Consider the following 56,161-nt stretch of genomic DNA (forward strand, 5'->3'; position numbering starts at 1 on the left):
GTGACCAGGTCGTCGGCGTGCACACGCAGCCGGGCGTCGCGCAGGTCGGCCTGCACGGCCTGGGCCCTGCGGGCGATCTCGGCCTGCTTGCCGAGCGGCTTGAGCTGGCGGCGCAGCTCGGCGGTCAGGTCGGTGAGGCGGGTGAGGTTGGCCTGCATCGCGTCGAGCTTCCGCAGCGCCTTCTCCTTGCGCTTGCGGTGCTTGAGTACGCCCGCGGCCTCCTCGATGAAGGCGCGGCGCTCCTCGGGCTTGGACTCGAGGATCTGCGAGAGCTGGCCCTGACCGACGATGACGTGCATCTCCCGGCCGATGCCGGAGTCGCTGAGCAGCTCCTGGATGTCCATGAGCCGGCAGGTGTTGCCGTTGATCTCGTACTCGCTGGCGCCGTCGCGGAACATGCGGCGGGTGATCGAGACCTCGGTGTACTCGATGGGCAGCGCGCCGTCGGAGTTGTCGATGGTGAGGCTGACCTCGGCACGGCCGAGCGGGGCGCGGCCCGCGGTGCCGGCGAAGATGACGTCCTCCATCTTGCCGCCGCGCAGGTCCTTCGCGCCCTGTGTGCCCATGACCCAGCGCAGGCCGTCCAGGACGTTGGACTTGCCGGAGCCGTTGGGCCCGACGACGCAGGTGATGCCCGGCTCGAAACGCAGGGTGGTCGCCGAGGCGAACGACTTGAAGCCCTTGAGCGTCAGGCTCTTCAAATGCACGCTGGGACCTCTCAGGAAGCCGATTGCGCCACTAATCCGTTCGAGGGTACCCGGGAGGTGCTGGTGGTCGCGGGACGCGGCCGGTTGTCGCAGCTCAGCCCGGCGCTTCGATGGTCAGGGCGACCGTCTTCTTGTCGTCGAGGAGGAACTCCAGTCGCTCGATCTTGCTGCGTCTGATCGAGACGGACCCCGGGATCACGTCGTTGGCGTCGTGGTCGGTGCCCCACCAGCCCGCGATCTGGCGGTTGCCGTAGTGGTCGAAGACCACCAGGTAGCACTCGCGGTCCGGCGGCATCCCGTGGAAGGTCATCTGGAACTCGGTGCCCCACTCGCGGTCGATGAGGCGTGCCTCGACGGTGGCCGCGCCGTCCGCGGACTTCCCGGTCCAGACGACACCGTCGGCCTGCGTCGTGTCCGTGGAGTGCCGCAGCGCCTGCCAGCCGAAGATCCCCCCGGCCGCGAGGGCCACGACCGCGACGAACACCGCGGCGACGCGCCACAGTCGTCTTGACGACGGCGGCCTACCCCCTGACCTGCCGTTCGGCTTGTTCCCGGGGCGGGTGGGCGGCTCGTGCTGGTCTCCCGCGCGTGGCTGTGGGACGTGCTGGGGCAACGGGACGGGCTCGGTGACGGGCTGTGCCCTGGTGGCGACCGCGCCCATCGGCTCCGCGGTGGCGGAGGGCAGGCTGTCGGCGAAGTCCTCCGGCGCGATCTGGTTGAGCAGGCCGGGCAGCGGGGCCAGCCGGACCAGTTCGCCGCGACAGGTCGCGCAGTACGCCAGGTGCGACTCGAACGCCGACCGCTCCGCCGGGTCGAGCGCGCCGAGCAGGTAGACGCCGAGCGTCATCGTCTGCTGGCAGGTCATGGCTCGGTCACCCCCCGCTCCTCAAGGGCGTCACGCAGCGCGCGCAACGCGTAGAACGATCTCGACTTGACGGTCCCCGGCGGCACACCGAGCTTCTTCGCCGTCTCGGTGATGGTTCGCCGGTGGAAGAACAGCTCGCCGATCACCGCGCGGTGGTCGGCCGACAGCGCCCGCATCGCCTCGGCCACCTGCCAGCCCTGGAGCACCCGGTCGAAGTCGTCGATCGGGCGCGCCCAGTCCCGTTCCAGGATCGGCACCTCGTCCACCCGCGCGCTCTGCTTCCGGTAGCCGGAGACCACGAGGTTGCGGGCCACTGTGTACAACCACGGCCCCGCGTGCTCGGGGTCAAGGGAGTCGGCGTTGCGCCACGCCCTGAGCAGCGTCTCCTGCACGACGTCCTCGGCGTACTGATGGTCGCCACCGACCGCGCGCAGCACGTAGCCGTAGAGCGGTCGGCGGTACCGGTTGTAGAGCTCACGGATGAGCTCGTCTTCCTGTTCCGGGGTGTTCCCCACGCATCAGTCATACGCGATCAGGCCCAGGAAGGTTCACCGCGTCGCGCGGTCGCTGCGATGTTCGCTCCGCAAGCTCCGCTCAGCAGCGATGTTCGCTCCGCAAGCTCCGCTCAGCGCTCCACGAACCCCGTCACGTTCCCCTTGGCCTCGGACCAGCGTTCGACGACGAGGTCCACCCGGCCGGGGGTGCCGCCACCCCTCAGCAGGTCGAGCAGCTGCTCGCAGGTCGGCCTGGCGCCTTCGGCGACGACCTCGACGCGGCCGTCCCGCAGGTTGCTCGCGTAGCCCTGCAGGCCCAGCTCAGAGGCCCTGCCGCGGGTCCACCAACGGAAGCCGACGCCCTGGACGTGGCCGTGTACCCATGCGGTGAGTCGTACGTTCGGTGACATTTCCGCTCGCGTGAGATAGCAGTCGGTGAGGGTGATAACTTGCCCCGCTGTGACCGGTCGGTCGCGGAGTGATCGTAGGAGGGCGCCGAGATGCTCGGACCTGATGACCGGATGGACGAAGGGCCGCCCTCCGACGAGGGTAGCGTCATGCGCCGTATGCCGTACCTGGCGCTCGGCGTGGCCGGTGTCGTCGTGTCCACCGCCTTCGCCACGGTAGCCATGCTGGCAGGCGGGAGCGCCGACGACGCGCAGCCGGAGCGGACCAGCCAGGACTCGGTCCAGGTACAGGACGAGGAAACCACCTCCGACGGCAGCGGCACCTCCCTGAGCACCACTCCCACCACGACCACCACCGAGTCGTCGTCCGCCGGGTCGTCCACCACGACCACCACCACGACGACGAAGAAGTCGAGCACCAAGCCGACCACCACCACGCAACAGACACAGCCCACGAACCAGCCGCCGCCGAACACCGGCACCACCACGACGACGACGAAGACGACCACCACGACGACGACCACGACGACGACCACCACGACGGATGACCCGCCGCCGAGCAGCTAGCCCCGGTGCCACGAAGGACGCCTTCGTAACACCCCCCGTGCACCGAAGGACGCCTTCAGTACGCCCACCGCAACGAAGGACGCCTTCAGTACACCCGGCGTGGCGAGGACGCCGTCAGTACGCACCGAAGGACGCCTTCGTAACGCCCCATGCACCGAAGGACGCCTTCAGTACGCCCGACGTGACGAAGGACGCCTTCAGTACCCTTCGTCGCAGGTGAGCACGGTCACGCGGGGTTGTTTCCGTAGATCAATCGTCACCCGGTCGTTATCAAATTCGGTCTTTGGTGGTAACTTCCCGCGCCATGCGTGCGCGAAGACCTGTTCTGCCGGCACTCACCGCCGTGTTCGCGGGGGCGCTCGTCGCCGGTGCTGCGACGCTGCTCTCCGGGCACACGGACCAGACGAGCGCGGACCAGGGCCTGCTCGGCCTGGACGGCACCAGCACGCAGCGGCCCGACTCCGCCGGTGGCCGATTACGCCAGCCCGAGACGACGTCCACCCGCGCGTCGTCCTCGGACTCGGACCCGACCTCCCCCACCAGCACCACGCAGCAGCCGCCCGCCACGACCACCACCACCGAGGCCCCGGCCCCGCCACCCGCCGAGACCGACGACCCCCCGCCCGCGCCGCCCGCACCGGACCTCTCGGCGCAGGAGCAGGTCGTCAGCCTCACCAACAACGAGCGCGGGCAGGCCGGGTGCGATCCGCTCACCATCGACGCCGACATCACCGCCGCCGCGCAGGGGCACGCGTCCGACATGGCCGAGCGTGACTACTTCGAGCACACGACCCCCGACGGGGTCACGTTCGACCAGCGGATCCGCAACGCCGGCTACGCGAGCCCCGGAGCGGAGAACATCGCCAAGGGCGCCGACACCGCGGCGCAGGTGGTCGAACTGTGGATGAACTCTCCCGGCCACCGGGCGAACATCCTGAACTGCGACCTGAAGACGATCGGCATCGGCCTGGATCGGGACGGGTTTTACTGGGTGCAGGATTTCGGTTTCTGATCCCACGCGTTGTCCCCGTCACAAAAAAACTGTGACAAAACAGCTATGGCGACGCGCACGGGCGGGTACCCCGGAACACACGTGTACCACGGTAGTTACGTCACGGAAGCGGCCGGTATGAGGAGACTTACATGGTGACGTTTGGCCTGGACATCTCCCACCACCAAGACGCTGGACTCGACCTCGCGCAATGTCGCAGGGAGGGTGTCGAATTCGTATTCATCAAAGCAACCGAGGGCTCGACATTCGTCGACGCGGAGTTCGGGGCGAACCTGGCGGAGGCACGCAACGCCGGGCTGCTGGTCTGCGCCTACCACTACGTGCGCAGCAACGCCTCGGCAGCGGCGCAGGTGGCGAACGTGCTGCGTGTCGTGCCCCGCGACGTGCCGGTCATCCCGGACGTCGAGGCCAACTCGGGCAGCCTCGCGCTCACCCGCGACGTCGTCAACCAGCTCCGCGCCGCCGGTTACGTCGTGCCGCTGACCTACCTCCCGCGCTGGTACTGGCAGCAGATCGGCTCGCCGTCGCTGGCGGGCCTGCCACCCCTGTGGTCGAGCCGCTACCCCGACAACGTCGTCGGCTCGATCGCCGACGAGTGGGCCGACGTGCCCGCCAGCTACTGGACCGGCTACGGGGGTCTTGACGTCGCCGTCCTGCAGTTCACCAGCTCGGCCCGCATCGCCGGGCACCAACCCCTCGACGCGAACGCCTACCGCGGCACTCGCGAACAGCTCGCCGCACTGCTCGGTTCCCAGGAGGAGGAAGACCCCATGAAGAGCCTGATTCTGGCCCGCGAGGCGGGCGGCGACGCCATCTGGGTCGGTAACGGCATCACCCGACGGCACGTCGCCGACACCAAGGAGCTCGAAGGTCTCCAGTTCTGGATAGGCCAGAAGGGCGGCGACCCTTCCGTCCACGACTTCGCCGACCTGCGTGTCCTCGGCGTCGACGTGGAGGAGGAGCTGCCCGCGAAGGTCGACCTGGACTACGACCGGCTCGTCACGGACGTGGTCGACCGGCTCGCCGCCCGGCTGAACACGCTGCGGTTCGCCGCGGAGGCCGAGGCCGTCAAGAGCCAGTGACCGGCACCGGTCACCGAGCTGCCTCCCGCACCAGGCAGAACGGGTGACCGGCCGGGTCGGCGTAGGTGTGCCACGACGACCGCGAGTCGTCCAGGACGGTGGCGCCTGCCGCCACCGCCTCCCGCCCAGCGGCGGCGAGGTCCGGCACGCCGAGGTCGAGGTGCGACTGCTGGGGGTGCCGGGGATCGGGCCAGCGCGGCGGCCGGTGGTCGGCGACCCGCTGGAAGCACAGCACGAGCCCACCCGGCAGGTGGAGGGTCGACCAGCCGCCGCCGAGCGACCACCGCCGGTCCGGCCGGTTCACCTCGCCGCCGAGGAGCACGGCGTGGAAACGCGCCAGCTCCTCGTCGTCGGCACAGTCGAGGACGACACACCGCAGGCTCGCGGTCACCCGGGCATCCTGCCGAACGTCTCGGCGTGGTCTGCCACCCACTCCGCGAAGGGCCGTGCCGGCGTGCCCGTCACGTCCTCGACCGTCGCCGTGACGGCAGGCCTGCGCGGCATCACGGCGTAGGTGTCCAGCAGAACGTCCACGAAGGACTCCGGCAGTCCGTCCGCCACGAGCTGCGTGCGTGCCCGCGCCCTCGGCAGCTCGACCCACCGCAGCGGCCTGCCGAGCACCTCGCCGATGATCCGCACCTGCTCGACCTGGGTCAGCGCCTCGGGTCCGGTGAGGTCGAACGTCTCGCCGACGCGACCGTCGAGCAGCGACCGCACCGCGACCGCCGCGATGTCCGCCTCGTGCAGCATCGCCATCGCGAGGTCTCCGTGCGCGCCCCGGACCTCGTCGCCTGCCCGCAGCTGCCGTGCCCACCACAGCGCGTTGACGGCGAAGGTGCTCGGCCGGACCATCGTCCACCGTGGACAGCTCGACACGAGGTCCGCCTGCCGCCCCATGCTGAGGTCCGCCACCCCGCCAGACCCGAGGAAGACGACGTGCCTGCCGCCGACCGCGTCGAGCACGCCGGGCAGCGCGGCGCCCGAACGCAGGGGCCACACGAGGAAGACCGCGTCGACGCCTCGGAGGTCGAGCGGCTCGCGGAGGTCGCCGCGCACCACCTCCACCCCGTCCGGGAAGTCCACCGCGCCACGGGCCAGCGCCCGCACCGGCACCCCAGCCGCACACAGCTGCGCCACCACCTGCCGACCGACGTTGCCGGTCGCTCCCGTCACCAGAATCATGCCGCCACGAAACGCCATGGCCGCCGCAGCCTCCAGTCAACGGCGGATCGGCGCCGGAATCCGTCAGCGAGCTACGGTCGAGGCATGGAATCCGTCGACGATGTCGATCGCGGCCTCATCCACGCACTCCACCTCGACGTCCGCGCCCCCTTCTCGGTCATCGCGGACGTGCTGGGTGTCTCGGAGAACACCGTGGCACGCCGCTACAAACGCCTGCGCCAGGCCGGAGTCCTCCGCGTCGTCGGCTCGGTCAACGGGTTCCTCCTCGGCCGCATGTCGTGGACCATCCGCGTCCGCTGCACCCCGGACGTCGCCGCGCCCATCGCCTCGGCGCTCGCGCGGCGCCCCGACACGTTCTGGGTGCACATCCTCTCCGGCGGCACCGAGATCTCCTGCAACCTCCAGGCGGCCGACACCGCGACGAGGGACACCCTGCTGATGGACAAGCTCCCCCGCAGCACCCGGGTGCTCGACGTGACCGCACACGCCATCCTCGGCGGCGCGGCGACGGAATGGGCGGGCATCCGCCACCTCACCAGGGCACAGGCCAGAAGGCTCGCCCCGGAACCACCCACGAACGAGCCGTTGCGGCTCGACGCGGAGGACCACGCCGTCCTCGCCGCCCTCGCCAAGGACGGGCGCACCCCCTACACCGCGCTCGGCCCGTCGGAGTCGGCCGCCCGCAGACGTGTCGCCAGGCTGCGGCGGGCCGGGGTCCTGGTGCTCGACCTCGACGTCCGCCCGGAGGCGCTCGGGCACCACGCCGAGGCCCGGCTCTGGCTGACCGTCCGGCCCGCCGCGCTGAAGGCCACCGCCGACACCGTCGCGGCGCACCCCGAGACGTCGTTCGCCGCCGTCACGACCGGCCGCACGAACCTCGTCGCGACGGTCGTCTGCCGCGACGCGGGCGATCTCTACCGCTACCTGACCGAACGCGTCGGCGGTCTCGACGACGTGCACACCGTCGAGACCGCGCCGCTCATGCGCACGGTCAAGCGGTCAGGTCTCGAACCGGTACCCCATGCCGGCCTCGGTCAGCAGGTGCCTGGGGTGTGACGGCCTCGGCTCCAGCTTGCGCCGCAGCTGCGCCAGGTACACGCGGAGGTAGTGGGTCTCCGAGGCGTACCCCGGCCCCCACACCTCGGCCAGCAGCTGCTTCTGGGCCACCAGCTTTCCCCGGTTGCGCACGAGCAGTTCCAGCACACCCCACTCGGTGGGGGTCAGGTGCACCTCCGCGCCGTCACGCAGCACCTTCTTCGCGGCGAGGTCCACCGTGAAGGCCGGCGTGACGACCACCGCCTCCTCCCCCGATGCCGACGGCGCCGACGCACGACGGACGGCGGCACGCAGCCGCGCGAGCAGCTCGTCCATGCCGAACGGTTTGGTCACGTAGTCGTCGGCGCCCGCGTCCAGTGCGGACACCTTGTCGCCGGAGTCGGTGCGTGCCGAGAGCACGATGATCGGCGTGCTCGTCCAGCCGCGGAGGCCCTCGATGACCGCAGAGCCGTCCATGTCCGGCAAGCCGAGGTCCAGCACCACGACGTCGGGTCGGGCACTGGCCGCGACCTGGAGCGCCTGCTGCCCGTTCTCCGCCGTCGACACCTCGTAGCCACGCGCGGTCAGGTTGATCCGCAGCGCACGCACGATCTGCGGCTCGTCGTCGACCACCAGCACCCTCGTCATGAAACCCCGCCCCCGTCGACCGGAAGGGACAACACCACCGTGAGCCCACCTCCCGGCGTGTCCTCGGTCCTGATCGTCCCACCCATGGCGTCCATGAAACCCCTTGCCACCGACATGCCGAGCCCGATCCCGCCCTTCGTGCCGCTGAACCGCTTGAACGGCGCGAACATCGCGTCCGCGGCACCCTTCGGCAGTCCCCTGCCGTGGTCGACGATCCGCAGCTCCACCCGGTCGGAGTGCGCGCTCGCGCGGATCGCGATCGCGGGCTCCGCCGGTGGCACGGCCCGGTCGAGCCCCGGTGTGCCGTGCCGCAACGCGTTGTCGACCACGTTGGCCACCACCCGTTCGAGCAACCCGGCGTCGGCGAGCACCGGGGGCAGGCGCTCGTCGACGTCCACCGCGATCGCCGACCAGCCGTCCATGCCGGCGAGCGCGCGGGCGACCACCTCGTCGTAGGTGACCGACCGCAGCCTCGGCACCACGGCACCCGTCGCGAGCCGGGACGAGTCCAGCAGGTTCGCGACGATCCCGGACAGCCGGTCGGCCGACTCCTCGACGTCGGCGAGCAGCTCCGCGGTGTCCTCGTCGGACAGCGCGAGATCCGGCGCACGCAGGCTGCCGATCGCCGCCTTGATCGACGTGAGCGGCGTGCGCAGGTCGTGGCCGACCGCCGACAGCAGTGCCGTGCGCAGCTCGGTCGCGTCCGCACGCCGCTTGGCCGTCGCCGCCTCGGCCGCCATCCGCTGCTGCCGGAGTGCCAGCAACGCCTGTCCCGCAACGGTTTCCAGCACGCCTCGGGTCTCGGCGGGCAGCGCCCGACCCCGCAGCGCGAGGTGCACGTCCGGGGTCACCACGACGTCGACGTCCGCATCGTCCGGGGCGTCGCACGGGGACGGTCCGACGCACGCGACCCGGCGCCACTCCCCGGACGTCTTCTCCAGCAACGCGACCGACGACAGCCCGAAGTTCTCCCGCACCTTCGACAGCAGCCGGTCGAGCGGGTTCGGCGACAGGAGGACCGTGCGTGCGTAGGAGGTCAGCAGCGCCGCCTCCGTCCGCGCCTCCGTGGCCTGGACAGTCCGCCTCGCCGCCCGGTCCACGACGACGGCCACGAGCGCGGCGACGAGCACCATCGCCAGCAGTGTCACCAGGTTCTCGGGGTCGGCGATGGTCAGCGTGAACACCGGCTCGGTGAAGAACCAGTTGAGCAGCATCCCGGACAGCACCGCGGCCAGCATGGCCGGGCCGAACCCGCCGACGAGCGCGACGATCACGATCACCAGGAAGTACCCGACCGCGTCCGTCGACAGCGAGACCCCCCTGCCGATCAGCAGGCCGAGCCCGGTCGCGAGCACGGGCAGCAGCACCGCCGCGGCCCAGCCGGTGATCCGCCTGGACAGGCCCAGCGGACTGCGCTCGCGGCGTGGCCGCCAGCCGCGGCCTGCCTCGGAGTGGGTGACCGTGTGCACGTCGATCGCGCCGGAGCGCCGCACGACGGTCGCGCCGATGCCCTCGTCGAACAGCCGCGCGAGCCGCGACCGCCGGGACGTGCCGAGGACGAGCTGTGTCGCGTTCACGCCGCGCGCGAAGTCCAGCAACGCGTCCGGCACGTCGTCGCCGACGACCGTGTGGAAGGTCGCGCCGAGGTTCTTGGCGAGCCCGCGCATGTGCGTCAGTGCCCCCGGCGACGCGCCTGCCAGCCCGTCGCCACGCAGGATGTGCAGCACCATCAGCTCCGCACCCGCCCGTGCCGCGATGCGGCTCGCGCGACGGACCAGCGTCTCGGTCTCCGGGCCGCCCGTGACCGCGACCACGACCCGCTCTCGGGCCTCCCACGTGTCGGTGATGCTCTGCTCGGCCCGGTAACGCTGCAGCGCCACGTCGACCTGGTCGGCCACCCACAGGAGTGAGATCTCACGCAGAGCGGTGAGGTTGCCGGGGCGGAAGTAGTTGCTCAGCGCGGCGTCGACCTTGCGGGCCGGGTAGACGTTGCCGTGCGCGAGGCGACGCCGCAGTGCCTCCGGCGTGATGTCGACCAGCTCCAGCTGCTGGGCACCGCGGACCACGGCGTCCGGCACGGTCTCCTGCTGCCGCACGCCCGTGATGCGCTCGACGACGTCGTTGACGCTCTCCAGGTGCTGCACGTTCAGCGTGGTCAGCACGTCGATGCCCGCGTCGAGCAGTTCCTCAATGTCCTGCCAGCGCTTGGCGTTGCGGCTGCCGGGGATGTTGGTGTGGGCGAGCTCGTCGACGAGCGCGACCTCCGGTTCACGTGCCAGCACCGCGTCGAGGTCCAGCTCCTCGAACTCCGTGCCCCGGTAGGTCATCGTCCTGCGTGGCACCATCTCCAGGCCTTCGAGCAGCCGGTCGGTCCGGTACCGCTCGTGTGTCTCGACGAGGCCGACGACCACGTCGGTGCCCCGTTCGAGACGCCGGTGTGCCTCGCCGAGCATCGCGTAGGTCTTGCCGACGCCCGGTGCCGCACCGAAGTAGATGCGCAGCTCACCGCGTCTGGGCTCGTCGCGTCGCGGTGCGTCCGCAGGCTCCGCGCTCGCCTCTGTCCCGACTGCCACGCGATCAGTGTGCGCCAGGCCGGCCACGCGTGGCACGTGGCGGACACCTCGCCGCAAGAAGGAAATTGCCGAACGCAACTTTTGTGCGGAGAACTACGATTGAAGCAACCATGACTGACCTCCCCAGACCTCGGCGGCTCCGTGCGGACGCGGCCCGCAACCGCGACCAGATCCTGCGTGCCGCCGTCGACCTGCTGGTCGAGGTGGGCCCCACGGTCGCGCTGGAGGCCGTCGCGAAGCGGGCCGGGGTGAGCACCGCCACGCTCTACCGGCACTTCCCGGACCGGGCGGTCCTCCTGCGCCACGTGGCCGTCGACCTGCTGGAACAGTCGGCGACCGCAGCGCAGGTGGAGGAGGCGGACGCCTTCACCGCTCTCGCCGCCTACCTGCACACCGCCATCGACCTCCGCATGGGCGTGATCATGCCGATGCTCGCCGACGTGATCGCGGGCGACGACCAGCTGTTCGCCGCCCGCGACGAGGCGCGGCGCTCGCTGGCGGCGCTGGTGCGGGCGGCCCACGACGAGGGCTCGCTACGTCCGGACGTCGGTCCGGGGGACATCGGCCTGCTGGTGATCCGGCTGGCACAGCCGCTGCCCGTCCCGATCGTCGCCGCCGCCAACCACAGGCTCAGCCACCGGCACGCCGAGCTGGTCCTGGACGGGTTGCTGCGTTTCCTGGCCGTCGACTCGCTGCGTGACCGGCCGCTGGCGCTGGACGAGCTGGACCCGGTGCCCTCGGACGGCGACGAGCCGGTCTGGGTGGACCCGCGCGGCTACTGGGGCGAGCCCGGGGTCACGCCCGCCGCTGACAGCGAGGACAGAAGTAGGAGGACCGGTTCATGAACGGCTCGCGCCGCACCGCCGTCCCGCAGCGGGGACAGGGCAGCCCTTCCTGGCCGTAGACCGCGAGCGACCGGTCGAAGTAGCCGGACTGCCCGTTCACGTTGACGTACAGGGCATCGAACGACGTGCCGCCCTGGCCGAGCGCCTCCCGCATGACGTCGGTGGCCGCGGTGAGGACCTCGGTCGCCTTCCCGGCGGAGAGCCGCTCGGTCGCGCGGGACCAGTGCAGGCGCGCCCGCCACAACGCCTCGTCCGCGTAGATGTTGCCGATGCCCGAGACGAGGGACTGGTCCAGCAGCGCCCGCTTCAGCTCGGTCTTCTTCCTGCGCAGCGCGGCGACCGTGGCGTGGCCGTCGAACCTGGGGTCCATGGGGTCACGCGCGATGTGCGCGATCGCGGACGGCAGCGCCGTCTCGTCGACCGTGACGAGGTCGTCGACGAGGAAGCCGCCGAACGTGCGCTGGTCGACGAACCGCAGCTCGGGTCCGTCGTCGGCGAAGCGGAACCGCACCCGCAGGTGCTTCTCGTCCGGTGCGCCGTCGGGTTGCACGAGCAGCTGACCGCTCATGCCGAGGTGCGCGAGCAGGGCAAGGCCCTCGGACAGCTCGAGCCACAGGTACTTGCCGCGCCTGCGAGTGGCGACGATCTTGCGTCCGGCGAGACGGCCGGTGAAGTCGCCCGCGCCGAGCAGGTGGCGCCGGATGGCCCTCGGGTGGTGGACCTCGACCTCGGACAGCGTGCGGCCGGTGACGTGTGCGTCCAGACCCACCCGGACGACCTCGACCTCGGGAAGCTCGGGCACTTTACTTGCCGTCGTTGTTCTTCTCGGTGTTGATCAGCTCGTTGAGGGTCCGCCAGGCGGCCTCCGCGGCCTTCTGCTCGGCTTCCTTCTTGGTGGTGCCGTCGCCGCTGCCCCGGTCCTGCCCCGCGACGATCACCGTGGCGGTGAACTCCTTGCGGTGGTCGGGACCTTCCTCCTGGACGCGGTACTCGGGCACGCCGAGGCTCGCCTGTGCCGTCAGCTCCTGGAGCGACGTCTTCCAGTCGAGGCCTGCGCCGAGCAGCGGCGCCTCCTTGAGGAGCGGGTCGAACAGCCGGTGCACCAGCTCGCGCGCGGTGTCGATGCCGTGCTCGAGGTACACCGCGCCGATCACGGCCTCCATGCCGTCGGCCAGGATGCTCGCCTTGTTCCTGCCGCCGGTGAGCTCCTCGCCCTTGCCGAGCAGCAGGTGCGCACCGAGACCACCGTCGCCGAGACCCCTGGCCACGCCCGCCAGCGCGTGCATGTTCACCACGCTGGCCCGCAGCTTCGCCAGATGTCCCTCCGGCAGGTCCGGGTGCGTCTTGTACAGGTGGTCCGTCACCACGAGGCCGAGTACGGCGTCACCGAGGAACTCGAGGCGCTCGTTCGGCGGCAGGCCGCCGTTCTCGTAGGCGTACGAACGGTGCGTCATGGCAAGCTTCAGCAGCTCGGCGTCCATTCCGACGCCGAGCGCCTCGAGCAGCTTCTCGGGGTCGGCCGAAGGACCCCTGGCCGCTCTGCTCGCCACTACTGCCTACCGTCAGGCCGGCTCGGTGATCTGGCGACCGCCGTACTGACCGCAGTGCGGGCACACGACGTGCTGGGGCTTGGGCTTGCGGCACGCCCGGTTGTTGCACTCCACCAGGTGGACGGCACTGGTCTTCCACTGCGAACGGCGCGAGCGCGTGTTCGAACGCGACATCTTCCGCTTGGGGACGGCCACGACTGCTTCTCCTTCAACGTTCCTGGTGGTGACCGGACAGCCGTCAGGCGTCTCGATCAGGGCGGAACCGCTCCGTGAGCGCGGCCCACCGAGGGTCAATCGTCTCATGCCGGTGATCGGGTCCGAGATCGGCCCACCTTCCACCGCATTCCGGGCACAGACCCGGGCAGTCCTCACGGCACAGCGGCGCGGCCGGGAGGGCCAGAACGATCGCGTCCCGCACCACCGGTTCCAGGTCGACCTTGTCGTCGACCAGCCGGAACACCTCGTCGGAGTCCGTGGTCTCCTCGGTGATCGAGTCCGGGTAGGCGAACAGCTCGGTGAACTCGACCTCGACGTCGTGGTCGTCGGCCGAGATCGGGTCGAGGCACCGCGCGCACTCCCCGGCCACCGGCGCGGCGGCCGTGCCGGAGACCAGCACGCCCTCGACGACGGACTCGAGGAGGACGTCCAGCTCCACGTGCGCGCCCTTGGGCACGGCGATGACGCCCTCGACCCCGAGCGGGACCTGGACCTCGACGTCCCTGGCCAGCTTTCGGGAGAGGCCGGGCCGCCGGCCCAGCTCCCTGGTGTCGAGGACCCACGGGCTGTTGCGTTGTTCGGACATGGCGAACGAGGGTCCCTGTAGTTCGAGAGGTGCCGCGACCGCGGTTCCGTACCAGGGTACGCGGGTCAGGCCGAGTAATCGAACGGGGCGGCCGACGCGGGTTCCGGGGCGGGCGGCAGCGGCACCGCCCCGCTGCGCAGGTGCGCACGACCCTTGCTGACCGTCCTGATCGTGTGGGACAGCAGGTCCGCGAACTCGGCGAGCTTGCCGTCCACGTACTCGTCGCACTCGCCGCGCTGGCGGGTCACCTCGTCGGCCGTGGCGTCCATGATCCGCGCCGACTCCAGGTGCGACGCCTGCACGACCTCGGTCTGCGCGACGAGCCTCGCCTGTTCCATGCGGCCGTCCGCGACCGAGCGCTCGTAGGACTCGCGGCCTGCCTGGATCATCCGGTCGGCCTCGATCTGCGACCTGTTGACGAGGTCGTCGTACTTGGCCTGGCCCGCCGCGATCGTCCGGTCCGCGTCGGCCCTCGCGTCGTCGACGAGCCGGTCCGCGTGGGCCTGCGCCTCGGCGACGAGCCGCTGTGCCTCGGCGCGGGCCTCCGCGAGCGTCTGCTCGGCCTCGAGGTTGGCCTTGCTGATCGTCTGTTCCGCCTGGTGCTCGGCCTGACCGACGATCTCGTCCTTGCGGTCGAGCACGTCCTGCGCGTCGTCGACCTCACCCGGCAGCGCGTCCCGCACCTCGTCGAGCAGTTCGAGGATGTCCCCCCTCGGCACGACGCAGCTCGAGGTCATCGGCACACCGCGTGCCTCCTCCACGATCGTGACCAGCTCGTCGAGGGCCTCGAAGACCTTGTACACGTTGCGTCTCCCTCCATAACCGCGCTCCCTAGTCTGCCTTTTGTCGCGGGGTTGGCGGTGGAGGTTCCGCTGGTCGGTGTGTCAGTCCGTGATCACTTCCACGAACGTCACGTAGCGGTCGGGGGTGTAGTAGTACTCGCCGTCCCCTCCGGTGACCAGGCGCCGGTCGCCCTTGCCGGACGTGCCGGGCGTCGGCACCGTGTACAGGTGGTAGTAGTCGGTGGCACAGGCAGGCAGGACGCCCTCGCGGTTCTGGTAGACCGTGCCGTCGTCGGGGAAGGGGAACGGGCCGCCGCGTTCCACCAGCGCGATGGTGCTCGCCACCTGCGCCGGGAGGCTGCCGACGGGTCGCTGGGCGACGTCCGCGTCACCGCAGGCGGGCTGGCCGCCGCCGAGGTCGACGATCGAGAAGCTCGCGTAGTGGTCGTCGGTGTAGAAGTGCTCACCGGCCGTCCCGGTGACGATGCGGCGGGCGCCGCGGTCCGGGCTGCCGGGCGTCTTCACGGTGTACTCGTGGTAGTAGCCGGTGGCACAGGCGGGGAGGATGCCCTCGCGGTTCTGGAAGACCGTGCCGTCCTGCGGGTACGGGAACGGGCCTCCCCTCTCGATCAGCTCGACGGTGTCGGCCGCCTGCGCCGGGAGGCTCGACAGCGAGACCTCGTCGTAGCCGGAGGTGTCACCGCAGGGTGGTTGTACCACCTCGGCGGCGTAACTCGGAAGGGTGAGGCCGAGAAACGCCATCGCGGCCATCAGCAGGGGAAGCAGCGTTCTCACACGCCTTGATGTGACGTTGCTCATTTTCCGACCGTAACTCGATCGGGTGACGTCGGTTACCGCCGATCGACTGCTGTTCAATGGCGGCATGGTCGAGATCAGGCGCGCGGTCGCCGCCGACGTGGCGGCCATCGTCGAGATGCTCGCGGACGACCCGCTGGGCGCCCGGCGGGAGCGGCCCGGCGACGCCGCCTACGCGAAGGCGTTCGAGGAGATCGACGCCGACCCCCGGCAGTGGCTGGTGGTCGCGGCCGACGGGGCCGAGGTGGTCGGCACGCTGCAGCTCACCTTCATCCCGGGCCTGTCCCGCCTCGGCTCGACCCGCGCGCTGATCGAGGCCGTGCGGGTGCGGGGCGACCAGCGCGGCTCCGGCCTCGGCGGCGAGCTGGTCCGCTGGGCCGTCGACACCGCCCGTGAACAGGGTGCCGCGCTCGTCCAGCTCACCACGGACGCGAGCCGCACCGACGCCCACCGGTTCTACGAACGGCTGGGCTTCCGGGCAACGCACGTGGGCATGAAGCTGGTCTTCTGAGCTAGGCGTCCCGCGCCAGGCGAGCCATCAAGCGCCGGTGGACGGGCTCGGAGAGCAGGTGCCGGACGTCACCCCCGTAGGTGGCGACCTCCTTGACCAGCGAGCTGGACAGGAAGCTGTTCTCCGGCTTGGTCGGCATGAACAGCGTCTCCACGCCGGTCAGCTGCTGGTTCATCTGGGCCATCTGCAGCTCGTAGTCGAAGTCGCTGACCGCGCGAAGGCCCTTCACGATGGCCTGGATGTCGTTCTGGCTGCAGTACTCGACCAGCAGGCCGTGCCACGAGTCGATCCGGACGTTGGGCAGGTGGGACACCGCCTCGGTGAGCAGCTCCATCCGCTCCTCGACCGCGAACAGGCCCTTCTTGCTCTTGTTGACGAGCACCGCGACGACGACCTCGTCGAACAGGAACGCGGCTCTCTCCAGGATGTCCAGGTGACCGTTGGTCGGCGGGTCGTAGGAACCGGGACAGACGGCACGCCTCATGGGCGAAAGTTATCAGTCCTCACCAGCGACTACCCGTTGACGGTGTTCCTGGTCACGCTCGCGCCCAGTGCAGCGACGTCTCGCCGTAGTGGCGGACCTTCAACGGCGCCAACGGTTCGGGCCAGGCCAGGTCCGCCGCCCGCCGCGAGCGCTCGACGATCACCAGCGCGCCGGGGGCGAGCCAGCCCTCCGACACCAGCAGGCGCAGCTCGAGGCCGAGGTCCTCGACCACGTACGGCGGGTCGGCGAGGACCAGGTCGAACGGGGTGGGCGTGCCCGCCGCCAGCACCCCCGCCACCTTGCCGGCACGCACCTCGCCCGGCAGGCCGACGGCCGCGACGTTCTTGCGCAGGACCGAGAGCGCACCGCTCGCGGACTCCACGAACAGGGTGGACTCAGCGCCCCGGGACAGGGCCTCCAGTCCCAGTGCGCCGGTGCCCGCGTACAGGTCGAGCACGCGGGCGCCGTCGAGGTCCACTGCGGACTGCACCGCGCTGAACAACGCCTCACGCACCCGGTCCGACGTCGGTCTGGTCCCCTTGGCCGGCACGGCCAGCCGCCGGCCGCCCGCGATGCCCGCCACGATCCTCGTCACGTGGCCATCGTCTCACCGGTCGCATGAGCGACGGAGCGTGCGCCCGTCTGGACTGAGGAACGATGCCGAGCACGCGACGAGGGAAGACGGCGTGCCAGCGGTTCAGTCCTCAGGGTGTCCACCCCCTCCTCCGCGAATTCGCGTAGGCTCGCTCTTCCGAATCCAACAAACGTGGGCAACACCGGGAGCGGTGCGTGTCGCAGACCTCCGACAGGCAGACCGAGATAGCGGTCGAACAAGCCCACGTCGACGTCGTCTACCAACGCGTCGACGAGATGCGCGGCGAGGCTCGGGCCATGCGCGTCAGGGGCGACGAACTCGCGCACGGGGCGCGCAACGAGGCGATCTTCGAGCAGGCCGCCATGCTGTTCGAGCGGGACGTGATGGTGCGCCACGCCACACAGATCCTGCGCAGCCTCGACGCCGAGCACGAGGGGCTCGTGTTCGGCAGGCTCGACGACACCGACGGCGAGACGATGTACGTCGGCCGCCTCGGCATCAGGGACGTGAACTTCGACAACCTGGTCACCGACTGGCGCGCGCCTGCCGCCGCCGCGTTCTACCAGGCGACGGCCGAGCAGCCGATGAACGTCGTGCGCCGCCGCGTCATCCGGTCGACCGGGCAGTCCGTTGTGGATATCGACGACGACCTGCTGGCGCCCGAGAAGCGGCCGGAGGACATGGCCGTGGTCGGCGAGGGCGCGCTCATGGCGTCGCTCACCCGCGCCCGCGGCGACCGGATGCGCGACATCGTGGCCACCATCCAGCGCGAGCAGGACGAGGCGATCCGCGCGCCGTGGAAGGGCGTCACCGAGATCACCGGCGGCCCCGGCACCGGCAAGACGGCGGTCGCGCTGCACCGCGTCGCCTACCTGCTCTACCGGGACCGGCGTCGCATGGGCGGCTCCGGCGTGCTCGTCATCGGGCCCTCCCCCGCCTTCACCTCCTACATCTCCCGGGTCCTGCCCTCAATGGGCGAGGACACGGTCGAGCTGCGCTCGCTCGGCGAGGTGCTCGACGGCGCCCACGCGGTCGGTGTGGACTCCGCCGAGGTGACGCGGGTCAAGGGCTCGCTGCGGATGCGCCGGGTGCTCAAGCGGGCACTGCGGGAGGACCCGCCGGACGTGCCCGCCGAGCTGCGCATCACCTTCCGCGGCGAGGTGCTCAAGCTCGACGGGCGGGACCTCGCGAAGGTCCGCCACGCCGTGCACTCGATGGGCAGGCCACCGAACCAGTCCAGGGTGGACGCCGCCGAGGCGTTGCTGGAAGCGTTGTGGCGCAAGGCCGAGTCCTACGGGCTCGGGTTCGACCGCAAGGAGCTGGTCACCGAGCTGGGTGAGCGGATCGAGTTCCACCGGTTCGTCGTCGTGTTCTGGCCGCTCATGACCGAGCGGGAGGCGCTGCGGCTGCTGGCCGACCGCGACCGGCTGGCCCACGCCGCCGGGCGTGCGCTGAACGCACACGAGGTCGACCTGCTCGTGGCGTCGTGGGCCGACCCGAACGCGGGCCCGACCGTCGCGGACATCGCGTTGCTCGACGAGCTGCGGGGGCTGCTCGGCCCGCTGCCCAAGCGCCACCGGCGCCGGGTCCAGCAGCAGGCCGCCGCGGAGCACCAGGAGTGGTCGGAGTCACCGCGCCGGGGCGAGCACTACGACGAGTACGCGCACATCGTGATCGACGAGGCCCAGGACCTGTCCCCCATGCAGTGGCGGATGGTCGGGCGGCGCGGCAAGTACGCGAGCTGGACCGTGGTCGGCGACCCGCTGCAGAGCTCGTGGCCGGACGAGGGCGAGGCCACGTCGGCCCGCACTGCCGCACTCGGTGCCCGCACGCAGCGCAGGCAGTTCCAGCTGCGCACGAACTACCGCAACTCGGCGGAGATCTTCGAGCTGGCCGCGCAGGTGGTCACCGACGTGGCCATGCCGGGCCAGCTGCCGCACGCGGTGCGCAGCACGGGCGTGAAGCCGTCGGTGCGGGTCGTCGCGCCCGCCGAGCTGGCCGAGCAGCTGCTCGTCGCGACCCGGCAGCTGCTCGACGAGATGGACGGCACGGTCGGCGTGATCACCTCGTCCAGCCGCGTCGGGCAGGCCAGGCGGATCCTCGCGGCGATCGACCACGAGCGGCTGCACGTCGTCGACGGCCTGGAGGCGAAGGGCCTCGAGTACGACGCGGTGGTGCTGGTCGAACCGACCGAGCTGGTGACGGAGTCGACGACCGGGCCCAGGACGCTGTACGTGGCGCTCACCCGTGCGACCCAGCGCCTGACCGTGCTGACGAGCGATCCCGCCTGGCCCTGACGGGGAATGCCGCCGGGCAGGCGCGCGTTGGCGGACGGTATGGACGAAGAGAAGGCCGTCTCCGTGGAGGAGACCGGCGAGACGCCCGTGCTGGTGTCGCTCGGTGACCCGAACGTGCCGGTGTGCGAGGACGGGAGCTGCGCGCTGTGAAGATCGAGGTCTGGTCGGACATCGTCTGCCCGTGGTGCTACATCGGCAAGCGGCGGCTGGAGTCCGCGCTCGCCGGCTTCGACCACGACGTCGAGGTGGAGTGGAAGAGCTTCCAGCTCGACCCGGAGTACCCGCGCGGCAAGGCGGTCCCGGTGTACGACGCGCTGGCGGAGAAGTTCGGCGGGCAGATCAGGGAGATGACCCAGCGGGTCATCGAGCTGGCGGAGGTCGAGGGCCTGCACTACGACTACGACCACGCGGTCATGGTCAACACCTTCGACGCCCACCGCCTCGCCCACCACGCCAAGTCGCAGGGCCTCGGCCCGGAGATGCACGAGCGGCTCATGCGGGCACAGCTCGTCGAGGGCGAGACCCTCAACGACGTGGACACGCTGGTGCGCCTTGCCGAGGAGATCGGCGTCGAGGGCGCGGGCCCGGTGGTGACCAGCGACAAGTACACCGCCGAGGTCGAGGCCGACATCCAGGAGGCACGCCTGCTCGGCGCGAACGGCGTGCCGTTCTTCGTGCTGGACCGCAAGTACGGCGTCTCGGGTGCGCAGCCGGTGGAGGTTTTCGAGCAGGCTCTGCGGACCGCGCACGAGAACGCCTAGGAACCGGGGCGGCTCAGCACCAGTTGATCGGGTTGCCGGTCTCGACGGCCGCCGCGAAGAGGCGGCGTAACGCGTAGACGGAGAACCGGTAGTCGTGCAGCGTGGGGGGCCGGGTCCGGGTCTCCAGGTTGGCGGGCACGCGCTCCGGGCCCACGCCGGGATAGCCGATGGGACCGATCGGCAACGTCACCTCGTGGGTGCCGTCGGCGAAGCGGACCGAGGGTGGCGTCGTGTCGTCTCCCGGGTCGACCACCTCCTGGGTGAAACGGGTCGCGCGGAACAGCTCGACGTCACCGTCCTCGCAGGCGCGGCGGACGAAGAAGCCACCCAGGTCAACGCCCATGCCCAGGTCAGCCGCCTGTTCGACCGCGCGGCCGTAGGCCTCGTCCCAGATCACCACGTCGGTGCCTGCCTCGTACAGCAGCGCGTCGTCCTCGATGAAGGCCCGTTGGATGAAGTAGTCCACCTCGGCCAGCGCCGCCTGCCCGAGTTCAGCGGGTACGGGGGCCGCGTTCAACTGGGACAACACGTGTTCCAGGACCGGGAAGTGCTGCCGGCCCAGCTCCTCCATCTCGCTGCTGAACCTGCCGAGAAACCCGTGGTTGGCCACCCGTTCCGTGATGAACTCCATCTCGCGGTGGGGGCACGCCCGCTGCAGCCATTCGTTCAGGACCAGGCGTCGCCGCCAGTCGCCGTCGGACACGTCCCAGCAGCCGTCCCGGTCGACGACGATGTCGGAAAGCTCGGCAGGCGGGCGTGCCCTGCCGTCCCTGAGGCAGTTGCAATGGACGTATCCGCTGACTCCCATGACCGGCATTGTGGGAGTGCCCGGCGGGACGCGGTCATCCGTTTCCCCTTCAGGACAGCACGACACGGTACTTCCTCGGTGGTGGCGTGTGCGGCCGTCCGGTGTGCGGCGCGGTCTACGGCCGTCGGTCGGCGCGCCTGCGCGCGGCGTGTGCGCGGACCTTCACCCGGTTGCCGCAGGCGGCCATCGAGCACCAGGTGCGGCGCCCGCGCACGTCGACGAAGAGCCAGCCGCAGCCCTCGCCGGGGCATGCCCTGACCGCGTCGCGCTCCGGGCGTGCGAGGAGGTCGGCGACGGTGAGCGCGGCGGCGAGGACCGGTCGTCTCGGGTCGTCGCCGGGTGGGAGCCGGAAGCCCGAGGTGGGGGTGAGCCTGGTCTGCGCGTTGGCCTCCTCGGCAAGCTCGGCGAGTCGCGGGAAGGCCGTGTGGTCGCGGTACTGGAGGACCCGGTAGGCCAGCTCACGCAGCTCGCGGAGCTCGTCGAGGACCGCATGGCCGACGGGTGGGCACGGGCCGAGGCCGGTCAGCTCCACCCAGGTCGCGAGGACCTCGGGGGTCGTCAGCCACTCCCTGCGGTGCTCCGGCGGCTCGTTCCAGCCTGCGAGGGTGTTGCACAGCTCGAGCGCCGGGTGGCCGGAGATGGGCTTGGGCAACAGCGTGCCACCGACGCTGACCGCGAACGGCGGCACCTTCTCGCTAACCACTCATGTCACGATAACCGGTGTCGCGCGTGCGTGATGACCGAGAGGTCCGAAGGGCGCAGTGCGTCGGTCCGGTCCAGCATGCCCGGTACGTCCCGCTGGCGGTGGTGCCGGACCACCTCGAACCCGTGCCGGTCGAGGAGGGCGGCCATGTCGTCGGGCGACAGGAAGGACCGCCACGGCTCGCCCTGCCCGGCGGCGACGGGCGCGACGCCCGCGACGTAGGCGTCACCCGCCGCGTCCCGGAGTCCCTCGGGGAGCATGTGGTCGACGACCAGCTCACACGGCGGGAGTGCGGCGAGCGTGGTGTCCAGCTCGGCCGAGGTGAGGTACATGGTGACGCCGAGCCAGCTCACCAGGGTCCGGCCTGCGTCCTTCAGGTCGGCCACCGAGCCGAGGTAGGTCGCCGTCGCGGATATCCCCGCCTTTTCCAGTGCCTGTCTCTTCCAGTTCTGCGTCGCGGGCCGGTCGATTTCGACCACCTCGACCTCGTTCCGGCGGTAGGCGAAGGTGTCGAGTCCGGCACCGAGCAGTACGTACCGGTCGAAGCCACCGACGAGGTCCTCTGTGACGCGGCTCCGGCAGACGACCTGCGCGCGGGCACCGGCGAGGATCGGGTGTTCGCCCTGAAGCCGGTGGTAGGCAAGGAGTTCGTCGGCCCGCTCGCCGAGGAGGGACTCCGCGAGGGTGTCCGCGAAGATGTGGGGTTCGGCATCGACCAGCAGGTGTGCCGCGCGGGCGGCAGCGGCGGTCGACGCTGTCTGGCTGGGTTTTTCAGAATTCACGCTCGCACGATACCGAGCTATTTCCCACTATATCACAAACAAATAAATATCAGAAGAGTGCGGCAGTAACGGTTCGGCGCCGGGTTCGCTGCCCGGCGCCGAACCGACGTGTCAGGAGAGCACCACCAGGAGGTCGCCGCCCTCCACCTGCTGCATCGAGCCGATGGCGACGCGCTGGACCGTGCCTGCCTTCGGCGCGGTGATCGACGCCTCCATCTTCATGGCCTCGATCGTCGCGACGGTGTCGCCCGCCGCGACCGTGTCGCCCTCGCCGACCGTCAGGGTCACGACCCCGGCGAACGGCGCGCCGACGTGGCCCTGGTTGGTCCGGTCGGCGCGCTCGGCCACCGGCAGGTCCGAGGCGACCGACCGGTCCCGCACCTGGATCGACCGCAGCTGGCCGTTGAGGTTGGCCATCACGGTCCGGATGCCGCGCTCGTCCGCCTCGCCGATCGCCTCCAGCTCGATCAGCAGCCGCACACCCTTCTCCAGGTCGACCGGGTACTCGATGCGTGGCTTCAACCCGTAGAAGAAGTCCTTGCTGGCCAGGACGGACGTGTCGCTGAACTGCTCGCGGTGCGTCGTGTACTCCTTGGCCGGCGCGGGGAACAGGAGCCGGTTGAGCGTCGCGCGCCGGTCGTCGGCGAGCCCGGCCCTGTCCTCGTCGGACAGTCCCGGCGGCTCCGGTGCCGCCGCGCGACCCTTGAGCGCCTTGGTGCGGAACGGCTCCGGCCACCCACCCGCGGGGTCGCCCAGCTCGCCACGCAGGAAGCCGATCACCGAGCCCGGCACGTCGAAGCGGCCGGGGTCGGCCTCGAACTCCTTCGGGTCGACGCCCGCGCCGACGAGGTGCAACGCGAGGTCGCCGACCACCTTGGACGACGGGGTCACCTTGATGAGGTGGCCGAGCATCCGGTCCGCGGCGGCGTAGGTCGACTCGATCTCCTCGAACCGGTCGGCCAGGCCCAGCGCGGTGGCCTGCGTACGCAGGTTCGACAGCTGCCCACCCGGGATCTCGTGGGTGTAGACACGTCCGCTCGGCCCCGGCAGCCCGGCCTCGAACGGCTTGTAGATCTTCCGCACGATCTCCCAGTACGGCTCGAGGTCGCACACGGCCTGCAGGTTCAGGCCGGTCTCGCGGTCACTGTGGTCGGTCGCGGCGACGATCGCCGAGAGCGACGGCTGCGAGGTGGTGCCGGCCATCGACGCGGTCGCGCCGTCCACGGCGTCCACACCTGCCTGGATCGCGGCGAGGTAGGTCGCCAGCTGGCCACCAGCGGTGTCGTGCGTGTGCAGGTGGACCGGCAGGTCGAACTCCTTGCGCAGCGCGGTGATCAGCCGGTGCGCGGCAGGCGGGCGCAGCAGCCCGGCCATGTCCTTCACACACAGGATCTGCGCCCCCGCGCCGACGATCTGCTCGGCGAGCTTGAGGTAGTAGTCCAGTGTGTACAGCCGCTCGCCGGGGTCGGACAGGTCGGCGGTGTAGCACAGCGCGACCTCGGCGACCGACTTCCCGGTCGCCAGCACGGCGTCGATCGCGGGCCGCATCTGCTCGACGTCGTTGAGCGCGTCGAAGATGCGGAAGATGTCGATGCCGGTCTCCGCCGCCTCCTCCACGAACGCGGTCGTCACCTCGGTCGGGTACGGCGTGTACCCCACGGTGTTCCTGCCACGCAGGAGCATCTGCAGCGTGATGTTCGGCAGCGCGGTTCGCAGCGCGGCGAGCCGCTCCCACGGGTCCTCCGCGAGGAACCGCAGCGCGACGTCGTAGGTGGCGCCGCCCCAGCACTCGACGGACAGCAGCTCGGGCGTCAGCTGCGCGACATAGGGCGCGACCGTCACGAGGTCCTTGGTGCGCACCCGGGTGGCGAGCAGCGACTGGTGCGCGTCGCGGAACGTCGTGTCCGTGACGCCGACCGACTTCGACTCGCGCAGCCAGCGGGCGAACCCCTCGGGGCCCAGCTCGTCGAGCTTCTGCTTGGAGCCTGCCGGTGGCGTGCCCAGCTCGATGTCCGGCAGCTTCCTGATCGGGTCGATGATCTCCGGCCGCTCGCCGTGCGGCTTGTTGACCGTGACGTCGACCAGGTAGGACAGCAGGCGTGTGCCGCGGTCGCCGGAGCTGCGCGCGGTCAGCAGGTGCGGCCGGTCCTCGATGAACGAGGTGGTGACGTTGCCCGCGATGAAGTCGGGGTCGTCGAGGACCGCCTGCAGGAAGGGGATGTTCGTGGCGACCCCGCGGATGCGGAACTCGGCCACCGCGCGGCGGGCGCGGGAGACGGCGAGCGCGAAGTCACGGCCACGGCAGGACAGCTTGACCATCATGGAGTCGAAGTGCGCGCTGATCTCCGTACCGGGCGAGACCGTGCCGCCGTCGAGCCGGACACCCGCGCCACCCGGCGAGCGGTAGGCGCTGATCCGGCCGGTGTCCGGGCGGAAGCCGTTGGCCGGGTCCTCGGTGGTGATGCGGCACTGGAGCGCGGCACCCCGCAGCCGGACCGTGTCCTGCGACAGGCCGAGGTCGTCGAGCGTCTCGCCGCTCGCGATCCGCAGCTGCGACTGGACGAGGTCGACGTCGGTGACCTCCTCGGTGACCGTGTGCTCGACCTGGATGCGCGGGTTCATCTCGATGAACACGTGCCTGCCGTCCTGCGAGAGCAGGAACTCGACGGTGCCCGCGTTGCGGTAGCCGATGTGGCGCGCGAACTTCACCGCGTCGGCACAGATCTGCTCACGCAGCGCGGGGTCGAGGTTGGGCGCTGGCGCGATCTCGATGACCTTCTGGTGGCGGCGCTGGACCGAACAGTCGCGCTCGAACAGGTGCATGACGTTCCCGGCGCCGTCCGCGAGGATCTGCACCTCGATGTGACGCGGGTGCACGACCGCCTGCTCGAGGAACACCGTCGGGTCGCCGAACGCGGACTCCGCCTCCCGCATGGCCGCCTCGAGCGACTCACGCAGCGCCTTGGCCTCGAGAACCCGCCGCATGCCACGCCCACCGCCGCCGGCGACGGCCTTGACGAACAGCGGGAAGCCCAGCTCCTCGCCGGCCCGGAGCAGCTCGTCCGGATCGGACGAGGGCGCCGTGGAGTTCAGCACCGGGATGCCTGCCTCCCGCGCGGCGGCGACCGCGCGGGCCTTGTTGCCGGTGAGCTCGAGGATCTCGGTTGACGGGCCGACGAACGTGATGCCGGCCGCCTCGCAGGCGCGGGCCAGCTCGGGGTTCTCGGAAAGGAAGCCGTAGCCGGGATAGACGGCGTCGGCGCCCGCCTTCCGCGCGGCCTTGATGATCTCCTCGACGGAGAGGTAGGCGCGGACTGGGTGACCGGGTTCCCCGATCTCGTAGGCCTCGTCGGCCTTCATCCGGTGCGCGGAGTTGCGATCCTCGTGCGGGAAGACCGCGACCGTGCCGGCGCCCAGCTCGTATCCGGCGCGAAACGCCCGGATGGCGATCTCGCCGCGGTTCGCGACGAGCACCTTTCGGAACATGCCGTACCTCCAGTCAGGGGGTTCGGGAACTCCCGGAAACGTTACCTGGAAGTTCCCGCCTGTCGGGAGCGACGTCCCACGGGATGACTAGTCCTGGGGCAGTGTCATGGTGACCTTCGCCTCACCGCTCGCCGTGAACGGGAAGGCGAGGCCGCCGAAGTCGCAGCTGAGCTCCGTGGTCTTCATGGTCAGCGTGGCATCGGTCAGGTCGGCGGGCACCTCGAAGGCGAGCCGCTGGTCGGAGGCCAACGCCTCCACCTTGGACTGCCGGTCGACCGCCGGGTAGTCCTGTATCCCGTTGTTCAGGGTGAACGCGGTGAAGGGCGGCACGCACGCACTGGCCTCCGAGAGGTAGTCGAGCGACCCCTCGGAACCCGGCTCGTAGTCGATCACCAGCCAGGCCTTCTCCTTGTCGGCGGGCACGTCGCCCAGCTCGGGACCGAAGTAGGTCAGCTCGGCCCTCGTGACCCCGACGACGTACGCACCGGGCTTTCCGTCCTCGTCCGCCAGGGGGAGCTTGGCGGGGGTGAGGTTCTCGACGTAGACGAACGGCGCGTCGTCGGACCGGTAGAGGATGTCGGGCTGCTCGCCGGTGCGCTTGCCGTCGAGGAGGTCGAACTGCTGGGCGAAGTCGGCGTACTTGAGTTCCAGTTGGACCTCGCGGCGGTCCTTGGGCACGCCGACCAGGTACTGGAGGGTCCGGTCGTCGCCGGGTCCGCCGAGGGAGTACTCGAACTCGGGGAGGCTGCGCTGCCTGCCGTCGACGGAGACGGTCGCCTTGACCTTCTCGGCGGCGTCGTCGACGAACGTGGCCACCCGCAGCCGGAAGGCGAGGAGGGTGGAGTCCTCCTGGGCGCCGTAGTCGGTGCCGGCACCGCCGTCCACGACGTCCGCGGTGCCGAAGTCCACGACGTCGACATCGACGCCGTAGTTGCGCAGCCGCCCGTCGTCCGGCGAGCCGAGGCGGATGCCGTCGAGCTCGTCGACCTTGACCACCTCACCGTCGGCCAGCCGCTCGCCGTGGAAAGGCGCTCGGCTGGTGCTGGTCTTGGTGGTTTTGCCCCTGGGCTCCCGCGCCGATACCGGCGTGCCCTCGGTGCCACTGGCGCAGCCCGTCACGAGTGACCCGACCGTCGCCATCAGTAGGAGTGCCCTGCGCATCGTCCCCCCATCGTTCACCGTCCGACGCAGTTCGCCGACGTACGGTTGCGTCATCGTGCCAGTTAGTAGCCTCTGGTCCCGTGGATGATCTGGACCGCTGGACACGGGTGCTGCCTCTCGGCTCGGGTGCCTACGGGGAGGTGCACCTGGCGTGGGACAGGCAGGTGGACCGCTGGGTGGCCCTGAAGCGCTTCACGGGCCAGGACGAGCTCGGTCTGCTGCGCATGGTGATCGAGTCCCGCATCCGCGTGTCGCACCCGCACCTGGTGCGCACGCTGGCGTTCCACCTCGTCGACGACCGGGCGTGGCTGGTGACGGAACTGGCCAGGGGCGGTTCGCTCCGCGGGCTGATGACCCGCACGGGCGCGCTCCCGTGGGGCTGGGTGGCGGAGGCGGTGGACCAGGTCCTGGCCGCGCTGACCGCACTGCACGCGACGGGGGTGGTCCACCGGGACCTGAAGCCCGCGAACCTGCTGCTGCGCTCGTACGGCGCGACGAGCCCGCACCTGCTGGTGGGTGACTTCGGCATCGCCATGTGGCGCACGGTGTCCATGACGGGCGTCGGCGCGGCGATAGGCACGCCGGGCTACCTGGCGCCCGAGTACCTGGACGGCGGCCAACCGTCCCCGGCGACGGACCTGTTCGCGGTCGGCGTGCTGGCAGCCGAACTGCTGGCGGGCAGGCGCCTGGTCCACCACAGCAACGCGTCCCCGACGATGCCGTCGTCCTGGGGGGAGGTGCTCCCCATCCCGCCAGGCGTCCCACCCGCCGTGGCGACGGTCCTGCAGCGCATGGCGTCCCCGGACCCGACCCGCCGCTACCGGGACTGCGCCCAGGCTCGGGAGGCCCTCCTGGCGGTGGCACCCCGCCACCTCCGAGGCGACCTGACGACCGTCGAGGCCCCGGACCTCCTGGCGGCCGTACCACCGGGCTGGACCCCGGACGGCCCGGAACAACCCACGGCGACCCTTCGACGCCAGGACCCGGTGCCGACCGAGCCGGCCTCCGTCCCCGACCTGGTGGGGCTCCCCATCGACGGCGGCCCCACAGGCCTGGTGCCGGAGAACCAGGCGACAGCCGCCTCTCCCGTACCCACCTCGCCCGGCGACGAGCAAACCGACTCGGCCACCGCCCCTGACACCACCTCCACGGGCCTCGACTCTCCTGACACTCCTCCAGGCGAGTCCCCCGCCGACGTCTCCGCCACGCCCGACACCCCGCCAGAGGACCCGACCGCCCAACTGCGTGGCCACGCGTCCCCCGGCGGCCCGGCCAGCCCGCCCCAGGGCTCGTCAACCAGAGCCATGCCTCGCCGCAGGATCAGACAGGCCGTCGTCCTGGTGGTCCTGGTCCTCCTGGCCGCGGCAGCGGGCATCCTCTGGTGGGCCGCCACCCACCACACCGTCGACGGTCACCCCACCGCGCGCACGGGAGCCGGCCGGCCTGAACAGTCGGCCGGCCGGTGGGTCCCCACGGTCATCGCGCCGTGCAACGCCGTCGACATCGCCGCCACACGCACCGGCGAGAACGGCCGGGAACGCTGCCAACGCACCCCGACCCCGGACCAACCCCAGCACTGGGTCGAGGAACCCTCCGGCGGCTTCCCCACCTCCGACCCCGGCGGCCCCTTCCCCGGTGAGCACTGCGGCAACGACGGCGACCGCCGCTACTCCCCCGTCGGCGACCACCTCGAATGCCAGGCCGACACCTGGCACCCCATGACCTAGCCGACGAACAACAACCGGTTCGCCGTCCCCGCAGGCACGTTGCACAGCCGGTCCCGGGTCGACGCGGCGACCAGAGCCGCCGAGACCTCGGCGGCGGACGCCGTCGGGTGGTCCTCCAGGTAGATCCCCGCCGCGCCCGCGACATGCGGCGCCGAGAACGACGACCCCGAGAACGTCGCGAAAGCCGTGTCGGTCGTGGAGACAGGCCCCACGATGTTCACCCCCGGTGCGAACATGTCCACGACCGAGCCCCGGTTGGTGTTCGACGGCAGGCAGTCCCGCGAGTCGCTCGCCCCGATCGTCAGCGCCTCCACCACCCGCGCGGGTGAGAAGTTCCCCGCGTCCGTCCCCGAGCCGCCCGCCGCCACCGCGTAGGTCACCCCGGAGGCGATCGAGTTGCGGACCGCCTCGTCCAGCGCGGTGTTCGGCGACCCGCCGAGGCTCAGGTTCGCCACCGAGGGCCCCGCCGCGTTCGCGGTCACCCAGTCGATGCCGGCGATCACGTCCGCGATCGTGCCAGCACCGTTGTCCCCCAACACCTTCACCGGCACTATGCCGATCCGCTTCGCCACCCCGAACCGCGTGCCGCCGATGATGCCCGCCACGAACGTGCCGTGCCCGTTGCCGTCCGACGCGTCGGTGTCGTCGTCCACGAAGTCGTGGCCGGGCAGCACGCGTCCGCCGAAGTCCTGGTGTGTCGGCCGCACGCCGGTGTCGATCACGTACGCGGTCACGTCCGGGGCCTCGTTGGGGTACCGGTAGACCGCGTCCAGCGGCAGGTCATGCTGGTCGATCCGGTCCAGCCCCCACGACGGCGGGTTGGGCTGCTCACCCAACGCGTGCACCGGCGTGTCCGGCACGACCATGTCCACTCCGGACTCGCCGGCGAGCGTCTCGGCCTCCTTCTCGCTCAACCGCACCGAGAACCCGTGCAGCGCCGCCGTGTAGACGTGCTCGACGGACTCGAACCGGTGTGTGTAGGCACCCACATCGCCGTTCAGCACCACGATGTAGGCACGTTCGACCGCCGCCTCGGCAGGCGCCGCCCACAGCGCCGTCACCAGGCACGCGACGCCGACCCTCGCAATCAGCTTTCGCAGGTTCATGTCCAACGTCGTTACGCGTCCACGCAGAAGTGAGCAAGGTTCACCATTTGCCAACCGTGACGGTAGGGAAAACCCCACCACCCGTCCGGGGGAGCGCACCCGTGTGCCGGCACACCCGCCCCGAGATCATAAACCCGTTGTCCCCCAAGGGGATTGAGCTGGGAAAGGAAAGCATGTGCGCAGGCAACCAGTAACGGTGCGCGTCGCCAGGTGGAGTGCGACGCACCCATGGCGAGCGATCGGCTTATGGGTCGTGTTCGTCGCGGTGTGCTTCGCGGCGGGTGGGTGGGCGGGGACCAGGACCGCGACGGACTCCGACCTCGCCATCGGCGAGGCCGGCCGGGCCACGACGATCGTGGCCGACGGGAACTTCGACGAGCACGTCAGGGAGAACGTGCTCATCACGGCCAGGAGCGGCAGGCTCGACCAGGCCGAGGCGCAGGCGGCCGCGGCGGACGCCGCCAGGCGAATGGGGGCGCTGGAAGAAGAGGTACTGGAGGTCGGGAAACCCGTTCCGTCGCTGAAGGGTGACGCGCTGCTCGTGCCCGTCACCATGGCCGGTGACGAGGAACAGGCAGGCGAGAACGTCCAGAAGGTCCTCGACACGACCGCCGCCGTGCAGAGGGACCACCCCGAGGTCCGCGTCGAGCAGGTCGGCGGCCGTTCGATCGGCAAGGGCATCAACGACCAGGTCTCCAAGGACCTGTCCAAGGCCGAGTTCATCAGCCTGCCGGTCACGCTGATCATCATGCTCATCGCGTTCGGCGCGATCATCGCGGCGGGCGTCCCGGTACTGCTCGCGATGTCGGCGGTCGGCGCGGCGTTCGGACTTTCCGCGCTCGCGTCACACCTCGTGCCCGCGGTCGAGTCGGTCAACAGCGTGATCCTGTTGATGGGCATGGCGGTCGGCGTCGACTACTCGCTCTTCTACCTGAAACGCGAACGCGAGGAACGGCAGAACGGCGCGTCGCACACCCGTGCCGTGGAGATCGCGGCCGCCACGTCGGGTCACTCGGTCGTCGTCTCCGGCGGCGCGGTGATCGTCTCGATGGCCGGCCTGTACCTCGCGAACGACGCGGTGTTCGCCTCGCTCGCGACCGGCTCGGTGATCGTGGTCGCGGTGGCGGTGCTCGGTTCGCTGACCGTGCTGCCCGCACTGCTCGCCAAGCTAGGCAAGCGGGTCGACCGGCCGCGCGTGCCGGTGCTGTGGCGGCTCACCAACCGCACCGGACCGCCGAGGGTGTGGCCGAAGCTGCTGCGTCCCGCACTGCGCTACCCGCTCGTCACGTTCCTCCTCTCCGTTCTCGCACTCGGTGCGCTCGCGCTGCCCGCGCTGGACATGAAGCTGAAGTCGAGCGACGCGGCGGACCTGCCGCGCAGCATCCCCGTCGTCCAGGCCTACGACCGGCTCGCCGCCGCGTATCCCAGCGAGGGCACGACGCACGTGATCGCGGTGCGTGCCCAGCCGAGCCAGGCCGGTGACGTGCGTGCGGAGCTGACCGAGCTGTCGAACCGCACACAGGACGACCCGCTGTTCGCGAAGGTCACGGCACCGGTGATCAAGGTGTCGAACGACCAGCGCATCACGACCCTCCAGCTCCCGACTCCGCACGCCCCCGGCACCGAGGACGCGGAACGGTCGCTGACGGAACTGCGCGGGACGCTCGTGCCCGCGACGATCGGCACGGTGCGTGGCGCGGAGTACGCGGTCGGTGGCGACATCGCCGGAAGCGCGGACTACAGCCAGAACCTGGCGGACCGGATGCCGATCGTGATCGGTTTCGTGCTGCTGCTGACTTTCCTCATCATGGCGGTCACCTTCCGGTCACTTGTCGTGGCGGCCACCGCGATGCTGCTGAACTCGCTCTCCGCCGCGGCCGCGTTCGGCACGCTCGCACTCGTGTTCCAGCACACCTGGGCCGAGGGCATACTCGACTTCCACTCGAACGGCTCGCTCGTCGCCTGGATCCCGCTGTTCCTCTTCGCCGTCCTGTTCGGACTGTCGATGGACTACCACGTGTTCGTGGTGAGCCGAGTCCGCGAGGCGGTGCGGGGCGGGATGCCCACGAGGGAGGCTGTCGCGCACGGCATCAGCCGATCGGCCGGTGTGGTCACGTCGGCGGCCCTGCTGATGGTGTCGGTGTTCGCGATCTTCGCGACGCTCTCGATGACCGAGATGAAGCAGATGGGCGTCGGTCTCGCGGTCGCCGTGTTCATCGACGCGATGGTCATCCGGGTGCTCGTGCTGCCCTCGGCGATGGCGCTGCTCGGGAAGGCGAACTGGTGGCCGGGACGAATCATTCGTGACAAAGAGTCATCACGACCCTCATTTGATGATCACCCGACCGAGCATTTACCAGCAGTGGTAATGCCTGGTCGCTGATTAACCGGAACGAACGCCGCCTCGCCGCTCTACCTAGGTGAGGCGGTGTTCGGCCGCTTATCACCCGCCTGCCGGAGTGACCTGACTGGGTGACCATCTAAAGTGTGGCACCATGCCCGATGGCGAGTCCGCGGATCCCCGCGTTCCACGATTTGACACTGTTCTGCGCGGCTACAACCCCCGGCAGGTCAACGAGCGCGTCACGCGCCTGTCGTTCGACCTGAGCCACGCGGCGAAGAGCCGCGACGAGGCGGTCGCGAAGGTAGCCGAGCTGACGAAGGCGCTCGGCAGCTCCCAGCAGCAGCTGCAGGACTCGAAGGAGCAGCTGCACCGGATCACCGTGAACCCGACCTCGACAGAGGCGATGTCGGAGCGACAGCGGTTGATGTGGCAGCTCGCCGAGGAAGAAATCGCCGAGTTCAAGCGCAACGCCGACGAGTACGACCGCTCGACGAGAGCCGACGCGGACGAGTACTCGCACTCGACGAGAGCGAAGGCGGACACGCACGCCTCGGGCACCAGAGAAGAAGCGGACAACTACGCCGCGCAGACACGGCGTGAGGCCGACCAGCACGCGGCGGAGATCCGCAAGAAGGCGGACGAGTACACGACCAGGACCAAGAAGGCGGCCGACGACTACGCCGCCGGGGTCAAGGCCGAGGCTCAGGCGTACGCGAAGGACCAGAAGGCCAAGCAGGACGCCATCACGGCCCAGCTGACCGAGCGCCGCAAGACGCTCGAGGCCGAGTACGCGAAGAACCACGCCACGCTCGAGAACGAGTACGAGCAGCTACGGGCCCGCAACGCGACCGAGCACGAGCACCTCATGGCCGAGGCACGCACGGAGATCGAGCGTGCGACCAAGGCCAACGAGACCCGCATCGCGCAGCTGGACGGCGAGGCGAAGCAGCGCCGCGACGCCCGCGACGCCGAGGCGCTCAAGCAGCGTGAGCTGATGGACTCGAAGGCCGCGGAGAAGCGCGCGTCGCTCGAGCAGGAGACCGAGAACGCCCTCAACCAGCGCAGGGCCGAGCTGGAACGCGAGCTGAACGAGCGTGCCGCGGTGGCCAAGGACCGCGCGGCCAAGATCGTCGGCGACGCGGAGCGCGGGGCGGCGAAGGTCCGCGAGACGGTGAGTGCCGAACGCGCCGACTCCGAGCAGCAGATCGCCCAGCGGGAGGCCGCGGCCAAGGCCCGGGCCGCCAAGATCGTCGGCGAGGCCGAGGTCGAGGCCGGCCGCGTCCGCGAGGTCGTGGCCACGGAGCAGACGGAGGCGGAGAAGCAGATCTCCGCACGTCAGCAGGCCGCGCAGCAGCAGGCGGCGAAGATCGTCGACGAGGCCAAGAAGCGCACCGACGAGGCCGAGCGCGCCCTGGCGGAGAAGAAGCGCTCGGTGGAGCAGAACCTGGCCGAGCTGGAGGCGATGGCCCAGCAGCAGGCGGACAAGACGGTCGCCGACGCCGACGCCCGCAGCCAGGCGTCGGACAAGGCACTCGCCGCCAAGCAGACGCAGGTCGAGCGCGAGCTGAACGAGCAGCAGGCCAACGCGAAGATCCGCGCGGCCAAGATCGTCGAGGACGCGGAACAACGCCTCGCCGAGGCCGCCGACCGCATCCGCCAGGCCGATGAGTTCGAACGCCGCGTCTCGGAGAACGTGAACACGACGTACGGCATCCTCGAGGACGCGAAGCGTCACTTCGCCGCCGTCCACAAGGCGAGTGCGGCCCAGTCCGGCCCCGCCCAACCCCGGGGGACTCAGCCCCAGCCGGTCAAGACCCCGGTCAACGGCGCCAAGTAGCGGAACGAGGAAAGCCCCCGGTCGTCCCTTTTGGGACCTACCGGGGGCTTTTCGCTTTTCCGGTCAGGCTTTCTCGAGATACTCGGCCCTGGATTCCGTGACGAACGAGGCGACCATGACCGCCAGTCCGGGAAACTCGGCCAGATCAGGCGACCGGGCGACCAGCTCCCTGGCCTCCTCGCGCGCCTCGCCGATCACGTCCTCGTCACGCAGCAGGGAGAGCAACCTCAACGCGGACCGGGTGCCCGACTGGGTCGCACCGAGAATGTCGCCCTCGCGCCGCATCTCGAGGTCGACGCGCGCCAGCTCGAACCCGTCCACAGTGGACGCGACCGCGTCGAGCCGCTCCCTCGTGGCGGTCCCGCCGAGTGCCTCGGTCACCAGCAGACAGACCCCGGCGGCCGACCCACGACCGACCCGCCCGCGCAGCTGGTGCAGCTGGGACACCCCGAACCGGTCGGCGTCCATGATCACCATCGCGGTCGAGTTGGGCACGTCCACACCGACCTCGACCACGGTGGTGGCCACGAGGACGTCCAGCTCCCCCGCGGCGAACGCCCGCATCACCGCGTCCTTGTCGTCGGCGGGCAACCGTCCGTGCAGGATCGCCAACCGCAGGCCGCGCAACGGCCCCTCGGCCAGCATCTCCGCGACGTCGACCACCGCGAGCGGCGGCCTGCGCCCGTCGTCGCCCTCCGACGGCGGCCCCTCCTCGCCCTCGGCGTCACCGATCCTGGGACAGACCACGTAGGCCTGGTGGCCCGCCGCGACCTCCTCGCGGATGCGCTGCCAGGTCCGGTCCACCCACGACGGCTTCTCCGCGGCGGGCACGACCGTGGTGCTGATCGGCGACCGTCCCGCGGGCAGCTCGCGCAGCGACGACGTCTCCAGGTCCCCGTACACGGTCATCGCGACCGTCCTCGGGATCGGCGTCGCGGTCATGACGAGCACGTGCGGGCTCGTGTTCTCCCCCGCCCGCGTCCGCAGCGCGTCCCGCTGCTCGACGCCGAACCGGTGCTGCTCGTCGACCACCACGAACCCCAGGTCGGCGAACTGCACGGTGTCCTGGATGAGCGCGTGCGTGCCGACGACGATGCCCGCCGCGCCGCTCACCACGTCCAGCAACGCCTGCTTGCGCTGCGCGGCGGGCAGCGACCCGGTCAGCAGCGTGATCCGGGTGGCCTCGTCGGCGGCGCCCAGCTCACCGGCCATCGCCAGGTCGCCGAGCATGTTCCTGAGCGAGCGGGCGTGCTGCGCCGCCAGCACCTCGGTGGGTGCCAGCAGGGCCGCCTGCCTGCCCGCGTCGACGACCTGCAGCATCGCCCGCAACGCGACGATCGTCTTGCCGCTGCCGACCTCGCCCTGCAGCAGCCGGTTCATCGGGTGCGCCCGCTCGAGGTCCGCCGCGACCATCTCGCCGACCTCCTGCTGGCCCGCGGTCAGCGTGAAGGGCAGGCGCTTGTCGAAGGCGGCTCGCAGGCCGTCGTCCCGACGCGCGCACTCCGGCGCGGGCCGCTCGAGCACCCGGTGCCGCCGCTGCGCGAGCGCCAGCTGGACGGCCATCGCCTCGTCCCACTTCAACCGCTCACGTGCGGCCTGCACGCCCGGCCACTCGGTGGCGGTGTGGATCCTGCGGATCGCGTCGTCGTAGTTCGCGAGGCCGCGGCGGGTCCGCAGCTCGTCGGGCATCGGGTCCTCGATGTCGTCGAGCATCTCCAGTGCCTGCACGACGCACTTCGCGATCTGCCACGACTGGATCGTGGCGGCGGCCGGGTACACCGGGATGAGGCCGGTGAACTTCTCGACCGCCGCGTCGTCGTCGTTGTCCTCGTCGAGGAGCTGGTAGTCGGGGTTGGTCAGCTGGAGCTTGTTGCGGAACCGCGACACCTTGCCCGCGAAGAGGGCGCTGATGCCCGGTTTCAGGGTTCGCTTGTGGTGGCGCTGGTTGAAGAAGGTGCAGTCCAGCGTCCTGCTGCCGTCGGTGATGACGACCTCGCTGATCCAGCCCGGCTTGTTCCGCATCCGCCGCTCGTTGAACGACTGCACGCGTGCCATGACGGTCGCGTGCTCCCCGATCTCCAGCCCGGCGATGTTCGTCAGCTCGCCGCGCTCGGCGTAGCGCCGGGGGAAGTACCGGACCAGGTCGCCGACGGTGTGCAGGTCGAAGGCGCCGGCCAGCGCCTTGGCCGACTTGGCACCGACCGCCGCCTCGAGTTTGCTGTCCATGGAGACCATCGGACCGATTATGTCGCGCCCCACCGACAGTGTTCCTTGGGCTCGCTCCGCTCGCCGGTGGGCGGCCCCGGGCCACGACCTGCTATGCGGGCCGCAGAGCGTCGTCCAGCTCGGCGAGCAGACGGGACTTGGGCCGGGCGCCGACGAACGACCGCACCGGCTCGCCGTCGCGGAACAGCAGCATCGTCGGCAGGCCCATGACCCCGTACCGCTGCCCGACCTCGGGCTCCTCGTCGTAGTTGAGCTTCACGATCTCGACGTCCGCGCGCTCCCGCGCGATCTGCTCGAGCACCGGCGCGACCATGCGGCACGGGCCACACCACGTGGCCCAGAACTCGACCAGCACGGGCTTGCCCCGCCCCAGTACCCGTGTGTCGAAGGTCTCCTCGGTGACGGACTCCATCTAGCTCTCCCCTCTCGTCCTGCGGTGCGCGGCGGCGTCGAGCTTGGCCCGCAGCTCGTCCCGCACCACGGTCAGCTGCCGCAGGTACGCCTCGACCTCGGCGATCTTGCGGCGGTACACGGCCACGGAGTCCGGGCAGGCGTCGCCGTCCTCGTTGCCCGCGCGCAGGCACTCGACGAACGGGCGGGTGTCCTCCAGGGCGAACCCGACCTCTCGCAGGGTCTGGATCTCCTGGACCACCCGAAGGTGTGACTCGTCGTACTCGCGGTACCCGTTCGTGCGACGCGGGGCCTCGAGGAGCCCGCGCTCCTCGTAGTAACGCAACGCCTTCGTGGTAATCCCCGCGTGGCTCGCAAGCTCGCCAATGCGCATATGGGCGACTGTAGACATTGCCCTCGACGGCAACGCCAGCAGAAACTGTCGGTGGCCGGTGGCATCGTCGTCGCCATGACCACGACACCCGTTACTCCACGCCCAGCACCAGTACCGCGTTGTGCTGACCGCCCTGGTAGACCACCAGCTCGGTCTCCGGATGCTCACGCCGGAGGAAGTCCTCGAGCTCCATAGCCAGCTCGTCCGGTGCCTCTGCTCCCAGCAGGGCGGTGACCAGCTCGCCGCCCATGCCGAGCATGCGCTTGACCACGCCGCACGCGGCTCGGTCGAGGGCGGCGACGTCGGCGGGGCCCGGCTCGATCAACATCACCTCACCGTCGGCGAGACCCAGCACGTCGCCCGCGTCGCAGGCGCCTATCCAGGTGATGGCGGCCTCGGTCGCCACCACGACCTCGCCACGCCTGGTGGCCGCGGCCGCCTCCGCCATCGCGACCACGTCGTCCCCGGCCCGGCGACGCGGGTCGTGCACGGCGACGGCGGCCAGCACCTGCACCGGTGAGGCACACGGCACCACGACGACGTCCTGTCCGGCCGCGACGGCGCGGATGGAGGCCTCGTCGGCGGCCTCGACCAGCTCCGGGTCGGCGGGCAGCACGGTGACGTGGGCGGCCGCGGTGGCCGTGATGGTCTCGAGCAGCCGGTAGGCGAACGACTCCACACCGTCCTCCACCATGACGACGGTGACCCCCTCACTGATCAGGAGGTCCGCGAACTCGGAACTACGCGACGGCACGACGACGGCACGGTCTCTGGCGAACCGGCTCGCCTCCGCGGAGGCCGCGTCGGCGAACCGTGCCACCCGGATCTGCCGGGGGCGCCCGGCGTCGATGCCTGCCTCGACGGCGGCGCCGATGTCGTTGCAGTGGACGTGCACGGTCCACAGCCCGGCCCCGTCGCCGACCACGGACACGGAGTCCCCTATCCCGACGAGGACGTCCCGCAGGTGGTCGGCGGCGTCGTCCCCGGTGACCTGTTCCAGCAGGTACATGACCTCGTACGCGAACGCGTCCGAGCCCGACTCACGGGAGGTGTACAGAGAGCTTTCCTGACCACCGGCCGACACCCGCGCGGCCCGCTCGGCAGTGGCACGCTGCGCGGCCGCCAGGGCGGCGGGCCGGCCGGTGACAACCGCATACAGCGCGTCGAACAGGACGACGACCCCGCGCCCGCCCGCGTCGACGACCCCGGCGTCGGCGAGGACGGCCAGCTGGGCGGGTGTCTTGTCGAGGGCCGCCGCGGCCGCGGTGGCGGCCGCGGCGGCCACGTCCTGCAGGGCGTCGGACGGCTCGTCCCCCACGGCGGTGGCGGCGGCCTCGAGGACGGTGACCATCGTGCCCGCGACGGGCTCGGCCATGGCACCCGTGGCGAGCCGGGCGCCACGCACGACGGCGTCCCGCAGGCGCGGCCCGAGCACGGCGTCGACATCGGCCAGTTCCTCGGCGACCCCGCGGAGGAACTGCGAGACGATGACCCCGGAGTTCCCGCGTGCCCCGGTGAGGGCGCCCCTGGCGAGCACGGCCAGGGTCGCGCCCGCGGAGGCACGTGCCCTCGCGGGTGCCCGCAGGAGCGCGTCGAGGGCGGCACGCATCGTGTGCAGCAGGTTCGAGCCGGTGTCGCCGTCGGGCACCGGGTAGACGTTGATGCCGTCGATGGCCTCGCGGTGTGCGTCGAGCGACTGCACGCACGCCACGGCCCATCGTCGGACCTGGGCGGCGTCGAGCGCCTGGAGCATGGCGCCTCCACGGGGCCGGATGGGCGGACATGCGGCAGACTAGTGGGCCGGTGTGGAGGCACGCGGCGCGAGCCGTTACCCTGACATCTGCTTGCCCGACGCGAGTCGGGTCTGGCTGCCCGGTTCGCACTGGGCCGTGAGTTTGCTGGCCGCTCGGCCAGTTTCCGTTTGTGAGAAAGGAGTGCCTGACGTGGCTGCCGTTTGCGACGTCTGTGGCAAGGGGCCAGGCTTCGGCAAGTCGGTCTCGCACTCCCACCGACGCACCAGCCGCCGGTGGAACCCGAACATTCAGACCGTGCACGCGAAGATCGGTGCTTCGCAGCGCAAGCGTCTGAACGTGTGCACCTCCTGCCTGAAGGCGGGCAAGGTCACCCGCGGGTAGCACCGAAGCCCCAGACGAACATCACAGACCGGGCCCCTGGCGCAGCCAGGGGCCCGGTCTGCTGTGTCCACAGTCACTCGACGACCCGCGCCAACTCCGATCGCAACACGGCCGAAGACCGAGGTCGAACCTGCTGCTGGACGATCGTCCCGAGCAGCCAGGACAGCACTCGGTCGGCGGTCTCGTCCGGCTCAGACACGTCGAGCACCTCGACCAGCAGGTCGCGCACCCGGTCGAGCATCGCGGCGGCGGCCCCGACGGACGCCCGCCGACTCACGGCCACCCAGTACTCGAACCACAGGAACGCGGCGTGCGGCCGATCGGCGAAGGTGGCGAGGTAGGCCTCGACCACCCGCCACAACCGCTCTCCCGCCACGGCCTCGTGGGCGGCCCGCCGCAGGCCGACGAGCATGGCGTCGACGTGCTCGGCCATGGCGACGTCGACGATCTCGTCGACGTCGCGGAAGTAGTAGTGGATGGCGCTCTTGGTGAGCGGACTGGCGTCGGCGACCGCACGCGCCGTGCATGCGGCGAGCCCCTGCGTGGCCAACACCTCCTTGGCTGCGTCCACGATCTGCGCCCGCTTGACGCGCTGGTTGTTGCTGACCACGCCAGAAGCATAACGATCTCTTGCATGATCAGGACGCATGTCCTAGTTTCAGGACACACGTCCTAACAAGGAGGCAGCATGCCGAGCCCGTTCGTCTTCATGGACCTACGCACCACCGACCGCGACCAGGCCCGTTCCTTCTACGGTGACCTGTTCGGCTGGACGACCACGGAGTCCCTCTTCACGACGGCCGAAGGCCCTTGGGGCGGCCTGACCCCGCTGTCCGAAGGCGACGACCGCCCACCACAGTGGGTCCCCTACGCGCCGGTCGAGAACCTGGACGAGGCGCTGGCGAAAGCGGTCGAGCTGGGCGCGAAGGCCACCCGCCCGAGGGTCGACCTCCCACAGGGCTCGGTGGCGGTCATCGAGGACCCGACCGGCGCGACGCTGGCTCTCTGGGAGCCACGGCACCGGTGAGGTACTCCTGCGCACTCCCGCCAAGCGCTGACATCGTCGACCGCGCCCGCCTCGCCGAACGACTCGGCTACCACCGCGTGTGGGTCTTCGAGTCACCGGCGATGTACGGCGACACCTGGGTGGCGCTCGCCCGGGTCGCCGAGGCGACGGACCGGATCGGCCTGGCCACCGGCGTCGCCGTCCCGGGCCTGCGCCACCCGGTGGTGACGGCATCGGCGATCGCGACGGTCGCGGAACTCGCCCCCGGCCGGCTCGTCACCGCGTTCGGCACGGGCGCCACCGGGCGCACCACGCTCGGCCTGGCCCCCGTGCGCCTCGACGAGCTGACCGAGCACGTCCGGCAGGTCCGCGCCCTGCTCGCGGGCGACGTCGTCGAGGTCGGCGGGCGACCGTGCCAGCTGACCCACCTACCCGGTTTCGCCCCGCCGCGGCCCATCGCGGTACCGGTGTGGCTGGCGGTGTCCGGCCAGAAGGGCCTCCGGCTCGCCCGCGAGACCGACGCCCCCGGTGTGATCGCGACGAGCGTGCCACCCGGCGGCCTGCACGGCTGGGCGGACGCGGCGCTGCTCCGCTTCGGAACGGTGCTGGCCCCGGGCGAGGACCACACGAGCACCCGCGTGCGGGCCGCGGCCGGCCCCGGCTACGCCAGCATCGCGCACCTGACCTGGGAACGCGCCGGAACCGCGGTGGACGCCATTCCCGGCGGCCGCGCCTGGCGTGCCGCGCTGGCGGCGGAACGCCAGGAGCACGAACGCCATCTCGCCGCCCACCAGGGACACCTGATGTCCCTGACCGAGCGGGACCAGGCACTCGTGACCGCCGCCGGTCCGGCCCTGCTGACCCCCGGCTGGAGCGGCGACGAGGCCACGATCCGCGAGCGCGTCGAGGCGGCCGGGGCGGCGGGCGTCACCGAGGTCGTGTACATCCCGGCAGGACCCGACCCGAACCGTGAGCTGACCGCCTTCGCAGGCGCCGTCGCCGGTCGTTAGGGGAGCTTCCAGTCGATCGGTTCGCCGCCCTGCTTCTCCAGCAGCTCGGTCGCCCGGCTGAACGGGCGGGAACCGAAGAACCCGTTGTGCGCGGACAGCGGACTGGGGTGCGCCGACTCGATGCACGGCACCGGATCCAGCAGCGGCTTCAGGTTGCGGGCGTTGCGACCCCACAGGATCGCCACCAGCGGACCACCCCGCGCGGCCAGCGCGCGGATCGCCTGCTCGGTGACCTCCTCCCACCCCTTGCCCTGGTGCGAGTTGGGCCTGCCCGGCTGCACCGTCAGCGCCCTGTTCAGCAACAGGACCCCACGCTCGGTCCACGGACCGAGGTCCCCGTTGGACGGCGCCGGATGCCCGAGGTCCTCCTGGTACTCCTGGAAGATGTTCACCAGGCTCTTCGGCAGCGGTCGAACGTCCGGCGCCACCGAGAAGCACAGGCCGACAGGGTGGCCGGGCGTCGGGTACGGGTCCTGGCCGACGATCAGGACCCTGACATCGGCGAAGGGCTGTTTGAACGCACGCAGCACGTTCTCCCCCGACGGCAGGTACTGGCGGCCCGCGGCTATCTCCGCGCGCAGGAACTCGCCCATCGCGGCGATGCGCTCCTCGACGGGCGCGAGCGCTTCCGCCCACCCGGCCTCGACAATCTCGTTCAGCGGTCGTGCGGTCACCCGGGCGACCTTATGCCAACGGCCTACGACAGCTCGCGCAGCCCTGCCTTGTAGACCGCGATCCGCTCCACGTAGTTGGCCACGATGCCGAGCACCATGTCCGGCGCCACCTCGTGACCCTCACGCACCCGCGCGGGCACGCCAAGAGCCATCCGGCGGGCCGGCAGGCGGCCGTTGAACGACATCACCGCACCGGCGCCGAGGATCGCGCCGTCCTCCACCACGGAACCGTTGAGCAGCACCGACCCTGACGCGATCATGCACCGCGAGCCGACCGTCGCGCCCTCGATGTGGGCGTTGTGGCCCACCACCGACTCCGCGCCGATCACGGTGGCGTGCCACTCGGTGCAGTGGACGATCGTGCCGTCCTGGATCGACGTGCGCTCCCCGACCCGGATCGTGCCGGACTCGCCGCGCAGCACGGCCTGCGGCCACACCGAGGCGAACGCGCCGATCGTGACGTCGCCGATCACCGTCGCGTCCGGGTGCACGTACGCGTCCGGGTGTATGTCCGGGACGCGGTCGCCTAGCGCGTAGACGGGCATTCGGCGCCGACCGCCTTTCCGAGGTGCAGGGCGCCCGGCGCGTTCGCGTAGAACCCGAAGCGCGGCACCGGTTCGTAGCCGGAGGACCGGTAAAGGGCGATCGCCTCCGGCTGCTTCGACCCCGTCTCCAGGACGATCCGTCGGTAGCCGTCCTCCCCCGCGGTCCGCTCCAGTTCGGCGAGCACCGCACGCGCGAGACCTCGGCCGCGGAACGCCGGGGACACGTACATCCGCTTCACCTCGACCTCCGTGCCGTGCGCACGCCAGCCACCACACGCCGCCGGCGTGCCGTCCACGTACGCGACGAGGAACAGCCCGCGCGGCGGCGCGAAGTCAGCCGGGTCGACCGGCGTGCCGTCCTCCCCGCCGTAGCGCACCACGTACTCCTGTTGCACCTCGGCGACCAGGACCACCGCGTCCGGATGGTCGTAGGCCGTTACGTCGATCCGCGCCAACGCCAAGGTCCGCTCCGAGAAGACTCACCGAAAATGCTGCCAGCCCGTGCCGCCCTCGTAAGGGCCGCCGTCGACAGTAACGGCTGTCCCCCTGCCGACCGTGCCGATTGTGCGCCAACCCTCAGGCACCGCCTCGGGTTCCGGGAACGTGGCCACCAGCGCGTGGTCCTCGCCGCCGGTCAGCACCCAGTGCATCGGGTCGGCACCGAGCGCGGTGGCGACGTCGACGAGCCTGCGCGGCACCTCGACGAGGTCGGTCCGCACGTCGATGGCCACATTGGACGCCGAGCAGATGTGCGCGAGGTCGGCGAGCAGCCCGTCCGACACGTCCATCATCGCGGTCGCGCCCGCCGCCGCGGCCTGCGGACCAGCCGCGTACGGCGGCTCGGGCACCCGGTAGGCGCCGACGACCTGGACGGGCGAGCGGAACCCGCGCCCCAGCACGGCGAGCCCGGCGGCCGACCAGCCGAGGCGACCACACACCGCGAGCACGTCCCCCGGCATGGCGCCACCCCTGGTGACCGGCTCGCGTCCGCCCATGTCCCCCAGTGCGGTGACCGAGATCACGATCTCCTTCGCGGTGACCACGTCCCCGCCCACGAGCCCCGCGCCGGCGCGGGTCGCCTCGTCCCACATGCCCGAGGCGAGCCCCTCGGCGACCTCGGACCTGGTCGTGCGCGGGCACGCGAGCCCGACGAGCAGGGCCGTCGGCACCGCGCCCATGGCCGCGATGTCCGCCATGTTGACCGCGATCGCCTTGCGGCCAACGTGTTCCGGCGTCGACCAGTCGAGTCTGAAGTGGACACCCTCCGTGAGCACGTCGGTGCTCGCGACCACCCGGCCGTCCGGCGCCGCGACGAGCGCCGCGTCGTCGCCCGGCCCGAGCAACGTGGTCGCGGGCTGCCGCCGTCCGGCGGTCACCCTGCGGATCAGGCCGAACTCACCGACATCGGCGACGGTTTCGGGTGGATCATGAGCTGGGCCTCCTCTATTGTCGGCCACGACACCTCCGATAGTCGGATCCCCAAACGATCCGGAACTGCGGTACCTTTTGCTGCTCACGTTCCTACCTCTTGAGTCCTGCTAGACACGAAGGGGCACGCCGTGGTCCACGCATACATCCTGATTCAGACCGAGGTCGGCCAGGCGGCCACGGTCGCCGGGAAGATCGCTCAGATCGAGGGCGTGACCACCGCGGAGGATGTCACGGGCCCCTACGACGTGATCGTCCGAGCCGAGGCCGAGAACGTCGACCTGCTCGGACAGCTCGTCGTGGCACGGATCCAGAACGTGGACGGGATCACTCGAACCCTCACCTGCCCGGTGGTCCATCTCTGAGCCGTGGTCTAGTGGGGGCGTGTCCGAACAGCCCCTGTCCCGCGTGACCCTGTTCGTGGCCGCGGGCCTCGCCGCCGTGCTCGTCGTCGGCGTGATCGTCGCGAGCAGGCTCGTCGGCGGCTCGTCCGAGTCTCCTGCCGAGGCAGGCCCGACCACGCAGCCACCCCGGCCGACGGGTCCGCTCGCGTTGGTCGCGGTCGACGCACCCGACGCCGCTGCGCCCGCGTGCGGTGCCCTGGTGAACGCGCTGCCCACCGAACTGCCCAGCAAGGGCAAGGAGCTGACCCGGCTGGCCATCGCGGACCCCGCACCACCCGCGTCCGCGGCGTGGGCGGGCGACCGGGGTGAGCCGGTGGTGCTGCGGTGTGGGCTCGGCAAGCCGCCGGAGCTGGTGCCGACGGCCCAGCTGCGGCTGGTGTCGAAGGTCAACTGGCTGCCGATCGAGGGTGCGGGCGCGACGACCTGGTACACGGTCGACCGCCCGGTCTACATAGCACTGACCATCCCCGACGACGCGGGCACCGGCGTGGTCCAGGAGATGTCGGAGACGATCGCGAAGTCCGTCCCGGCCGCGTGACCCTGCTCAGCGCAGGCCCGTTCCCCTGGCGAGCGCCGTGTCGACGAGGGTCGACAGGAGGGTCGGGTAGTCGATGCCCGTGACCGACCACATCTTGGGGTAGGCCGAGGTCGGGGTGAAGCCCGGCATGGTGTTCAGCTCGTTGATGATCAGTGAGCCGTCCGCGCAGACGAAGAAGTCGACCCTGGCGAGGCCCTGGCAGTCGACGGCCCGGAACGCCTCGATGGCCGTCGCGCGGAGGCGTTCGGTGACCTGGTCGTCCAGCTTGGCCGGGATGTCCAGCTCCGCGGCGTCGCCGACGTACTTGGTGGCGAAGTCGTAGAACTCCAGCGAGTCGTCCACGATGCGGATCTCCGCGGGCAGTGAGGCCTCCAGGTGGCCGTCCGGGAACTCCAGCACCCCGCACTCGACCTCCCGGCCCGCGATCATCGACTCGACCAGGACCTTGGGGTCGATCTCGCGTGCGGTGGCGATCGCCGCGTCCAGCCCGGACCAGTCCGAGACCTTCGTGATGCCGGTCGACGAGCCCGCCCTGGCCGGCTTCACGAACACCGGCAGGCCGAGGCGCTCCCGCTGGGACTCACTGAGCGTCACGTCGCCGCGGTGCAGGACCTCGTACGGGCCGACCGGGAGCCCCTCCGCACGCAGCAGCTTCTTGGTGAACTCCTTGTCCATCACCACCGCGCTCGCCAGCACGCCGGCCCCCGCGTAGGGCAGGCCCACCATCTCCAGCAGGCCCTGGATGGTGCCGTCCTCGCCGAAGGCACCGTGCAGCACCGGGAACACCACGTCCACGGCCGAGAGGACCTCGCCCTCCCTGCCGCGTTCCAGGACGACCAGGTTCGCCGAAGTCGGGTCGGCCGGGAGGGTCAGCGCGGTGCCGGACGTGATCGTCGGCAGGGTCGTGCCCTCGATCGCCAGTGTGGCGGGGTCCGCGGGCCCCAGGACCCACGCACCCGAGGGCGTGATGCCCACGGGCAGGATCTCGAAGCGGTTCGGGTCGAGGTTGGCGAGCACGCTCGCCGCGGACACACAGGACACGGCGTGCTCCGTGCTCTGTCCGCCGAACACCACTGCCACGCGGATGCGCTCTTGGCTGGCCATGGCGCCCGACCCTACCCGGCCCCGTCCCCCACCAGCTCAACGAGCACGGGCAGCGCGCGCTTCAGCTGCTCCCGCGAACACGCGGCGTAGCCGAGGGCGATGCCGAACCACCTCGCCCGCCCGATGTGGTGACGGGCCAGGCCGTCCAGCAACAGTCCGCGATCGGCCGCGGCGCGGATCAACGCCCGCTCCGCCTCCGCCGACGCCACCGGAACGACCACGTGGGCGCCCGCGTCGTCGCCGAGCACCCGGACCTCCCCGCGCACCAACGTGTCCACCACGAGCGTGCGGCGTTCGGACAGCTCGCGACGGAGCCTGCGCAGGTGCCGACCCAGGTCGCCGTTGCGGGCCAGCTCCACCACGACCAGCTGGCCAGCCGGGGCGGGGCCGCTGCCGGTCGCGTCGCGGTGGGCCAGGACGGCGGCCACGACCGGTGGTGGCGCCACGATCCAGCCGACACCCAGTGTGGGCGTGAGGATCTTGCTCGTCGTGCCGAGGTGCACGACCACGTCCGGGGCGAGGGCCGCCAGCAGCGGCAGCGGGGCCACGTCGTAACGCAGCTCGCCGTCGTAGTCGTCCTCGATCACCAGCCAGCCCTGCTCGCGGGCGCGTTCCACGAGCGCCACCCGCCTGCCCGCGGACATGCGGCCACCGAGCGGGTACTGGTGCGCGGGCGAACAGTAGACGGCGCGGACCGTGGCCGGGATCGCGTCCACCAGCAGACCGTCGGCGTCGACCGTCGCCGGGACCACCCGCAGTCCCGCGGCCCGCAGCGCACCGACCGCACGCTGGTAACCCGGTTCCTCCACCGCCACCATGTCGCCGGGACGCAACACCGCCCGGCCCAGCTCGGCCGCCGCGGTGCTGGTTCCCGCCGTGGCCAGCACGACGTCGGTGTCGCCGACCCGCAGTCCCCGGTGTCGCAGCAGGTGCTCGGCCACCGCCGCCCGGTACTCGGGCAGGCCGGACCGGTTCGGCCGCACCATCGGCGCCACGTGCGACGCCGCGCGCCACGCCCGCCGCCACGCCGACTGCTCGATGCCGCCCGCCCACGGCGAGCCGGGCGTCAGGTCGACGACACTGTCCTGTGTGGTGTCACGGCGGACCGGAGCGGCGGTCGCGGGGAGCGATCCGGGCGGCGCGGTCGTGATGTAGGTGCCGGAGCCGTGCCTGCCCGCGATCCAGCCCTCGGCGTGCAGCTGCTCGTAGGCCGCGGCGGTCACCGTCCGGCTCACGCCGAGCTCGCCGGCAAGTGCGCGGGTCGAGGGCAGGCGGTCGCCGCTGCGCAGCCTGCCGTCGCCCGCCGCCGCGCGGAGCTGCTCGGCCAGCTGCACGGCCAGGGGCGTCGCCGACGAACGGTCCAGTGTCACCGGCAGGGCGGAGGTCTCCACAAGTGGCCTTCCAGAATCACCAGGTCTTGGACCTTCAATAGTGCCACTTTTCACGCCACAGTGGAGGTCGTGACTCTCTCGCCGACATCGCGCAGCACCATCCGCCGGGGCAAGGACCGGGCCGTGACCGAGCGGACGGCCCTCCACGACGTGCTCGACGCCGGGATCGTCTGCCACCTCGCGTACGTCGCGGAGGACGGCACGCCGCGGATCGTCCCGACCGGCTACGGCCACGAGGGCGACACCCTGTACGTGCACGGCTCGACCGGCGCCGCCAGCCTGCGCGGCGGCGCGGGCGCCGAGGTGTGCGTGAACGTCACCCTGCTCGACGGCGTGATCTACAGCCGTGCCGTGTTCCACCACTCGGTGAACTACCGGTCGGCCACGATCCACGGCACGGCCACCCCGGTCACCGACCCGGACGCCAAACTGCACGCCCTCCACGTCATCACCGAGCACATCGCCCCTGGCTCGTGGGACCACGCGCGCGGCCCGAGCCCGCAGGAGTTCGCGAAGACCGCGGTGCTCGCGCTCGACCTCACCGAGGCCGCCGTGAAGATCCGCACGGGCGGCCCAGGAGAGGAGCCGGAGGACCTGACACCGGACCGCGTCGGCGCGAGCTGGGCGGGGGTGCTGCCGCTCGTCCGCGCCTGGGGCACACCGCAACCGTGCCGGCACCTGCCCGAGGATGTCGGGGTGCCGGACTACGTCAGCCTGCGAGGCCCACAGCACGGTCCTCAATAGTCCGCATGGTGCGTGCGGCCCTGTAGACGTGCAGGCTCACCGCCGGGTCCGGACCGAGGTTGCGGACCTGGTGGACGTAGCCGGGGCCGAACACGCGGGACTGCCCGGCTGACAGCGACAGCGTCGTGCCGCGGTGCAGGACGTGCTCCGTGAGCGTGCCGGACACGATCGTGAACGCGCCGGTGGCGTCGCCGTGGTCGTGCCGGTCGGTCTCCTGGCCGGGAAGCCAGCTCATGAGCCAGACCTCCTGGTGCTCGTCCGACGAGACGAGCGCGGCGAACCGCACGTCCGGGTCGTAGCGGAGCAGGTGTGCCCAGCGCGGCCGGTCGGCGGCGACGGCGCGGGCGATCAGGGCGGGGTGCACCGTCGCTGGGACGGACGAGTGCGCGATGGTGTTGGCCGGTACGGCGAACATGGGTGTGCTGTCTTTCTCGGGAGCTCGGGTGGAAGGGTTTGGGGAACCTCACCGAGCCGGACAGAGCGCGCTGGCGACACGAAGGAGCCACGAGTAGCTCCGACGGCGGTTCAGCACGGTGACAAGCACGGGCTCAGGTAACCACTCACCGCAGGGGTCCGGCAAACGCGCCCAGTCCGTGGGATCGTGTACCCCGCGGATTCGCAGGCAATCCGGAGTGGCGGCGGCTCCGAACCACCGTGCATGGGAGATGTGGTCATGGGCGATCGTGCGCGACGACTTCGGTCGGCACGTACCGAACCGGCGAACGACGCCGGCGCCGAGCTGTTGCAACGCGTGGCGCGCGGCGACGAGCCCGCGTTCGCGCAGTTGTACGACCTGCTCGTCGGCCCCGTCTTCGGGCTCGTTCGGCGGATCGTGCGTGATCCCGCGCAGTCGGAGGAAGTCGTGCAGGAGGTGATGGTCGAGCTCTGGCGGTCGGCGGCGAAGTACTCGCCGGAACGCGGGAGCGCGACGACCTGGGCCATGACGCTCGCGCATCGCAGGGCGGTCGACCGCGTGCGGTCCGCCCAGGCCGCGGCCGACCGGGACGACATCGTCGGCCGCCGCGACGCGGGCAGGCCGTTCGACGAGGTGTCCGAACAGGTCACCGCGCGGCTCGAACAGGAGCAGGTCCGGCGGTGCCTCAACACCCTCACCGAGCTGCAGCGGGAGTCGGTACTCCTCGCCTACTACGGCGGTCGGACGTACCGTGAGGTGGGAGAGCTGCTCGACACCCCGCTGGGCACCATCAAGACCCGGCTGCGGGACGGGCTGATCCGGCTGCGCGACTGTCTGGGGGTGGCCTGATGACGAGTCCCGACATCCACGCCCTGACCGGCGCGTACGCCCTCGACGCGGTGTCCGGCGTGGAACGCACGGACTTCGAGCGGCACCTCGCCGAGTGCGACTCGTGCTTCCAGGAGGTCCAGGAGCTGCAGGAGACCGCAGCGAGGCTCGCGCTCGCCGCGGCCGAGCCGCCGCCCGCCGAGCTGAAGACCCGGGTGCTCAACGAGATCAGGTCCGTACGCCAGCTGCCGCCGGACACGACGGTGGTGCCCCTGCGCCGCCGCTCGCTCGGACAGCGCCTGACGACCGTGGCCGCGGCCGTGTTCTTCGTCGTCGCCGCGGGCCTGGGCGTCGTCGTGGTGCAGAAGGACAACCAGCTGGACGACGTGCAGGCCCAGGCCGCGCAGATGCAGGAGATCCTCGGCGCGCGGGACGCCTCACTGGTCACCCTCGACGGGAAGGACGGCGGGGGAACCATGAAGGTCGCGGTGTCCCGGTCGCAGGACAGGATGCTGTTGGTCGGCACCGGCCTGGCGAGCCCGCCGGACGGGAAGACCTACCAGCTGTGGGGCATCGCCGACGACACCCCGGTCTCGCTGGGCCTGCTGACGCCGGACGACGGCCAGGTGGTGCTGGCGCTGAGCGGCCTGAACGACGCCCAGAAGGTCGCGATCTCGGTCGAACCCGAAAAAGGCTCGAAGACCCCCACGACCAACGCCATCGTCATGACCGGCGACTTACCGGCCTGACCCCCTGCCCCCGTCCCCCCGACCCCCTGTAATGAAGGACTCCTTCGTAACGCCAGGCGCACCGAAGGAGTCCTTCATTGCATCGGGGCTCAGCGGCTCCGGGCGTCGGGGCTCAGCGCTCCGGCTTGGTCTTGCGGCCGATCAGCTCGCCCGCCATCTCGCGGGGGTCGAAGCCGTCGTGGCACACGCGGTGCACGACCTCCGTGATGGGCATCTCGACGCCGTGGCGCATGGCCAGCGCACGGATGGAGGAGCACGACTTCACCCCCTCGGCGACCTGGCCCTGCGCCGCGGCCTGTGCCTGCGCCACGGACTCGCCCCGACCGAGCCGCGCGCCGAAGGACCGGTTGCGTGACAGCGGCGACGAGCACGTCGCCACGAGGTCCCCGAGCCCGGCGAGCCCCGAGAACGTCATCGGGTCCGCGCCGAGCACCTCCCCCAGCCTGGCCGTCTCGGCGAGCCCTCGGGTGATCAGCGTCGCGAGGGTGTTGTCGCCGAAGCCGAGCCCGGCGGCCATCCCGCAGGACAGGGCGATCACGTTCTTGCACGCGCCCGCCAGCTCGCAGCCGATGACGTCGGTGTTGGTGTAGGGCCGGAAGTAGCCGGTGGTGCACGCCTGCTGCACGGTCACCGCACGGTCGTGGTCCACACACGCGACCACCGCCGCCGTCGGCTGCTCCGCCGCGATCTCCTTGGCCAGGTTGGGCCCGGTCACCACCGCGACCTGCTGTTCGGCCACCCCCATCACCTCGACGACGACCTCGCTCATCCGCTTGAGCGTGCCGAGCTCGACACCCTTCGCGAGGCTGATCAGCGTCGCCGACGGGTCGATGAGCCCGCGCCACGCGGTCAGGTTGTGCCGCAGGCTCTGGCTCGGCACGGCCAGCACCACGTCGGTGGCGCCGTCGAGCGCTCGCCGGGGGTCCGATGTGGACACGAGGCGTTCCGGCAGCGTGACGCCCGGCAGGTAGTCCGGGTTCTCCCGGCGCTCCTCGATCGCCTCGCTCACCTCGCGCCGCCGCGCCCACAGCACCACGTCCGTGCCCGCGTCGGCGAGCACCTTCGCGAAGGTCGTGCCCCACGAGCCCGCGCCGAACACGGCGACGCGCATCTCACCCATCGGTGCCGGTGCTCTTCTTCTTCGCCTCGGGGTTCCGCCGCGACGAGTAGAACTCGTCCGGTGCGGGCTCCTCGCGCAGCGCGGCGAGCTGGTCGCGCACGCGGGTCATGAGGAAGTCGGTGACCTCGCGCAGCAGCTCGTTGTCGACCTCGCGGCCCTTGAACCGCGACAGGTCCACCGGCGCGGACACGTCGATCGAGATCTTCTTGCGCGGGAACGGCCGGAACTTCCGGGTGTAGGCGTTGAGGATGTCGCGCGTCCCCCAGCGTGCGGCGGTCAGCACGGGCACGTCGTGCTCGAGGCAGTCCATCGCCAGGCGTGCGACACCGGTCCGCGCACGCATCGGCCAGCCGTCCGGGTCGCGGGTGATCGTGCCCTCCGGGTAGATCACGACGACCTTGCCGTTCTGGAGCGCCTCCCGAGCGGCCACCAGGCTGTCGCCGGCGTTCACGGTGGACCGGTACACGGGGATGCTGCCCGCACCGTTGATCATGTACTTGAAGACGGGCATGCGGAACAGGCTGTCCTTCGCGAGGAACCTCGGCACCCGGCCGTTCTTGTGCACGAACACCGCGTCGACCGGCGGGTCGATGTGCGAGATGTGGTTCATCACCAGCAGGATGCCGCCCTCACGCCGGACGTGCTCGGCTCCGGTCGGCCGCACCTTCCCGATCGCGGCCAGCGGGTAGAAGATCATGGCCGTCACCCATACCCAGAACCCGCTCTTCTCCAGTCGCCTCGGCACCCGTCCTCCAACTTCTCGCGTTTTGGACGAGTATGCCCCGCCCACGGCACGCTTCTCCGAAGTCCTGCACCATGGGTCGTGTGGAGCATGGAGTGGACCTGGTCGTCCCGATCAAGAACCTGGACCGGGCGAAGTCGCGGCTGCGTGGGGCCGTGCCTGTGGAACAGCACGCCGACCTCGTGCTCGCCCTGCTGCTGGACACCGTGACCGCGGCCCTCACCTCGGCGGGCGTGCGGCGTGTCCTGGTGATCTGTGAGGACAAACGGGTGCCGGACGCGCTCGCGGGCACCGGTGTCGAGTGCCTGGTGGAGCGCGGCCTGCCAGGGCTCAACGCCGCGTTGAGCTTCGGCGCCGAGCACCTGCGCACACCGGGCGGCACGGTCGGCGCGCTGCAGGCCGACCTCCCCGCGCTGCGCCCGGCCGACCTGGCCGGGGCGATCGCCGAGGCGGACGGACGGCGCGCGTTCAGCGCGGACCGGCCGGGCACCGGCACGACACTGCTGCTCGCGCATCCCGGCGAGGCGCTGACGCCGCGCTTCGGCCCCGGTTCCGCGCAGGCGCACGAGGCCACCGGCGCACGGCAGGTGGGCGCCGGCCTGGCGTCGCTTCGGTGTGATGTGGACACCGAGGACGATCTGGCCGTCGCCGAGGGGCTGGGCTTGGGAAAGTTCACCCTCCCGTTCGGTCTCGGGCCACGACGCGCGGCCATAGATGCTGGACAATGGGGTTGTGAGCACCGAGACGAGCCCTGAGGCCAGTACACCAGCCGAGCCGTCGGAAACCACACCGGAGCCGCGGGCGGTGCCGTCGGCTCCGCCCGCTGTCACACAGGCGGAGACGGTGACCGACTTACCGGACGACCGCTACTTCAACCGAGAGCTGTCCTGGCTGGACTTCAACGCGCGGGTGCTCGCCCTGGCCGAGGACTCGTCGCAGCCGCTGCTGGAGCGCGCGAAGTTCCTCGCGATCTTCTCCTCCAACCTCGACGAGTTCTACATGGTGCGGGTCGCCGGGCTGAAGCGCCGCGACGAGACCGGTCTCTCGGTACGCAGCGCGGACGGGCTGACCCCGCGCGAGCAGCTGGCCTACATCTCCAAGCGCAACCAGGAGCTGGTCGAGCAGCACGCGGCCGCGTGGGAGCGGCGGCTGCGGCCCGCGCTCGCGGAGCACGACATCCGCATCGCGCGGTGGTCGGACCTGACCGACGAGCAGCGCGTGCGGCTGTCGCGGTACTTCCGCGAGCAGATCTTCCCGGTGCTCACCCCGCTCGCCGTCGACCCCGCGCACCCGTTCCCCTACATCTCCGGGCTGTCGCTGAACCTCGCGGTGACCGTGCGGGACCCGAACGGCGGCGGCGAGCGGTTCGCCCGCGTGAAGGTGCCGGACAACGTCTCCCGGCTCGTGCCGATCGACCACAACCGCGACGCGAGGGGCGCGCTGTTCCTGCCGCTCGAGGAGCTGATCGCGGCACACCTCGACAACCTCTTCGCCGGCATGCAGGTGACCGAGGTGCACGCCTTCCGGGTCACCCGCAACGCCGATCTCGAGGTCGAGGAGGACCAGGACGAGGACCTGTTGAAGGCGCTGGAAAGGGAGCTGGCGCAGCGGCGGTTCGGCCCGCCGGTGCGGCTCGAGGTCGCCGACGACATGAGCGAGCACATGATGGAGCTCCTGCTGCGGGAGCTCGAGGTCGACCCGCACGACGTGGTCGTGGTGCCGGGGCTGCTCGACCTGTCGTGCCTGTGGCAGCTGCACGGGGTGGACCGCACCGACCTGAAGGACCCGGCGTTCGTGCCCGTGACGCACCCGGCGTTCGGCGAGCGGGAGACACCGAAGAGTGTCTTCGCGACGCTGCGCGAGGGCGACGTCCTGGTGCACCACCCGTACGACTCGTTCTCCACGAGCGTGCAGCGGTTCATCGAGCAGGCGGCGGCGGACCCGAAGGTGCTCGCCATCAAGCAGACGCTGTACCGGACCTCCGGCGACTCCCCGATCGTGGACGCGCTCATCGACGCGGCCGAGGCGGGTAAGCAGGTCGTGGCGCTGGTGGAGATCAAGGCCCGCTTCGACGAGCAGGCCAACATCAAGTGGGCGCGGACGCTGGAGAAGGCGGGCGTGCACGTCGTGTACGGCATGGTGGGCCTGAAGACCCACTGCAAGACCGCGCTCGTGGTGCGGCAGGAGGGGTCGGTCATCCGGCGCTACTGCCACATCGGGACGGGCAACTACAACCCGAAGACGGCACGGCTGTACGAGGACGTCGGCCTGCTGACCGCGGAGCCGTCGATCGGCGCGGACCTCACGGACCTGTTCAACGTGCTGACCGGGTACGCGCGCCAGGACGAGTACCGCAGCCTGCTGGTGGCGCCCTACGGGATCCGGCGCGGGATCGTGGAGCTGATCGAGCGGGAGGTCGAGCACCTGCGTGCCGGTCGTCCGGCCGGGATCCGCATGAAGCTCAACAGCCTCGTGGACGAGCAGGTGATCGACGCCATGTACCGGGCGTCGCAGGCCGGTGTGCCCGTGGACATCGTCGTCCGGGGCATCTGCGCGCTCAAGCCCGGCGTGCCGGGGTTGTCGGAGAACATCAACGTGCGGTCGATCCTCGGGCGGTTCCTGGAGCACTCCAGGGTGTTCCACTTCGTCGGGTCGGACGAGCGCTGGATCGGCAGCGCGGACATGATGCACCGCAACCTCGACCGCCGCGTCGAGGTGCAGGTGCGGATCTCCGACCCGAGGCTGACCAGGCAGTTGGACGCGATGTTCGACTCGGCGCTGGACCCTGCGACGCGCTGCTGGGTGCTGGAACAGAACGGCAACTGGGACGCGTCGCCCGCGGACGGTTCGTCCGTGCGGGACCACCAGGCCCAGATGCTGCTCACCCATCGCGCCGTTGGCTAGCCGGGAGGTCCTCGCGGGCGGCGCCGTCGTGTGGCGGGCGGGCGCCGGCGAGGTCGAGGTCGCACTGGTCCACCGCCCCCGCTACGACGACTGGAGCGTGCCCAAGGGAAAGCTGGAGCCGCTCGAGTCCACGCGGGTCGCCGCGGTGCGGGAGGTGGGCGAGGAGACGGGCGCACGGGTGGCGCTCGGCCGTTTCCTGGCCCGCACGCACTACCGGGTGGGGGCGGACCACAAGAAGGTGGAGTACTTCGCCGCCAGGTACCTCTCCGGCGAGCTCAGGCCGTCGCACGAGGTCGACGAGATGCGCTGGCTGCCCGTGTCCGCCGCCCGGGCCGCACTGTCCTACGACCGGGACCGCGAGGTGCTCGACGCCTTCACCGCCCTGCCACAGGATCTGACGACGGTGCTCCTGGTGCGGCACGCGAAGGCGGGCAGCAAGTCGGAGTGGGACCACGAGGACGACCTGCGGCCGCTGTCGAAGAACGGGCGCAAACAGCTGGCCCCCGTCCGCGTGCTCGGCACGCTCTACGGGGCCGAGCGGGTGTACTCGGCGCCGCTGGTGCGCTGCGTCGCGACCGTCCAACCGGTGGCCGACGATCTCGGCGTGCCGATCGCCGAGGAGAAACTGCTGAGTGAGAAGGCCTACCCCGGCAGGGAGGAAACGGCCGTCGACCGGGTAGCGGAAATAGCCTCGGCTGGCGGAACGGCGGTGATCTGCAGCCAGGGCGGGGTGATTCCGGACCTCGTCGCACGTCTCGCCACGCGTTCCGGGCTGTCCCTCGGCAGGCACCTGGCCGCCAAGAAGGGCAGCGTGTGGGCGTTGTTCTTCGACGGGACCCGGTTGGCGGCGGCGGACTACCTCGCGGTGCCCTGAACCCGCTTGGCACGCGGTCGATTCGCACGTGTGTCCGATGTGGGCACGGTCAAGATCGCCACCACACAAGGAAAGCGGCCCCAGATCGCGCTCACCGCACGCTGACCCGGTCCGTGACCACCAAGTGGCGGGCGCGCTTTCGGGGCCTCACAGCGGCAGCCAGGGGCCAAAGACCCGCGACCACGCCGCCGTGGATAGAACTGTCGGCGGAACCTACTGGCGCGTCAAGTGTTCCTGTGTGTCCGAACCCCCTCACCTCGCACTGAAGGCCGCCACGCGGGTGGCGGCCTTCGGTGGTGGTGCGGTGTGGAGTGTTACTTCTTCTTGGCGGCGGGGGTGCGTTTCGCCGCGCTGGTGGTCTTCTTCGCGGGGGTGGCTTTCGCCGCCGTCGCGGTCTTGGCTGGGGTGGTCTTGCGTGCCGTGGTCTTGGCCGTGGTCTTGGCCGTGGTCGCCTTGGCGGTGGTCGCCTTGGCGGCGGGGGCCTTCTTGGCGGTGGCGGCCTTGGCCGGTGCGGCCTTCGCGGTGGTGGTCTTGGCCGTGGTGGTGCGGGTCGTGGCCGGTTTCGCGGCAG

The 56,161-nt window shown here is 70.9% G+C and carries 59 protein-coding genes (1 of these 59 running past the window's edge); 22 read left to right on the top strand and 37 right to left on the bottom strand.

All coding sequences use genetic code 11. The features are described from left to right. From smc to CLV71_RS42810, 4 genes are all read right to left on the bottom strand, one after another. Window positions 1-707: the beginning of a chromosome segregation protein SMC gene (gene smc / locus CLV71_RS42795; protein WP_133908689.1), read on the bottom strand. Its footprint begins 2,968 nt before the window's first position; only the first 707 of its 3,675 coding nucleotides appear in the window; it begins with the start codon at window positions 705-707; the stop codon falls past the left edge of the window. Between the two features lie 94 nt (window positions 708-801). Next, window positions 802-1,572: an anti-sigma factor family protein gene (locus CLV71_RS42800; RefSeq protein WP_133908690.1), complete on the bottom strand. Its 771-nt coding sequence runs from the start codon at window positions 1,570-1,572 to the stop codon at window positions 802-804. Beyond that, window positions 1,569-2,087 carry a sigma-70 family RNA polymerase sigma factor gene (locus CLV71_RS42805; protein ID WP_133908691.1) on the bottom strand — a complete coding sequence of 173 codons (519 nt, stop codon included), beginning with the start codon at window positions 2,085-2,087 and terminating at the stop codon, window positions 1,569-1,571. Before CLV71_RS42805 ends, CLV71_RS42800 begins: the two co-directional genes overlap by 4 nt. Window positions 2,088-2,197: 110 nt before the next feature. Beyond that, window positions 2,198-2,476: an acylphosphatase gene (locus CLV71_RS42810; RefSeq protein ID WP_133908692.1), complete on the bottom strand. Its 279-nt coding sequence runs from the start codon at window positions 2,474-2,476 to the stop codon at window positions 2,198-2,200. A gap of 147 nt (window positions 2,477-2,623) precedes the next feature. Here CLV71_RS42810 and CLV71_RS48950 point away from each other — a divergent pair, with 147 nt between their 5' ends. From CLV71_RS48950 to CLV71_RS48955, 3 genes are all read left to right on the top strand, one after another. Next, a complete protein-coding gene (locus tag CLV71_RS48950; RefSeq protein WP_208298006.1) occupies window positions 2,624-3,040 on the top strand; it encodes a hypothetical protein in 417 nt (138 codons plus the stop codon). 304 nt (window positions 3,041-3,344) lie between these two features. Further along, entirely contained in the window at window positions 3,345-4,052 is a 708-nt protein-coding gene (locus tag CLV71_RS42820) for a CAP domain-containing protein (RefSeq protein ID WP_133908693.1), read from the top strand. 131 nt (window positions 4,053-4,183) lie between these two features. Then, entirely contained in the window at window positions 4,184-5,134 is a 951-nt protein-coding gene (locus CLV71_RS48955; RefSeq protein WP_208298007.1) for a glycoside hydrolase family 25 protein, read from the top strand. A gap of 10 nt (window positions 5,135-5,144) precedes the next feature. Here CLV71_RS48955 and CLV71_RS42830 read toward each other — a convergent pair whose 3' ends face one another. Together CLV71_RS42830 and CLV71_RS42835 are read right to left on the bottom strand one after the other, a co-directional pair. Further along, window positions 5,145-5,525, bottom strand: a complete 381-nt coding sequence (locus CLV71_RS42830) for a VOC family protein (RefSeq protein WP_133908694.1) — start codon at window positions 5,523-5,525, stop codon at window positions 5,145-5,147. Continuing rightward, window positions 5,522-6,316: an NmrA family NAD(P)-binding protein gene (locus CLV71_RS42835; protein WP_133908695.1), complete on the bottom strand. Its 795-nt coding sequence runs from the start codon at window positions 6,314-6,316 to the stop codon at window positions 5,522-5,524. Before CLV71_RS42835 ends, CLV71_RS42830 begins: the two co-directional genes overlap by 4 nt. 84 nt (window positions 6,317-6,400) lie before the next feature. On the opposite strand from CLV71_RS42835, the gene CLV71_RS42840 reads away from it, so the two are divergent. Next, window positions 6,401-7,372 (top strand): Lrp/AsnC family transcriptional regulator, encoded by a 972-nt coding sequence (locus CLV71_RS42840; protein ID WP_133908696.1) that lies wholly within the window; start codon window positions 6,401-6,403, stop codon window positions 7,370-7,372. Here the strand turns inward: CLV71_RS42840 and CLV71_RS42845 are convergent. Further along, window positions 7,316-7,999, bottom strand: a complete 684-nt coding sequence (locus CLV71_RS42845) for a response regulator (protein ID WP_133908697.1) — start codon at window positions 7,997-7,999, stop codon at window positions 7,316-7,318. The two genes, CLV71_RS42840 and CLV71_RS42845, sit on opposite strands and share 57 nt — an antisense overlap. After that, window positions 7,996-10,572, bottom strand: a complete 2,577-nt coding sequence (locus CLV71_RS42850; RefSeq protein ID WP_243867338.1) for a sensor histidine kinase — start codon at window positions 10,570-10,572, stop codon at window positions 7,996-7,998. Before CLV71_RS42850 ends, CLV71_RS42845 begins: the two co-directional genes overlap by 4 nt. A gap of 110 nt (window positions 10,573-10,682) precedes the next feature. Between CLV71_RS42850 and CLV71_RS42855 the strand changes: the two genes are divergently transcribed. After that, window positions 10,683-11,417, top strand: a complete 735-nt coding sequence (locus CLV71_RS42855) for a TetR/AcrR family transcriptional regulator (RefSeq protein WP_133908698.1) — start codon at window positions 10,683-10,685, stop codon at window positions 11,415-11,417. Here the strand turns inward: CLV71_RS42855 and mutM are convergent. The 6 genes from mutM to CLV71_RS42885 all read right to left on the bottom strand — a co-directional run bounded on the left by mutM (window position 11,368) and on the right by CLV71_RS42885 (window position 15,346). Then, on the bottom strand, window positions 11,368-12,219 hold the full coding sequence (gene mutM, locus CLV71_RS42860) for a bifunctional DNA-formamidopyrimidine glycosylase/DNA-(apurinic or apyrimidinic site) lyase (protein WP_133908699.1): 852 nt from the start codon (window positions 12,217-12,219) through the stop codon (window positions 11,368-11,370). The two genes, CLV71_RS42855 and mutM, sit on opposite strands and share 50 nt — an antisense overlap. A gap of 1 nt (window position 12,220) precedes the next feature. Beyond that, window positions 12,221-12,898 (bottom strand): ribonuclease III, encoded by a 678-nt coding sequence (gene rnc, locus CLV71_RS42865; protein ID WP_243867354.1) that lies wholly within the window; start codon window positions 12,896-12,898, stop codon window positions 12,221-12,223. An 81-nt stretch (window positions 12,899-12,979) separates the two neighbouring features. Continuing rightward, window positions 12,980-13,162, bottom strand: coding sequence for a 50S ribosomal protein L32 (rpmF, locus tag CLV71_RS42870; protein WP_133908701.1), 183 nt, complete (start codon window positions 13,160-13,162; stop codon window positions 12,980-12,982). A 43-nt stretch (window positions 13,163-13,205) separates the two neighbouring features. After that, window positions 13,206-13,769, bottom strand: coding sequence for a YceD family protein (locus CLV71_RS42875; RefSeq protein WP_133908702.1), 564 nt, complete (start codon window positions 13,767-13,769; stop codon window positions 13,206-13,208). Between the two features lie 65 nt (window positions 13,770-13,834). Continuing rightward, the gene (locus CLV71_RS42880) at window positions 13,835-14,572 is read right to left on the bottom strand and encodes an SPFH domain-containing protein (RefSeq protein ID WP_133908703.1); all 738 of its coding nucleotides are present in this window, start codon (window positions 14,570-14,572) and stop codon (window positions 13,835-13,837) included. Between the two features lie 81 nt (window positions 14,573-14,653). Next, window positions 14,654-15,346, bottom strand: a complete 693-nt coding sequence (locus CLV71_RS42885; RefSeq protein WP_341771716.1) for a guanyl-specific ribonuclease — start codon at window positions 15,344-15,346, stop codon at window positions 14,654-14,656. A gap of 88 nt (window positions 15,347-15,434) precedes the next feature. Between CLV71_RS42885 and CLV71_RS42890 the strand changes: the two genes are divergently transcribed. Continuing rightward, window positions 15,435-15,878, top strand: a complete 444-nt coding sequence (locus CLV71_RS42890) for a GNAT family N-acetyltransferase (RefSeq protein ID WP_133908705.1) — start codon at window positions 15,435-15,437, stop codon at window positions 15,876-15,878. Window position 15,879: 1 nt separating this feature from the next. On the opposite strand, the gene coaD is transcribed toward CLV71_RS42890, so the two are convergent. Beyond that, window positions 15,880-16,362, bottom strand: a complete 483-nt coding sequence (gene coaD / locus CLV71_RS42895) for a pantetheine-phosphate adenylyltransferase (protein WP_133908706.1) — start codon at window positions 16,360-16,362, stop codon at window positions 15,880-15,882. 52 nt (window positions 16,363-16,414) lie between these two features. Further along, the gene (gene rsmD / locus CLV71_RS42900) at window positions 16,415-16,957 is read right to left on the bottom strand and encodes a 16S rRNA (guanine(966)-N(2))-methyltransferase RsmD (protein WP_133908707.1); all 543 of its coding nucleotides are present in this window, start codon (window positions 16,955-16,957) and stop codon (window positions 16,415-16,417) included. A gap of 194 nt (window positions 16,958-17,151) precedes the next feature. Between rsmD and CLV71_RS42905 the strand changes: the two genes are divergently transcribed. Together CLV71_RS42905 and CLV71_RS42910 are read left to right on the top strand one after the other, a co-directional pair. Next, the gene (locus CLV71_RS42905) at window positions 17,152-19,254 is read left to right on the top strand and encodes a HelD family protein (protein WP_133908708.1); all 2,103 of its coding nucleotides are present in this window, start codon (window positions 17,152-17,154) and stop codon (window positions 19,252-19,254) included. 146 nt (window positions 19,255-19,400) lie between these two features. Beyond that, window positions 19,401-20,015 carry a DsbA family oxidoreductase gene (locus tag CLV71_RS42910; protein WP_133908709.1) on the top strand — a complete coding sequence of 205 codons (615 nt, stop codon included), beginning with the start codon at window positions 19,401-19,403 and terminating at the stop codon, window positions 20,013-20,015. Between the two features lie 13 nt (window positions 20,016-20,028). Here the strand turns inward: CLV71_RS42910 and CLV71_RS42915 are convergent, their stop codons facing one another. From CLV71_RS42915 to CLV71_RS42935, 5 genes are all read right to left on the bottom strand, one after another. Beyond that, window positions 20,029-20,823 (bottom strand): hypothetical protein, encoded by a 795-nt coding sequence (locus CLV71_RS42915; RefSeq protein WP_133908710.1) that lies wholly within the window; start codon window positions 20,821-20,823, stop codon window positions 20,029-20,031. Between the two features lie 115 nt (window positions 20,824-20,938). Further along, window positions 20,939-21,526, bottom strand: coding sequence for a CGNR zinc finger domain-containing protein (locus CLV71_RS42920; RefSeq protein ID WP_133908711.1), 588 nt, complete (start codon window positions 21,524-21,526; stop codon window positions 20,939-20,941). 5 nt (window positions 21,527-21,531) lie between these two features. Continuing rightward, a complete protein-coding gene (locus tag CLV71_RS42925; protein WP_133908712.1) occupies window positions 21,532-22,308 on the bottom strand; it encodes a class I SAM-dependent methyltransferase in 777 nt (258 codons plus the stop codon). Window positions 22,309-22,419: 111 nt separating this feature from the next. Further along, a complete protein-coding gene (locus CLV71_RS42930) occupies window positions 22,420-25,794 on the bottom strand; it encodes a pyruvate carboxylase (protein WP_133908713.1) in 3,375 nt (1,124 codons plus the stop codon). Window positions 25,795-25,881: 87 nt separating this feature from the next. Further along, window positions 25,882-26,955, bottom strand: a complete 1,074-nt coding sequence (locus CLV71_RS42935; protein WP_133908714.1) for a hypothetical protein — start codon at window positions 26,953-26,955, stop codon at window positions 25,882-25,884. Window positions 26,956-27,035: 80 nt separating this feature from the next. Between CLV71_RS42935 and CLV71_RS42940 the strand changes: the two genes are divergently transcribed. Next, window positions 27,036-28,682, top strand: a complete 1,647-nt coding sequence (locus CLV71_RS42940) for a serine/threonine protein kinase (protein WP_133908715.1) — start codon at window positions 27,036-27,038, stop codon at window positions 28,680-28,682. On the opposite strand, the gene CLV71_RS42945 is transcribed toward CLV71_RS42940, so the two are convergent. Next, the gene (locus tag CLV71_RS42945; RefSeq protein WP_133908716.1) at window positions 28,679-29,788 is read right to left on the bottom strand and encodes a S8 family peptidase; all 1,110 of its coding nucleotides are present in this window, start codon (window positions 29,786-29,788) and stop codon (window positions 28,679-28,681) included. The genes CLV71_RS42940 and CLV71_RS42945 overlap by 4 nt on opposite strands. 253 nt (window positions 29,789-30,041) lie before the next feature. On the opposite strand from CLV71_RS42945, the gene CLV71_RS42950 reads away from it, so the two are divergent. Continuing rightward, window positions 30,042-32,171, top strand: a complete 2,130-nt coding sequence (locus tag CLV71_RS42950) for an MMPL family transporter (RefSeq protein ID WP_243867340.1) — start codon at window positions 30,042-30,044, stop codon at window positions 32,169-32,171. Between the two features lie 112 nt (window positions 32,172-32,283). Beyond that, window positions 32,284-33,969, top strand: a complete 1,686-nt coding sequence (locus tag CLV71_RS42955) for a coiled-coil domain-containing protein (RefSeq protein WP_133908718.1) — start codon at window positions 32,284-32,286, stop codon at window positions 33,967-33,969. 63 nt (window positions 33,970-34,032) lie between these two features. On the opposite strand, the gene recG is transcribed toward CLV71_RS42955, so the two are convergent. From recG to CLV71_RS42975, 4 genes are all read right to left on the bottom strand, one after another. Beyond that, window positions 34,033-36,204, bottom strand: coding sequence for an ATP-dependent DNA helicase RecG (recG, locus tag CLV71_RS42960; RefSeq protein ID WP_133908719.1), 2,172 nt, complete (start codon window positions 36,202-36,204; stop codon window positions 34,033-34,035). Window positions 36,205-36,286: 82 nt separating this feature from the next. Continuing rightward, window positions 36,287-36,607, bottom strand: a complete 321-nt coding sequence (gene trxA / locus CLV71_RS42965) for a thioredoxin (protein ID WP_133908720.1) — start codon at window positions 36,605-36,607, stop codon at window positions 36,287-36,289. After that, on the bottom strand, window positions 36,608-36,979 hold the full coding sequence (locus CLV71_RS42970; protein ID WP_133908721.1) for a MerR family transcriptional regulator: 372 nt from the start codon (window positions 36,977-36,979) through the stop codon (window positions 36,608-36,610). It lies immediately after the preceding gene. 91 nt (window positions 36,980-37,070) lie between these two features. Then, a complete protein-coding gene (locus CLV71_RS42975; RefSeq protein ID WP_133908722.1) occupies window positions 37,071-38,732 on the bottom strand; it encodes a DAK2 domain-containing protein in 1,662 nt (553 codons plus the stop codon). Window positions 38,733-38,922: 190 nt separating this feature from the next. Here CLV71_RS42975 and rpmB point away from each other — a divergent pair, with 190 nt between their 5' ends. Further along, entirely contained in the window at window positions 38,923-39,114 is a 192-nt protein-coding gene (rpmB, locus tag CLV71_RS42980) for a 50S ribosomal protein L28 (protein WP_133908723.1), read from the top strand. Window positions 39,115-39,187: 73 nt separating this feature from the next. On the opposite strand, the gene CLV71_RS42985 is transcribed toward rpmB, so the two are convergent. Next, complete coding sequence (locus CLV71_RS42985) at window positions 39,188-39,724, bottom strand: TetR/AcrR family transcriptional regulator (RefSeq protein ID WP_243867342.1); 537 nt, start codon at window positions 39,722-39,724, stop codon at window positions 39,188-39,190. Window positions 39,725-39,802: 78 nt separating this feature from the next. Here CLV71_RS42985 and CLV71_RS48195 point away from each other — a divergent pair, with 78 nt between their 5' ends. Both CLV71_RS48195 and CLV71_RS42990 read left to right on the top strand, forming a co-directional pair. After that, the gene (locus CLV71_RS48195) at window positions 39,803-40,141 is read left to right on the top strand and encodes a VOC family protein (RefSeq protein WP_166664488.1); all 339 of its coding nucleotides are present in this window, start codon (window positions 39,803-39,805) and stop codon (window positions 40,139-40,141) included. Then, window positions 40,138-41,130 carry an LLM class flavin-dependent oxidoreductase gene (locus CLV71_RS42990; protein ID WP_133908725.1) on the top strand — a complete coding sequence of 331 codons (993 nt, stop codon included), beginning with the start codon at window positions 40,138-40,140 and terminating at the stop codon, window positions 41,128-41,130. Before CLV71_RS48195 ends, CLV71_RS42990 begins: the two co-directional genes overlap by 4 nt. Here the strand turns inward: CLV71_RS42990 and CLV71_RS42995 are convergent. The 4 genes from CLV71_RS42995 to CLV71_RS43010 are packed head-to-tail and all read right to left on the bottom strand — an operon-like array spanning window position 41,127 to window position 43,806. Then, a complete protein-coding gene (locus CLV71_RS42995; RefSeq protein ID WP_133908726.1) occupies window positions 41,127-41,804 on the bottom strand; it encodes a uracil-DNA glycosylase in 678 nt (225 codons plus the stop codon). The two genes, CLV71_RS42990 and CLV71_RS42995, sit on opposite strands and share 4 nt — an antisense overlap. A gap of 23 nt (window positions 41,805-41,827) precedes the next feature. After that, complete coding sequence (locus tag CLV71_RS43000) at window positions 41,828-42,349, bottom strand: gamma carbonic anhydrase family protein (RefSeq protein WP_133908727.1); 522 nt, start codon at window positions 42,347-42,349, stop codon at window positions 41,828-41,830. After that, window positions 42,331-42,810, bottom strand: a complete 480-nt coding sequence (locus CLV71_RS43005) for a GNAT family N-acetyltransferase (RefSeq protein WP_243867344.1) — start codon at window positions 42,808-42,810, stop codon at window positions 42,331-42,333. The genes CLV71_RS43000 and CLV71_RS43005 overlap by 19 nt, the downstream gene beginning before the upstream one ends. 18 nt (window positions 42,811-42,828) lie before the next feature. Continuing rightward, entirely contained in the window at window positions 42,829-43,806 is a 978-nt protein-coding gene (locus CLV71_RS43010; RefSeq protein WP_133908728.1) for a thiamine-phosphate kinase, read from the bottom strand. A gap of 102 nt (window positions 43,807-43,908) precedes the next feature. Here CLV71_RS43010 and CLV71_RS43015 point away from each other — a divergent pair, with 102 nt between their 5' ends. Together CLV71_RS43015 and CLV71_RS43020 are read left to right on the top strand one after the other, a co-directional pair. Then, a complete protein-coding gene (locus CLV71_RS43015; protein WP_133908729.1) occupies window positions 43,909-44,142 on the top strand; it encodes an Lrp/AsnC ligand binding domain-containing protein in 234 nt (77 codons plus the stop codon). Window positions 44,143-44,161: 19 nt separating this feature from the next. Next, window positions 44,162-44,719 (top strand): DUF3515 domain-containing protein, encoded by a 558-nt coding sequence (locus tag CLV71_RS43020; protein WP_133908730.1) that lies wholly within the window; start codon window positions 44,162-44,164, stop codon window positions 44,717-44,719. Window positions 44,720-44,725: 6 nt separating this feature from the next. On the opposite strand, the gene CLV71_RS43025 is transcribed toward CLV71_RS43020, so the two are convergent. After that, complete coding sequence (locus tag CLV71_RS43025; protein WP_133908731.1) at window positions 44,726-45,823, bottom strand: D-alanine--D-alanine ligase family protein; 1,098 nt, start codon at window positions 45,821-45,823, stop codon at window positions 44,726-44,728. Between the two features lie 11 nt (window positions 45,824-45,834). Then, window positions 45,835-47,214, bottom strand: coding sequence for a MocR-like pyridoxine biosynthesis transcription factor PdxR (gene pdxR, locus CLV71_RS43030; protein ID WP_133908732.1), 1,380 nt, complete (start codon window positions 47,212-47,214; stop codon window positions 45,835-45,837). Between the two features lie 69 nt (window positions 47,215-47,283). Here pdxR and CLV71_RS43035 point away from each other — a divergent pair, with 69 nt between their 5' ends. Further along, on the top strand, window positions 47,284-47,958 hold the full coding sequence (locus tag CLV71_RS43035; RefSeq protein ID WP_133908733.1) for a pyridoxamine 5'-phosphate oxidase family protein: 675 nt from the start codon (window positions 47,284-47,286) through the stop codon (window positions 47,956-47,958). Here CLV71_RS43035 and CLV71_RS43040 read toward each other — a convergent pair. Beyond that, window positions 47,924-48,373, bottom strand: a complete 450-nt coding sequence (locus tag CLV71_RS43040; protein ID WP_133908734.1) for a cysteine dioxygenase — start codon at window positions 48,371-48,373, stop codon at window positions 47,924-47,926. The genes CLV71_RS43035 and CLV71_RS43040 overlap by 35 nt on opposite strands. Before the next feature lie 258 nt (window positions 48,374-48,631). Here CLV71_RS43040 and sigK point away from each other — a divergent pair, with 258 nt between their 5' ends. Then, window positions 48,632-49,222 (top strand): ECF RNA polymerase sigma factor SigK, encoded by a 591-nt coding sequence (gene sigK / locus CLV71_RS43045; RefSeq protein WP_133908735.1) that lies wholly within the window; start codon window positions 48,632-48,634, stop codon window positions 49,220-49,222. Continuing rightward, window positions 49,222-49,950 (top strand): anti-sigma factor, encoded by a 729-nt coding sequence (locus CLV71_RS43050; RefSeq protein WP_133908754.1) that lies wholly within the window; start codon window positions 49,222-49,224, stop codon window positions 49,948-49,950. Before sigK ends, CLV71_RS43050 begins: the two co-directional genes overlap by 1 nt. Before the next feature lie 112 nt (window positions 49,951-50,062). On the opposite strand, the gene CLV71_RS43055 is transcribed toward CLV71_RS43050, so the two are convergent. Together CLV71_RS43055 and CLV71_RS43060 are read right to left on the bottom strand one after the other, a co-directional pair. Further along, entirely contained in the window at window positions 50,063-51,070 is a 1,008-nt protein-coding gene (locus tag CLV71_RS43055) for an NAD(P)H-dependent glycerol-3-phosphate dehydrogenase (RefSeq protein ID WP_133908736.1), read from the bottom strand. Beyond that, window positions 51,063-51,815, bottom strand: a complete 753-nt coding sequence (locus CLV71_RS43060; RefSeq protein WP_424923956.1) for a lysophospholipid acyltransferase family protein — start codon at window positions 51,813-51,815, stop codon at window positions 51,063-51,065. Before CLV71_RS43060 ends, CLV71_RS43055 begins: the two co-directional genes overlap by 8 nt. A gap of 80 nt (window positions 51,816-51,895) precedes the next feature. On the opposite strand from CLV71_RS43060, the gene cofC reads away from it, so the two are divergent. The 3 genes from cofC to CLV71_RS43075 are packed head-to-tail and all read left to right on the top strand — an operon-like array spanning window position 51,896 to window position 55,590. Next, entirely contained in the window at window positions 51,896-52,567 is a 672-nt protein-coding gene (gene cofC / locus CLV71_RS43065) for a 2-phospho-L-lactate guanylyltransferase (RefSeq protein WP_424923957.1), read from the top strand. Beyond that, window positions 52,527-54,716, top strand: a complete 2,190-nt coding sequence (locus tag CLV71_RS43070; RefSeq protein ID WP_133908738.1) for an RNA degradosome polyphosphate kinase — start codon at window positions 52,527-52,529, stop codon at window positions 54,714-54,716. Before cofC ends, CLV71_RS43070 begins: the two co-directional genes overlap by 41 nt. Further along, complete coding sequence (locus CLV71_RS43075) at window positions 54,709-55,590, top strand: NUDIX hydrolase (RefSeq protein ID WP_133908739.1); 882 nt, start codon at window positions 54,709-54,711, stop codon at window positions 55,588-55,590. Before CLV71_RS43070 ends, CLV71_RS43075 begins: the two co-directional genes overlap by 8 nt. 314 nt (window positions 55,591-55,904) lie before the next feature. On the opposite strand, the gene CLV71_RS43080 is transcribed toward CLV71_RS43075, so the two are convergent. After that, on the bottom strand, window positions 55,905-56,161 hold a 257-nt coding region (locus CLV71_RS43080; RefSeq protein ID WP_208298009.1), incomplete at its 5' end, for a hypothetical protein.

The sequence above is a fragment of the Actinophytocola oryzae genome (assembly GCF_004364325.1).
Classification (GTDB): domain Bacteria; phylum Actinomycetota; class Actinomycetes; order Mycobacteriales; family Pseudonocardiaceae; genus Actinophytocola; species Actinophytocola oryzae.

Excerpts from the sequence above, each read along its gene's own strand:
- CLV71_RS43055 (WP_133908736.1), bottom strand. The coding sequence starts at position 51,070 with ATGGGTGAGATGCGCGTCGCCGTGTTCGGCGCGGGCTCGTGGGGCACG.
- CLV71_RS42875 (WP_133908702.1), bottom strand. The coding sequence starts at position 13,769 with ATGTCCGAACAACGCAACAGCCCGTGGGTCCTCGACACCAGGGAGCTG.
- CLV71_RS42845 (WP_133908697.1), bottom strand. The coding sequence starts at position 7,999 with ATGACGAGGGTGCTGGTGGTCGACGACGAGCCGCAGATCGTGCGTGCG.
- CLV71_RS43000 (WP_133908727.1), bottom strand. The coding sequence starts at position 42,349 with ATGCCCGTCTACGCGCTAGGCGACCGCGTCCCGGACATACACCCGGAC.
- CLV71_RS43070 (WP_133908738.1), top strand. The coding sequence starts at position 52,527 with ATGCTGGACAATGGGGTTGTGAGCACCGAGACGAGCCCTGAGGCCAGT.
- CLV71_RS42935 (WP_133908714.1), bottom strand. The coding sequence starts at position 26,955 with ATGCGCAGGGCACTCCTACTGATGGCGACGGTCGGGTCACTCGTGACG.
- CLV71_RS42955 (WP_133908718.1), top strand. The coding sequence starts at position 32,284 with ATGCCCGATGGCGAGTCCGCGGATCCCCGCGTTCCACGATTTGACACT.
- CLV71_RS43050 (WP_133908754.1), top strand. The coding sequence starts at position 49,222 with ATGACGAGTCCCGACATCCACGCCCTGACCGGCGCGTACGCCCTCGAC.
- CLV71_RS48195 (WP_166664488.1), top strand. The coding sequence starts at position 39,803 with ATGCCGAGCCCGTTCGTCTTCATGGACCTACGCACCACCGACCGCGAC.
- CLV71_RS43040 (WP_133908734.1), bottom strand. The coding sequence starts at position 48,373 with ATGTTCGCCGTACCGGCCAACACCATCGCGCACTCGTCCGTCCCAGCG.
- sigK (WP_133908735.1), top strand. The coding sequence starts at position 48,632 with ATGGGCGATCGTGCGCGACGACTTCGGTCGGCACGTACCGAACCGGCG.
- CLV71_RS42975 (WP_133908722.1), bottom strand. The coding sequence starts at position 38,732 with ATGCTCCAGGCGCTCGACGCCGCCCAGGTCCGACGATGGGCCGTGGCG.
- CLV71_RS42930 (WP_133908713.1), bottom strand. The coding sequence starts at position 25,794 with ATGTTCCGAAAGGTGCTCGTCGCGAACCGCGGCGAGATCGCCATCCGG.
- CLV71_RS48950 (WP_208298006.1), top strand. The coding sequence starts at position 2,624 with ATGCGCCGTATGCCGTACCTGGCGCTCGGCGTGGCCGGTGTCGTCGTG.
- coaD (WP_133908706.1), bottom strand. The coding sequence starts at position 16,362 with ATGAGGCGTGCCGTCTGTCCCGGTTCCTACGACCCGCCGACCAACGGT.
- CLV71_RS42835 (WP_133908695.1), bottom strand. The coding sequence starts at position 6,316 with ATGATTCTGGTGACGGGAGCGACCGGCAACGTCGGTCGGCAGGTGGTG.
- CLV71_RS42945 (WP_133908716.1), bottom strand. The coding sequence starts at position 29,788 with ATGAACCTGCGAAAGCTGATTGCGAGGGTCGGCGTCGCGTGCCTGGTG.
- CLV71_RS42890 (WP_133908705.1), top strand. The coding sequence starts at position 15,435 with ATGGTCGAGATCAGGCGCGCGGTCGCCGCCGACGTGGCGGCCATCGTC.
- recG (WP_133908719.1), bottom strand. The coding sequence starts at position 36,204 with ATGGTCTCCATGGACAGCAAACTCGAGGCGGCGGTCGGTGCCAAGTCG.
- CLV71_RS48955 (WP_208298007.1), top strand. The coding sequence starts at position 4,184 with ATGGTGACGTTTGGCCTGGACATCTCCCACCACCAAGACGCTGGACTC.
- CLV71_RS42855 (WP_133908698.1), top strand. The coding sequence starts at position 10,683 with ATGACTGACCTCCCCAGACCTCGGCGGCTCCGTGCGGACGCGGCCCGC.
- CLV71_RS42820 (WP_133908693.1), top strand. The coding sequence starts at position 3,345 with ATGCGTGCGCGAAGACCTGTTCTGCCGGCACTCACCGCCGTGTTCGCG.
- CLV71_RS43025 (WP_133908731.1), bottom strand. The coding sequence starts at position 45,823 with ATGGCCAGCCAAGAGCGCATCCGCGTGGCAGTGGTGTTCGGCGGACAG.
- CLV71_RS42840 (WP_133908696.1), top strand. The coding sequence starts at position 6,401 with ATGGAATCCGTCGACGATGTCGATCGCGGCCTCATCCACGCACTCCAC.
- CLV71_RS42800 (WP_133908690.1), bottom strand. The coding sequence starts at position 1,572 with ATGACCTGCCAGCAGACGATGACGCTCGGCGTCTACCTGCTCGGCGCG.
- CLV71_RS42970 (WP_133908721.1), bottom strand. The coding sequence starts at position 36,979 with ATGCGCATTGGCGAGCTTGCGAGCCACGCGGGGATTACCACGAAGGCG.
- CLV71_RS42810 (WP_133908692.1), bottom strand. The coding sequence starts at position 2,476 with ATGTCACCGAACGTACGACTCACCGCATGGGTACACGGCCACGTCCAG.
- trxA (WP_133908720.1), bottom strand. The coding sequence starts at position 36,607 with ATGGAGTCCGTCACCGAGGAGACCTTCGACACACGGGTACTGGGGCGG.
- rnc (WP_243867354.1), bottom strand. The coding sequence starts at position 12,898 with ATGGACGCCGAGCTGCTGAAGCTTGCCATGACGCACCGTTCGTACGCC.
- CLV71_RS42915 (WP_133908710.1), bottom strand. The coding sequence starts at position 20,823 with ATGGGAGTCAGCGGATACGTCCATTGCAACTGCCTCAGGGACGGCAGG.